The 57,671-nt window shown below is 39.4% G+C and carries 58 protein-coding genes (2 of these 58 cut by a window edge); 57 read left to right on the top strand and 1 reads right to left on the bottom strand.

Annotation, left to right across the window (positions count from 1 at the left end; all coding sequences use genetic code 11):
* Positions 1-337 carry the 5' portion of a hypothetical protein gene (locus tag JWG45_RS09305; RefSeq protein ID WP_205279482.1) on the bottom strand. It extends 293 nt beyond the left edge of the window, so only the first 337 of its 630 coding nucleotides appear in the window; it begins with the start codon at positions 335-337; the stop codon falls past the left edge of the window.
* 684 nt (positions 338-1,021) lie between these two features.
* Here JWG45_RS09305 and JWG45_RS09300 point away from each other — a divergent pair.
* From JWG45_RS09300 to JWG45_RS09020, 57 genes are all read left to right on the top strand, one after another.
* Positions 1,022-1,342, top strand: coding sequence for a MarR family EPS-associated transcriptional regulator (locus tag JWG45_RS09300; RefSeq protein WP_205279481.1), 321 nt, complete (start codon positions 1,022-1,024; stop codon positions 1,340-1,342).
* The gene (locus JWG45_RS09295; protein ID WP_205279480.1) at positions 1,342-2,289 is read left to right on the top strand and encodes a GDP-L-fucose synthase family protein; all 948 of its coding nucleotides are present in this window, start codon (positions 1,342-1,344) and stop codon (positions 2,287-2,289) included. The genes JWG45_RS09300 and JWG45_RS09295 overlap by 1 nt, the downstream gene beginning before the upstream one ends.
* A 207-nt stretch (positions 2,290-2,496) precedes the next feature.
* The gene (locus JWG45_RS09290; protein WP_205279479.1) at positions 2,497-3,186 is read left to right on the top strand and encodes a hypothetical protein; all 690 of its coding nucleotides are present in this window, start codon (positions 2,497-2,499) and stop codon (positions 3,184-3,186) included.
* 939 nt (positions 3,187-4,125) lie between these two features.
* Entirely contained in the window at positions 4,126-4,575 is a 450-nt protein-coding gene (locus JWG45_RS22175; RefSeq protein WP_232380603.1) for a hypothetical protein, read from the top strand.
* A gap of 178 nt (positions 4,576-4,753) precedes the next feature.
* Positions 4,754-6,514 (top strand): ABC transporter ATP-binding protein, encoded by a 1,761-nt coding sequence (locus JWG45_RS09280; protein ID WP_205279477.1) that lies wholly within the window; start codon positions 4,754-4,756, stop codon positions 6,512-6,514.
* Positions 6,515-6,517: 3 nt separating this feature from the next.
* Positions 6,518-7,690: a UDP-4-amino-4,6-dideoxy-N-acetyl-beta-L-altrosamine transaminase gene (gene pseC, locus JWG45_RS09275; protein ID WP_205279476.1), complete on the top strand. Its 1,173-nt coding sequence runs from the start codon at positions 6,518-6,520 to the stop codon at positions 7,688-7,690.
* A gap of 3 nt (positions 7,691-7,693) precedes the next feature.
* Entirely contained in the window at positions 7,694-8,572 is an 879-nt protein-coding gene (locus JWG45_RS09270; protein WP_205279475.1) for an aldo/keto reductase, read from the top strand.
* Positions 8,569-10,596 (top strand): aminotransferase class III-fold pyridoxal phosphate-dependent enzyme, encoded by a 2,028-nt coding sequence (locus tag JWG45_RS09265; RefSeq protein WP_205279474.1) that lies wholly within the window; start codon positions 8,569-8,571, stop codon positions 10,594-10,596. Before JWG45_RS09270 ends, JWG45_RS09265 begins: the two co-directional genes overlap by 4 nt.
* A gap of 21 nt (positions 10,597-10,617) precedes the next feature.
* Positions 10,618-11,607 carry a PseG/SpsG family protein gene (locus JWG45_RS09260; protein ID WP_205279473.1) on the top strand — a complete coding sequence of 330 codons (990 nt, stop codon included), beginning with the start codon at positions 10,618-10,620 and terminating at the stop codon, positions 11,605-11,607.
* Entirely contained in the window at positions 11,608-12,450 is an 843-nt protein-coding gene (locus JWG45_RS09255) for a methionyl-tRNA formyltransferase (protein WP_205279472.1), read from the top strand.
* Between the two features lie 3 nt (positions 12,451-12,453).
* A complete protein-coding gene (gene pseI, locus JWG45_RS09250; protein ID WP_205279471.1) occupies positions 12,454-13,488 on the top strand; it encodes a pseudaminic acid synthase in 1,035 nt (344 codons plus the stop codon).
* A gap of 18 nt (positions 13,489-13,506) precedes the next feature.
* Complete coding sequence (locus JWG45_RS09245; RefSeq protein WP_205279470.1) at positions 13,507-15,498, top strand: FAD/NAD(P)-binding protein; 1,992 nt, start codon at positions 13,507-13,509, stop codon at positions 15,496-15,498.
* 11 nt (positions 15,499-15,509) lie between these two features.
* Positions 15,510-16,253, top strand: a complete 744-nt coding sequence (locus JWG45_RS09240) for a cytidylyltransferase domain-containing protein (protein WP_205279527.1) — start codon at positions 15,510-15,512, stop codon at positions 16,251-16,253.
* On the top strand, positions 16,250-17,221 hold the full coding sequence (locus JWG45_RS09235; protein WP_205279469.1) for a Gfo/Idh/MocA family protein: 972 nt from the start codon (positions 16,250-16,252) through the stop codon (positions 17,219-17,221). Before JWG45_RS09240 ends, JWG45_RS09235 begins: the two co-directional genes overlap by 4 nt.
* Complete coding sequence (locus tag JWG45_RS09230; RefSeq protein ID WP_205279468.1) at positions 17,218-18,495, top strand: DegT/DnrJ/EryC1/StrS family aminotransferase; 1,278 nt, start codon at positions 17,218-17,220, stop codon at positions 18,493-18,495. The genes JWG45_RS09235 and JWG45_RS09230 overlap by 4 nt, the downstream gene beginning before the upstream one ends.
* The gene (locus JWG45_RS09225; RefSeq protein WP_205279467.1) at positions 18,492-19,034 is read left to right on the top strand and encodes a GNAT family N-acetyltransferase; all 543 of its coding nucleotides are present in this window, start codon (positions 18,492-18,494) and stop codon (positions 19,032-19,034) included. The genes JWG45_RS09230 and JWG45_RS09225 overlap by 4 nt, the downstream gene beginning before the upstream one ends.
* 4 nt (positions 19,035-19,038) lie before the next feature.
* On the top strand, positions 19,039-19,938 hold the full coding sequence (locus JWG45_RS09220; RefSeq protein WP_205279466.1) for a hypothetical protein: 900 nt from the start codon (positions 19,039-19,041) through the stop codon (positions 19,936-19,938).
* A gap of 9 nt (positions 19,939-19,947) precedes the next feature.
* A complete protein-coding gene (gene cysC / locus JWG45_RS09215) occupies positions 19,948-20,550 on the top strand; it encodes an adenylyl-sulfate kinase (RefSeq protein ID WP_205279465.1) in 603 nt (200 codons plus the stop codon).
* Positions 20,551-20,565: 15 nt separating this feature from the next.
* Positions 20,566-21,936: a DUF4910 domain-containing protein gene (locus JWG45_RS09210; RefSeq protein ID WP_205279464.1), complete on the top strand. Its 1,371-nt coding sequence runs from the start codon at positions 20,566-20,568 to the stop codon at positions 21,934-21,936.
* On the top strand, positions 21,933-23,066 hold the full coding sequence (locus JWG45_RS09205) for a sulfotransferase family protein (protein ID WP_205279463.1): 1,134 nt from the start codon (positions 21,933-21,935) through the stop codon (positions 23,064-23,066). The genes JWG45_RS09210 and JWG45_RS09205 overlap by 4 nt, the downstream gene beginning before the upstream one ends.
* Positions 23,063-24,196, top strand: coding sequence for an N-acetyl sugar amidotransferase (locus JWG45_RS09200; RefSeq protein ID WP_205279462.1), 1,134 nt, complete (start codon positions 23,063-23,065; stop codon positions 24,194-24,196). Before JWG45_RS09205 ends, JWG45_RS09200 begins: the two co-directional genes overlap by 4 nt.
* Positions 24,193-24,810, top strand: coding sequence for an imidazole glycerol phosphate synthase subunit HisH (gene hisH / locus JWG45_RS09195; protein ID WP_205279461.1), 618 nt, complete (start codon positions 24,193-24,195; stop codon positions 24,808-24,810). The genes JWG45_RS09200 and hisH (JWG45_RS09195) overlap by 4 nt, the downstream gene beginning before the upstream one ends.
* Positions 24,800-25,567 carry a HisA/HisF-related TIM barrel protein gene (locus tag JWG45_RS09190; RefSeq protein ID WP_205279460.1) on the top strand — a complete coding sequence of 256 codons (768 nt, stop codon included), beginning with the start codon at positions 24,800-24,802 and terminating at the stop codon, positions 25,565-25,567. The genes hisH (JWG45_RS09195) and JWG45_RS09190 overlap by 11 nt, the downstream gene beginning before the upstream one ends.
* On the top strand, positions 25,564-26,808 hold the full coding sequence (locus JWG45_RS09185) for an N-acetyl sugar amidotransferase (protein ID WP_205279459.1): 1,245 nt from the start codon (positions 25,564-25,566) through the stop codon (positions 26,806-26,808). The genes JWG45_RS09190 and JWG45_RS09185 overlap by 4 nt, the downstream gene beginning before the upstream one ends.
* A 9-nt stretch (positions 26,809-26,817) precedes the next feature.
* Positions 26,818-28,071 (top strand): glycosyltransferase family protein, encoded by a 1,254-nt coding sequence (locus JWG45_RS09180; RefSeq protein WP_205279458.1) that lies wholly within the window; start codon positions 26,818-26,820, stop codon positions 28,069-28,071.
* A 6-nt stretch (positions 28,072-28,077) separates the two neighbouring features.
* The gene (locus tag JWG45_RS09175) at positions 28,078-28,626 is read left to right on the top strand and encodes a D-glycero-alpha-D-manno-heptose-1,7-bisphosphate 7-phosphatase (RefSeq protein ID WP_205279457.1); all 549 of its coding nucleotides are present in this window, start codon (positions 28,078-28,080) and stop codon (positions 28,624-28,626) included.
* Positions 28,627-28,639: 13 nt separating this feature from the next.
* Positions 28,640-29,353: a sugar phosphate nucleotidyltransferase gene (locus tag JWG45_RS09170; protein WP_205279456.1), complete on the top strand. Its 714-nt coding sequence runs from the start codon at positions 28,640-28,642 to the stop codon at positions 29,351-29,353.
* Complete coding sequence (locus JWG45_RS09165; RefSeq protein ID WP_205279455.1) at positions 29,350-30,735, top strand: GHMP family kinase ATP-binding protein; 1,386 nt, start codon at positions 29,350-29,352, stop codon at positions 30,733-30,735. Before JWG45_RS09170 ends, JWG45_RS09165 begins: the two co-directional genes overlap by 4 nt.
* 2 nt (positions 30,736-30,737) lie before the next feature.
* A complete protein-coding gene (locus JWG45_RS09160) occupies positions 30,738-32,630 on the top strand; it encodes an N-acetylneuraminate synthase family protein (RefSeq protein ID WP_232380601.1) in 1,893 nt (630 codons plus the stop codon).
* The gene (locus tag JWG45_RS09155) at positions 32,627-33,214 is read left to right on the top strand and encodes a D-sedoheptulose-7-phosphate isomerase (protein WP_205279454.1); all 588 of its coding nucleotides are present in this window, start codon (positions 32,627-32,629) and stop codon (positions 33,212-33,214) included. The genes JWG45_RS09160 and JWG45_RS09155 overlap by 4 nt, the downstream gene beginning before the upstream one ends.
* Positions 33,211-34,068: a class I SAM-dependent methyltransferase gene (locus JWG45_RS09150; protein ID WP_205279453.1), complete on the top strand. Its 858-nt coding sequence runs from the start codon at positions 33,211-33,213 to the stop codon at positions 34,066-34,068. The genes JWG45_RS09155 and JWG45_RS09150 overlap by 4 nt, the downstream gene beginning before the upstream one ends.
* A gap of 5 nt (positions 34,069-34,073) precedes the next feature.
* Entirely contained in the window at positions 34,074-34,913 is an 840-nt protein-coding gene (locus JWG45_RS09145) for a sugar phosphate isomerase/epimerase family protein (protein ID WP_205279452.1), read from the top strand.
* A complete protein-coding gene (locus JWG45_RS09140; protein ID WP_205279451.1) occupies positions 34,913-35,602 on the top strand; it encodes an acylneuraminate cytidylyltransferase family protein in 690 nt (229 codons plus the stop codon). The genes JWG45_RS09145 and JWG45_RS09140 overlap by 1 nt, the downstream gene beginning before the upstream one ends.
* A 22-nt stretch (positions 35,603-35,624) precedes the next feature.
* The gene (locus tag JWG45_RS09135) at positions 35,625-36,623 is read left to right on the top strand and encodes an aminotransferase class IV (RefSeq protein WP_205279450.1); all 999 of its coding nucleotides are present in this window, start codon (positions 35,625-35,627) and stop codon (positions 36,621-36,623) included.
* Entirely contained in the window at positions 36,592-37,404 is an 813-nt protein-coding gene (locus JWG45_RS09130; RefSeq protein ID WP_232380600.1) for an SDR family NAD(P)-dependent oxidoreductase, read from the top strand. The genes JWG45_RS09135 and JWG45_RS09130 overlap by 32 nt, the downstream gene beginning before the upstream one ends.
* Positions 37,405-37,410: 6 nt before the next feature.
* Positions 37,411-38,235 (top strand): SDR family oxidoreductase, encoded by an 825-nt coding sequence (locus tag JWG45_RS09125; RefSeq protein ID WP_205279448.1) that lies wholly within the window; start codon positions 37,411-37,413, stop codon positions 38,233-38,235.
* Positions 38,229-40,022, top strand: coding sequence for an LIC12162 family transferase (locus JWG45_RS09120; protein WP_205279447.1), 1,794 nt, complete (start codon positions 38,229-38,231; stop codon positions 40,020-40,022). Before JWG45_RS09125 ends, JWG45_RS09120 begins: the two co-directional genes overlap by 7 nt.
* 134 nt (positions 40,023-40,156) lie before the next feature.
* Complete coding sequence (gene pgl, locus JWG45_RS09115; protein WP_205279446.1) at positions 40,157-40,816, top strand: 6-phosphogluconolactonase; 660 nt, start codon at positions 40,157-40,159, stop codon at positions 40,814-40,816.
* A 39-nt stretch (positions 40,817-40,855) separates the two neighbouring features.
* The gene (locus tag JWG45_RS09110) at positions 40,856-41,695 is read left to right on the top strand and encodes an FkbM family methyltransferase (RefSeq protein WP_205279445.1); all 840 of its coding nucleotides are present in this window, start codon (positions 40,856-40,858) and stop codon (positions 41,693-41,695) included.
* A gap of 47 nt (positions 41,696-41,742) precedes the next feature.
* Positions 41,743-42,378: an SIS domain-containing protein gene (locus JWG45_RS09105; protein ID WP_205279444.1), complete on the top strand. Its 636-nt coding sequence runs from the start codon at positions 41,743-41,745 to the stop codon at positions 42,376-42,378.
* Position 42,379: 1 nt separating this feature from the next.
* Complete coding sequence (locus tag JWG45_RS09100; protein ID WP_205279443.1) at positions 42,380-43,147, top strand: HpcH/HpaI aldolase family protein; 768 nt, start codon at positions 42,380-42,382, stop codon at positions 43,145-43,147.
* A 27-nt stretch (positions 43,148-43,174) separates the two neighbouring features.
* A complete protein-coding gene (gene kdsB / locus JWG45_RS09095) occupies positions 43,175-43,939 on the top strand; it encodes a 3-deoxy-manno-octulosonate cytidylyltransferase (protein ID WP_205279442.1) in 765 nt (254 codons plus the stop codon).
* Positions 43,936-44,970, top strand: a complete 1,035-nt coding sequence (locus JWG45_RS09090) for a Gfo/Idh/MocA family protein (protein WP_205279441.1) — start codon at positions 43,936-43,938, stop codon at positions 44,968-44,970. Before kdsB ends, JWG45_RS09090 begins: the two co-directional genes overlap by 4 nt.
* A gap of 23 nt (positions 44,971-44,993) precedes the next feature.
* The gene (locus tag JWG45_RS09085; RefSeq protein WP_205279440.1) at positions 44,994-45,725 is read left to right on the top strand and encodes an SDR family NAD(P)-dependent oxidoreductase; all 732 of its coding nucleotides are present in this window, start codon (positions 44,994-44,996) and stop codon (positions 45,723-45,725) included.
* Positions 45,718-46,794: an AroB-related putative sugar phosphate phospholyase (cyclizing) gene (locus JWG45_RS09080; protein ID WP_205279439.1), complete on the top strand. Its 1,077-nt coding sequence runs from the start codon at positions 45,718-45,720 to the stop codon at positions 46,792-46,794. Before JWG45_RS09085 ends, JWG45_RS09080 begins: the two co-directional genes overlap by 8 nt.
* A gap of 528 nt (positions 46,795-47,322) precedes the next feature.
* Positions 47,323-47,661 (top strand): DapH/DapD/GlmU-related protein, encoded by a 339-nt coding sequence (locus tag JWG45_RS22170; protein WP_332476417.1) that lies wholly within the window; start codon positions 47,323-47,325, stop codon positions 47,659-47,661.
* A gap of 15 nt (positions 47,662-47,676) precedes the next feature.
* Positions 47,677-48,639 carry a methyltransferase domain-containing protein gene (locus tag JWG45_RS09070; RefSeq protein ID WP_205279438.1) on the top strand — a complete coding sequence of 321 codons (963 nt, stop codon included), beginning with the start codon at positions 47,677-47,679 and terminating at the stop codon, positions 48,637-48,639.
* A gap of 42 nt (positions 48,640-48,681) precedes the next feature.
* Positions 48,682-49,680: a phosphoglycerate dehydrogenase gene (locus JWG45_RS09065; protein WP_205279437.1), complete on the top strand. Its 999-nt coding sequence runs from the start codon at positions 48,682-48,684 to the stop codon at positions 49,678-49,680.
* Positions 49,673-51,562, top strand: coding sequence for a TIGR04326 family surface carbohydrate biosynthesis protein (locus tag JWG45_RS09060; RefSeq protein ID WP_205279436.1), 1,890 nt, complete (start codon positions 49,673-49,675; stop codon positions 51,560-51,562). Before JWG45_RS09065 ends, JWG45_RS09060 begins: the two co-directional genes overlap by 8 nt.
* Positions 51,563-51,571: 9 nt before the next feature.
* A complete protein-coding gene (rfbF, locus tag JWG45_RS09055; protein ID WP_205279435.1) occupies positions 51,572-52,336 on the top strand; it encodes a glucose-1-phosphate cytidylyltransferase in 765 nt (254 codons plus the stop codon).
* Positions 52,337-52,348: 12 nt separating this feature from the next.
* A complete protein-coding gene (gene rfbG / locus JWG45_RS09050; protein WP_205279434.1) occupies positions 52,349-53,440 on the top strand; it encodes a CDP-glucose 4,6-dehydratase in 1,092 nt (363 codons plus the stop codon).
* Positions 53,441-53,893, top strand: a complete 453-nt coding sequence (locus JWG45_RS09045) for a dTDP-4-dehydrorhamnose 3,5-epimerase family protein (protein ID WP_205279433.1) — start codon at positions 53,441-53,443, stop codon at positions 53,891-53,893.
* On the top strand, positions 53,884-54,861 hold the full coding sequence (locus JWG45_RS09040) for an NAD-dependent epimerase/dehydratase family protein (protein WP_205279432.1): 978 nt from the start codon (positions 53,884-53,886) through the stop codon (positions 54,859-54,861). The genes JWG45_RS09045 and JWG45_RS09040 overlap by 10 nt, the downstream gene beginning before the upstream one ends.
* Before the next feature lie 2 nt (positions 54,862-54,863).
* Positions 54,864-55,769 (top strand): glycosyltransferase family 2 protein, encoded by a 906-nt coding sequence (locus JWG45_RS09035; RefSeq protein WP_205279431.1) that lies wholly within the window; start codon positions 54,864-54,866, stop codon positions 55,767-55,769.
* A 42-nt stretch (positions 55,770-55,811) separates the two neighbouring features.
* On the top strand, positions 55,812-56,954 hold the full coding sequence (locus JWG45_RS09030; RefSeq protein WP_205279430.1) for an N-acetyl sugar amidotransferase: 1,143 nt from the start codon (positions 55,812-55,814) through the stop codon (positions 56,952-56,954).
* Entirely contained in the window at positions 56,951-57,565 is a 615-nt protein-coding gene (hisH, locus tag JWG45_RS09025) for an imidazole glycerol phosphate synthase subunit HisH (protein WP_205279429.1), read from the top strand. Before JWG45_RS09030 ends, hisH (JWG45_RS09025) begins: the two co-directional genes overlap by 4 nt.
* A 2-nt stretch (positions 57,566-57,567) precedes the next feature.
* Positions 57,568-57,671: the 5' end (the start) of an AglZ/HisF2 family acetamidino modification protein gene (locus JWG45_RS09020; protein ID WP_205279428.1), read on the top strand. Its footprint extends 664 nt past the window's final position; only the first 104 of its 768 coding nucleotides appear in the window; its start codon is at positions 57,568-57,570; the stop codon falls past the right edge of the window.

Genomic DNA, 57,671 nt, shown 5'->3' with positions numbered 1-57,671 from the left:
CTAAAGCACGGCCGATCAACTCGTCTATGTCTCCGGTTTCCATTCCTTCGTTTGAGGATTCGATAAAGTCGTAGGAAAGATGGGCAAGGCCGCTTCTTAGGTAACTCGTGAGTTTGTCTTGAGAGGCGCCTTGACGGGCAAGTCCATGCAGCCATTCTCTGAGAATTTTTTCTCCAAGTTCGAAGTTCGCTTCCGGTTGAGCCGACCTTCCTGTTTTATGAAACTCTTCATTGAGTTTCTGATGAACGAGCGAGTAATCGTCTACGAAAGCGCCATCTAAGATACCATCTTCGATAAGCCTGAGGTCCAGTTTGCGGACAATAGCAGAGTCGGCCATAATGTTAGAATCTCCTGAAATCTATGGGGCAGAAATTGGATATACTTTGCTCGAAGAATTCTTTGTGCAAGAAAAAACTGAATCGTCGATGAAAATGATCTTCTTGGACTTAAGAAGGTTCTCTGATTTTTCTTTCGAAAGAATGAATGATCCAAATTCTTGACTTCGCTTTTGGATCCAAGGGGGAGTGGGTAACGTTTAGAACTTCATCGAGGAAGGGGCAAGGGAAGAATGGAATATTTTGATATTCTAACTTTGCGCAATCGTTTTCGGAGGATTCTCCTTGGTTCTTTTTTTTTCTTTTAGGTCTTTTCAGGATTCTAACCTTTTTCTCAATCCGCATCTGATTCTTTGGTTAGGTGAGAATTTTTTCTCCTTGGATTGAATTTGGAAAGGCTGGATTTTCTGGGAACCGGTTTGAATGAGAATTTTTTCCTTTTTTGAAATCCCTAAAAGAACTCCTTTTCGATTTCTCCCGTTTTTCTTTTGGAATCGGATGCACTTCGTAATTATAAACTGAAATCTTAGTCTGTTCAAGAGTTGAACAAATTTTCTTGACAGGAGGAATTTAATGCCTTTTTATGAGACCAGATTTTCCAATCCTGGGATTGACGCGGCGAAGCTGCGCCGAAAAATCCCGTTCCCGCCTTTTTTGTCGAATCTTTCCTCTTTTTGGTAATTCCTATGGATGACGCACTGAGACACAAACTATTAAGAATTTTAGAGGAAAACCCGGAAGTCAATCAAAGAGAAATCTCTGAAATTTTAGGGATCAGCTTGGGAAAGGTAAACTATTGTCTGAAGGCTCTGATGGACAAGGGCTGGGTCAAAGCTCGAAATTTTAAGAACAGCAAGAACAAATTAGCCTACGCTTATTTTTTGACTCCGATGGGACTTGAGGAAAAGGCGAGAGTCACGGTTCGTTATCTCAAAGTGAAGATGCAAGAATACGAACAAATTCAAAAAGAGATCGAAGAGCTAAAAAAAGAAGTCGAGGAACAGTGATGGAAAAAACGGCAAAAATTTATATCGCCGGTCACAAAGGCCTTGTAGGTTCGGCGATCGAACGTGTTCTTCGGAAAGAAGGTTATGAGAACGTCGTCGGCCGTTCGCATTCGGAGTTGGATTTAACCGAACAGAAGGATGTCCTGGATTTTTTTAAAGCCGAGAAACCGGATTACGTTTTTTTAGCGGCCGCAAAGGTGGGGGGGATCTATGCGAATCAAACGTATCCCGCCGAATTCATATTTTCTAATCTTCAAATTCAAAATAATATCATCGATGCGTGTTATCGATTTCAAGTAAAGAAATTGGTCTTTTTAGGTTCTTCCTGTATCTATCCTAAGTTCGCGCGGCAACCGATGGATGAATCTCAACTCCTGGACGGGAAACTCGAACCGACCAATGAACCTTATGCGATTGCAAAAATTGCGGGAATTGTAATGTGTCAGAGTTACAATCGCCAATATGGTACGAATTTTATCTCCGTGATGCCTACGAATTTATACGGTCCCGGGGACAACTATCATCCGGAAAACTCGCACGTTTTACCGGCACTCATCCGTAGATTTTATGAAGCAAAGATCCAGAATCTACCCGAAGTTGTAGTCTGGGGAACCGGAAAACCTCTGAGAGAATTTTTGTATTCCGACGACATGGCTCGCGCCTGCGTTTTTCTAATGAAGAATTACGACGTCTCCGGAGATCCGAGCGGTGGAGAGCACGTCAACGTCGGTAGCGGAATCGAAGTCAGCATCCGTGATTTGGCGGAAACCGTAAAAGACGTCGTTGGATTTCAAGGATTACTTACCTTTGATCTTACAAAGCCGGACGGCACTCCTCGGAAACTCCTGGACGTCTCCAAACTCCACAAGATGGGATGGAAACATCAGGTAGAATTGAAAGCGGGGATAGAGCTGGCTTACACGGATTTTATTTCTACTCGAATTTGATTTGGAACGATCAGTTTTTTTGTTTGAGAAATGCCCACAAGGTTTCTTAGAATGTTTCCGATCAATTCTTCAAAAAAAATAGATTGAGATCATTTTAGTCCAGCAAAGCCAAAATAGTATTAAAGAAATTAATTTTATAGAATCAAAAAGGAATTATGAACTTCGATCGAATCGAAGAATAAAGCTTTTAAAGGTAAATGCAAATACATGGAACAAAATTCTAACCAAACCAATACCAACTTAAACATTCTGGATGATGAAATTACTCTCGCTCAAATTATAAAAACTTTGATTGAACGGAAAATATGGTTCTTCGGAATTTTTCTTTTTGTCTTCTCTATTTCCCTTTTTTTTGCTTATACAAAATATCCTGCCAAAGAACCGAAGGATTCGTCATGGAAATATACGACTTACCTTTTTGTCGGGTCTTATGCAGGGCAATCGACTCCGGTTGAAGCCTTTTCTTCGATCAAATTTGCCATCGAGCAGATTTATGCTAAGAATCTGAATTCAAATCTACTTATCACGATCGAAAATGATCCTGTAAAAACTGGGAACATCGTCTCAATTTCCACGATTGAAGAATCCGAAGACGACGAGAATATCAGAAAAATTCATGAAGTCGTAACTCGTCCTATCTTAGAAAGACATAAGGAACTTTTTTTACAGTCGGAGAAAAAAGGTATCGAGACTCAGGCAAACCTCAAGTCGTCGGAAAGTAGAGGGCTCCCGACTTCCATTCTGGCTCTGGCCCAAAAATCGAAGTATGTTCCATCACCGGATAAGGCCTGGATAAGAATTTTGCAGATCGGGTTTTTAATTTCGATTTTGTTATCTTGTATTGGCGTGTTTGCTATCGAGTATGGTCTTCAAATAAAAAATAAGCTGAATGTTTAAAATACGATTTAACGTTTTCTAAATGATACTGGTTGATTTATAATGAAAACGCTTTGGTTTCTTTGTATCGTTTTTTTTTGTTTTAGCTTTCCGATTCAGGTGTTGGTGATGAGCGATCTGCCGGCTTTGATTCCATATCTGATCCTGTTTAGCATCTATTTGATCAAATTAACCAGGGTCGAGCAATCCTCCCTTCCAAAGTCGTTCGGCGCCGTTTCGAAAGTTGTTCACCTTTACGCTTTGCTGGTCTTATTTCATTTTGTATGGCAAGTTGGCTCAGGCGTTGTCGAACCGCGAGAAGGTTTTCGCGCTTCCTTTCTTTTTTTAGCGCCTGTGGTTGCTTACAAAATTTTTCAAAAAAACATCTCGACCGCCGAAATTAAGATAATCTTAGTCGCGATCGTTTTTTCCGGTTTTCTTTCGGGCACTTTTTTTGTGTATGATAGTATTAGCAAACTTGCGTTTCGTAGGATCACGGATTATTCGATCTTAGCTTCGAATTACGTAACGCAAAAACATAAGTTGGATTTTGGAGATGACGGCTACCATGACCCGTCCGGGCGGGATTTGCCTAACAATCGAAGTTTTGGATTATTAGAGACTCATTCGGTTTCTAGTACCTGGGTAGCTTTCGCCGCATTTGCTTCCTTATCGTTAATGTCAAAAAGAAAGAAATTTCTTAGGTTCTGCGTAATCATGCTTTCATCTTTGATGATTCTTATTGGATTAAACTTTACTAGTATCATATCCTTCGGTCTCGTTCTTTTTCTGTTGGAATTTAAAATGATCTCATTGTTTTTCGGAAAGATTTCCAAAAGGGAATTCAAGAGGATTTTATCTTATTTTCTCATAGCCTGCTGTTTTCTTCTGTTTCTATTGTCCGTATTCCCGGAACGTTTTATCCTTTTTTTTGAAAAAAACATTACTTTTCAACTTTCTTTGATTTTTTCCGGAGCAGGGGAAAAGAAAGTCACCTTTATTCAATCTATAGTAGTTGATGGCTCTCAAAAAATTTGGGAATCCTTGACCCAATTCCCATTCCTTTTACTCTTTGGAGAGGGGTTTAGTACCTTTGGCGCTTTGAAAGGCGGTGACTATGGTTTTATAGAAACGTTTCTGCGTTTTGGGATTCCATTCTTTGTGGTTTTGATCTTTGTGATTTTGAAGATTTCCTGGAACGTTTATCTTTTTGAGAAAAAAGAGAGGTTTTTTTGGGGGGGGGCAGATTTTCGATTTCTTAAATTTTCCTCCTTTGTTCTTCTTTTTTTACTATTGATGGATTTACACTATTCTACGTGGCATTTGAAATCGGTTCTTCCTATTGTTTTTATTGCCCTTGGTTTATATTCCAGATTTTTTCTTTTGCTAAGAAAACGCTCAACACTTTAGTTTTTCATAAACTTTCCGATTAATCGCTCGGGGAAGAAGTCATTGTGTTCGAAATAATATCGAAAAATTTGTGTTAAAACTTCGACAATCGAATAAGAATAGAAAACAAGATCTTTAGAGATTCCTTTTTGATCCTTTCTCTCCTTTTAGAACGCTTTTAAAACGAAGATATTTTTCTATGATAAATTTGCAAAAATCCAATTCCAACTACGTTAAAAAGATATGGTTTCTGTTTAACGAATCCAGAAAGAGAAAAACGTATTTTATGTTTTTCTTAATATTTTTAAGCATGTTCTTCGAATCTTTCGGAGTAGGCATCGTGATTCCTTTGATTTCTGTACTTACTGACGCAAGACTGCTTTCAGAAAATTCTTTCTTTGTATCCTTGCTCAACTATATAGGAAATCCTAAAGTAGAAGTTTTGATTTTATACTCGATGATCTCGATGGTAGTCGTCTACACGATCCGTACGATCTTTCTTATCTATTTAACTTGGAGTCAGGCTACTTATTCTTCCGAGTTTCAGGCTGAACTTTCGAAATCTTTGTTTTCTAAGTATCTTCGCCAATCTTATTTATTTCATCTGAATCGAAATTCTTCCGAACTGATTCGAAATACTTCCACCGAGGTGAGTACTTTGGTTTCTATGGTTCAACAAATACTGGTCCTTGGAACCGAATTGATTACACTTTTAGGAATTTCATTTTTATTGGTTAGTATGGAACCAATAGGAGCCTTGATTGTAATTGGTTTGATCAGCTTTGCGGGCGGGATATTTTTTTATTTTACAAAGAAAAAACTTTTAGAATTGGGGCTTGCGAGACAGGATTCCGAGTCGGAAAGATTAAAACACTTTCAACAAGGCCTTGGCGGAGTTAAAGACATTAAACTTTATGCAAGGGAAACGGAATTCTTAAATCAATACCAAGTTCAAATTGACCGGGGGGCCAAAGTCGTTCGAAAATACACTACTTTATTGGCTCTTCCCAGGTTGTGGTTGGAATATATCTCTATCATTGGTCTCGCAGGATTAGTAATCGGAATCTTGATACAAGGAAAACCCGTATCCGATATTGTGGTTCTAATCGCTTTGTTCGGTGCGGCGGCTTTTCGGATTATGCCTTCGATAAATCGAATCTTGATTATTTTACAGAATATTAAATTCTCATTACCCACTATCGATCTGATTTATTCCGAAATGGCGGATATTGGGGACGAATCGGATTCTGGTTCTGAAAACGGTTCGATTCAATTCAAGTCCAAGATAGAAGCGAAGAATATTCATTTGAGTTTTGGCGATCACGAGATCTTAAAAGGAATCTCTCTTTCGATCGAAAAAGGGAAAACTGTCGGGTTTATCGGTGAAAGTGGGGCAGGTAAGAGCACCTTTATCGATATCTTTTTAGGACTTTTAGAACCGACCGAAGGTTCGATCTACATCGACGATGTTCCGATTCAAAAAGGAAAACGGAGCTGGCAAAATCTGATCGGGTATGTTTCCCAAACCATTTATTTAACTGACGACACTCTTCGAAGAAATATTGCCTTTGGACTTTCCGATGAGCAGATAGATGAGAAAGCAATTCAGAATGCAGTTCGACTAGCACAATTGCAGAGTTTTGTGGAAACTACTCCGAACGGTTTGGATACGATCGTAGGTGAACGTGGAGTTAGGTTGTCGGGCGGACAAAGACAAAGAATTGGAATTGCAAGAGCGCTTTATCATAATCCATCCGTTTTAGTTTTGGATGAAGCGACTAGTTCCTTGGATGTGGAAACGGAAAAGGGAGTTATGGAAGCTATCAATGCTTTGCACGGAGTTAAAACGATTCTTATCATTGCTCATCGACTGAGTACACTAGATCATTGTGACGTTATTTTTAAGCTGAACAATGGATATCTTGCGGAGGAAAGAATTGTGAGCGACAATTCAAAATAAAAAATGATACCTTATGGAAGACAGAATATTTCTCAAGAAGACATCGATGCCGTTGTTCAAGTTTTAAAAAGCGATTTTTTAACGCAAGGCCCGATGGTTCCAAGATTCGAATCTGCGGTTGCTAAGGATTGTAATGTAAAACATGCCATCGCTGTGAATAGTGCAACCTCCGCACTTCATATTGCCTGCCTTTCGCTCGGTGTTGAGCCAGGAGATATAGTTTGGACAAGTCCCAATAGTTTTGTTGCGAGTTCGAACTGCGCATTGTATTGCGGAGCAACTGTCGATTTTATAGATATCGATTCCAGGACTTATAATCTTTCTGCGGCAAAACTCGAAGAAAAATTAGAGAAGGCAGAGAAAGATGGAAAACTCCCGAAGGTGGTTATCCCGGTACATTTTGCCGGCCAACCGGCAGAGATGGAAAAAATTCAAAAGCTTTCTAAAAAATACGGTTTTAAGATTATCGAAGATGCGTCTCACGCGATCGGCGGAAAGTATAAGGGTGAACCGATTGGAAATTGTAAATATAGCGATATCACTGTATTTAGTTTTCATCCGGTAAAGATCATTACTACCGGTGAAGGTGGAATGTGTCTTACGAACGACGAAGAACTGTATGTAAAAATGTACAGATTAAGAAGTCACGGGATTACGAGAGATGTTGCTCAAATGGTCAACGATCCGGATGGACCCTGGTATTATGAACAGTTGGAATTAGGGTTTAATTATAGAATGCCCGATATACTTGCCGCCTTGGGCGTGAGCCAGCACAATCGTCTTCATGAATTTATAGAAAAAAGACATTCTCTAGTAAAAAGATACGATGAATTATTAGCTGATAAACCGGTAGTGATTCCATGGCAACATCCCGATTCTTACTCGGCTTTTCATCTTTACGTTGTACTTCTAAACTTGGACGAACTGAAACATACACAAACGCAAATTTTCGAAAGATTTCGTAACGCCGGAATTTTAGCAAACTTACACTATATTCCCATCTATAGGCAACCTTATTATCAAAAGATGGGATTTAAGAGAGAGGACTTTCCGAATACGGAAGATTACTATTCGAAAGCGATTACTCTTCCATTGTATCCCGGTTTGACGGATTCTCAGCAGGATGAAGTTGTCTACCGGCTTATGACTCCGACCGGTCATCAAACTCTCTTTTAATTTATGGGTCGTCCTAGTCTGGTTTTAGGAACTGTTCAGTTTGGTTTGGATTATGGAGTAGCAAATCAAAACGGTAAAATCGATGAGTCTGAGGCTGAAAGAATTTTGGATGCTGCCTATGAAAATGGGATTAGAAAGTTAGATACGGCTATCGCTTACGGAGTCAGCGAAAACATATTAGGAAAACTCAATCGGAATCGGTTTGAAATCGTGACGAAACTTCCCCCGATTCCGAACGATTGTGATTCTCCGGATCAATGGGTTCGGGATTCTATTGAAGCCTCCTTACGAAGACTTAAGGTTTCTAAGATTAAGGGGTTATTGCTCCACGATCCTTCTGTTTTATCTCGTGATTTTGGAAAAGAAGTATATGCAATCATTCGAAAGTATATAGATGAGGGAAAGATTGAAGCATTTGGGCTATCGATTTATTCTTTTCAAGACTTAGAAACTGTTCCAAATATTTTTAAATATGATATCGTTCAATCTCCGCTCAACGTTTTTGATCAAAGTCTGATACGAAGTGGCTGGTTGGAGAAATTAAAATCTAAGCAGGTGCTCGTCCAAGTTAGATCCATTTTTTTGCAAGGGCTCTTATTGATGGATTCTCTTAAACGACCTCAATACTTTCAAAAATGGAAAGCGCATTTGGATCAATGGGATCGATGGCTTCAAACCAATTCCTATAACCCCCTCGAAGTTTGTATCAAATATGTTAGATCTCTTTCGAACGTAGATGAAATCGTATTCGGAGTGGAATCGACTCATCATTTACGGGAAATCTTATCCACGTTTCAGAATGAATTCGAAATTTCCGTTCCAAATACTTTTGTTTCGGAAGATAAAGGTTTAATTGATCCTTCCAAATGGAAACTAAAATGAAAGTATTGGCAATCGTACAAGCTAGAATGGGATCGACTCGATTCCCAAATAAAGTCATGCAATTGATTGAAGGGAAACCGTTAATCGGTCTTTTGTTGGACCGACTCTTGTTGTCCAAAAAAATAGAGCAGGTAGTAGTCGCAACTTCGGTAGATTCGAAGAATGATACTCTGGTTTCATTTTTGAATCAAAAAGGAATTTCCTATTTTCGCGGAAACGAAAACGACGTTTTAGATCGTTACTACCAAGCTGCATTACTCAATAAAGCTGACGTAATCGTTCGAATAACCGGTGATTGTCCGTTAGTGGATCCTAATCTCGTTGATGAGGTTATCGAATTATTTTTTTCAAAAACTTACGATTACGTTTCCAATATCGATCCGCCGACTTTTCCGGATGGGTTGGATATCGAAGTGTTCTCTTTTTTCGCCTTAGAAAAGGCGTATCACCTTGCGACAAAAACCTTTGATCGTGAACACGTTACTCCCTTTTTGAGGGAGAGTAAAGAATTCTTAAAAACGAATCTTTCCTTTTCAAAAGACTATTCTTCGCAACGTTGGACCGTCGACGAAAAGAATGATCTGGATGTGATTCAGAATATTTTCGGCCATTTTTCTCCGAGGATAGATTTTGGTTGGAAGGAAGTCATCTTGCTATACGAATCCAAACCTGAAATATTTCAACTGAATAGACACTTAAAAAGAAACGAAGGTAGCTCGATGGGAACCGGACAAAAACTGTGGAAAAAAGCAAAAACCTTAATTCCGGGTGGAAATATGCTTCTTTCGAAACGTGCGGAAATGTTTTTACCAGAACTTTGGCCGGCTTACTTTAGCAAAGCGAAAGGTTGCGAAGTTTGGGATCTCGATGGAAATCGTTACACCGATATGTTTCTTATGGGAATCGGTACGAACACGTTAGGATACGGTCATCCCGAAGTGGACAGAGCGGTTCTTGAAACCGTTGCAAACGGCAACATGTCCACATTCAATTGTCCTGAAGAAGTTCAGTTGGCTGAAAAATTAGTGGAGTTGCATCCTTGGGCCGATATGGTTCGACTCGCGAGGACAGGTGGAGAAGCCAATGCGATCGCTATCAGAATCGCACGCGCTGCGACTGGAAAGGAGAAGGTTGCAATTTGCGGCTATCACGGTTGGCACGATTGGTATCTTTCAGCGAATCTTGCCTCCGACGATAGTCTGTCAGGTCACCTATTGCCCGGATTAGATCCGAACGGAGTGCCTAAAAATCTAAAAGGAACCGTATTTCCGTTTCTCTACAATCGATTAGATGAGTTAGAAAAATTGGTCAAGGAAGAAGGAATCGGCGTCATTATGATGGAAGTTTCCAGAAATACTGGACCCGACGCTGGATTTCTAGAAGGTTTACGAAAAATCGCTACGGATAACGGAATCGTTCTTATTTTCGATGAATGTACTTCTGGATTTAGGCAAACGTTTGGCGGCTTACACAAGTTATACGGTGTTGAACCTGATATGGCCATATTCGGAAAAACCCTAGGGAACGGATATGCCATCACTGCGGTTATTGGAAAACGGGATGTGATGGAGACGGCACAGTCGACATTTATCAGCAGTACTTTTTGGACCGAAAGAATCGGGCCTTCGGCAGCGATCAAAACTTTAGAAGTGATGAATCAACTTCAATCTTGGGATACCATTACGGCGATTGGAAAAAAAATAACTGCCGGTTGGAAATCTTTAGCTTCCACACATAACTTAGAATTGGATTATTGGGGACTTCCCGCTCTGTGCGGATTTACCGTCAAAAGCAAAAACGCTCTTGCGTATAAAACTTTGATCACTCAAGAGATGTTAAAAAAAGGAATGTTAGCCGGAACTTCCGTGTATGCTTGTATAGAACATAAGGATTCTATCTTAAATGAATACTTCGAAAAATTGGATCCAATCTTTCAGTCAATTCGCGAATGTGAAGACGGAAAAGATGTTATTAGCCTTCTAGAAGGCCCGATTTGTCATTCCGGCTTTAGCCGACTCAACTGAGTTTGATCCTTTCTTTATTTTTTGAATAAAATCTTTGTGATCTATATTTTTACAGAGTATTTTCAAAAATCCGGAATTGGCCACTACCGACGGTGTTCTGCTCTTGCAGAATTATTTCGCAGAAAGGGCATTAAAACGCAGATCATTTTAGATACAGATGCCGACGGCTTCGACGATTTTGATATAGAAACCGTCGTCGAGTCTTGGCTTACAAAAAAACTCCACAAATGGATCCAAAGAACGCCTGAAGCTATCGTTATTGATTCTTATCGAGCAGATTACTCTCTCTACCAGGAAGTCGTCGATGCCGGGATTCGTTTGGTTTGCATCGATGATTTTGATCGATTGAATTATCCGAGAGCGGCGATTCTCTATAACGGAGGAGTCGGCGGCTCTATCTATAATTACCGGGATCGATATTCGAAAGTTTTGGAAGGTCCGGAGTTTATACTTCTGAGAAAACCATTTCAGGAAAAAATAGAGAAACATAATATTCCCAAAAGTATAAAAAGGATATTAGTCTCTATGGGCGGGAGTGATCCCAAAAATCTTACACTGAGAATTCTAACAGTTATTAATCGACGTTTTCCCGAAATCCAAATCGACGCCATCATCGGTCCGGCGTTTGAAAGTCCAGATCGTTACGAAAAAAAAAATCTCCCTTCTATCGCTTTTCATAAGAATCTGGATGCACTGGAAATAAAAACTCTGATGCAGTCTGTAGATCTTTGTATTTCTGCGGGAGGACAGACCGTTTACGAATTGGGAAGATTAGGAATTCCTATGATTCTAATTAAGACCGCAGACAATCAGCTTGGAAATTTGACCGGATTAAAGGAAATGAATATTATAGAAAATTATTTAGATCCGGAAGAAAGTCGATTTGAAGAAATGTTGATCGAAGAAATATTTTCTCTTTTTTCGTTCGAACGCAGGCTGAAAATGAGCGAACTCTCCTTCGATATTTTTTCCGACCGTTCGCAAAGTATTGCGAGTGCGATTCTGAATTAGATGAAAAATTTCGTATTTTGTGGATTCGGTAAACTAGGTTCAATCTGTCTAGCAAAATTGTGCGAGGAAAACTACAAGCCATTAGCGGTCCTAACACATAAAGATCTTGGAGAGTCGGCAGTCGATCTATATGCAGAGCAAAAACAGATCCCTTTTTACTATTCGGATCTCCGGAAAGATTCCTCGTTGTTGTCGGAATTGGAAAACCTTAGTTTCGAATACCTCATTAGTGTAAATTATCGCTATATTATTCCGCAGAGTCTTTTGAATCGGGCGAAATTTCCGTTAAACTTACACGGTTCTTTGTTGCCGCGATATAGAGGTAGGACACCGCACGTTTGGGCTATTATAAACGGCGAAAAGAAAACCGGAGTAACTTGTCACGTTATGGAAGCCACGGTCGATACGGGACCCATTTACAAACAAATTGAATTGAATATCGAAGATGACGACACAGGGGCGGACGTTTTGGAAAAGTTTCATCCATTATATCCAATATGTTTGATTGAAAGCCTTTCAAAGATTGCAAAAGGAATTTCTCCAACTCCCCAAGATCATTCATTGGCAACATACTTTGGAAAAAGAACTCCTGATATGGGTTATATCGACATCAATCGGGACATTCATTCAATAATCGATTTTATCAGGGCCCAGGCAAGGCCTTATCCGGGAGCTTATTTTTATTTGTCCGATGGACAGAAGCTAATTGCTCACAAAGCAAGAATATTAGAAATTTGCAATGTGATGAACGTCGAGGTCGGTACTGTTTTTTTTAACGGAAGCGGGTTCGTATTGAATGTTTCAAAGGGAAGAATACTGATCACAGAATACGAGGTCCAATAAATTATGGAATTGAACATTGGAAAAAACTATAAACCTTTTATTATAGCCGAAATGTCGGGCAATCATAATCAATCATTGGAAAGGGCTCTTGAAATCGTGGACTCGGCAGCGGATGCGGGAGCCCACGCACTAAAAATTCAAACGTATACAGCTGATACTCTAACGATCGATAAAAAAGATGGTGAATTTTTTATTTCCGATCCTGGAAGTTTGTGGAAAGGAAAGTCTCTTTACGAATTGTATCAAGAGGCTTATACACCTTGGGAATGGCATAAGCCGATTTTCGATCGCGCCAAAAAAAGGGGGATGCTCTGTTTCAGTTCGCCTTTCGATGATACGGCCGTGGATTTTTTGGAATCTTTGAACGTACCTGCCTATAAGATCGCTTCATTTGAAAATATCGATCTTCCTTTGATACGAAGGGTTGCGAAAACGCAAAAGCCAATTATCATATCGACCGGGATGGCTACTGTGGCCGAGGTAGCTGAAGCCGTTGATGTTGTTCGAAGTGCAGGAAATGAGAATTTAATATTACTTAAATGTACTAGTACGTATCCCGCAAATCCGGAAAATACAAATCTTTTAAGTATTCCAACAATGAGAGATCTATTTCGATGTGAGGTTGGACTTTCAGATCATACAATGGGGATTGGTGTGGCAGTAGCAAGCGTCGCCTTGGGTGCAACGATCATTGAGAAACATTTTACTTTGAATCGCGCTGACGGTGGAGTAGATTCAACATTTTCGTTGGAGCCTGATGAATTAAAATCACTGGTAATAGAAACTGAAAGAGCTTGGTTATCCTTAGGTAGTGTTTTTATCGGTCCAACAGAAGTTGAAAAAAAATCCATGATATTCCGTAGATCACTTTATATTGTGGAATCAATGATCCAGGGTGAAAAATTTACATATAAGAACATACGAAGCATTCGCCCCGGATACGGTCTACCTCCGAAGTTTATAGATCAGGTGATTGGAAAAACGATCAATAAGGATGTACCTCGAGGAACGGCGCTTAGCTGGGATCTGCTAAGTTAGAATCTAAAAGGAAAGTATATGTCAAAGATTTCTGTTGCAATTGTCGGTGGCGGTTTGAGCGGCTCATCGCTCATTATTCAGTTGATTCAAAATGTTAGAGATCCAATTCAAATATTCTTAATAGAGAAATCGAGAAAAAGATTAAGTCGTGGGATTGCTTATTCTCCAAATTCAATATATCAAAAACTGAATGTTCCGGCTCATAAGATGAGTCTCTATCCAGAAAAACCAAATCATTTTTGGGATTGGTGGCAAGAGCACAAAAAAAATTATTTTTACTTAGAAGAAAAATTCGAATCCCATTCTTTCTTCCCGAGATTCATCTTCGGAGATTATGTAGAATCGGAAATGAATCGTGCGCTACGAAAAAAGCCCGATTTCGTAGATTATAATTTTGTAAACGACGATGCGGTGGATCTGGAGATCGAGAACGGAAAATGGAATCTTCACTTGGATTCGGGGGCTCAAGTGCATGTGAATTTAGTAGTGCTCGCGACCGGAAATATTCCACCCGGTAATCCCGATTTTTTGTCCACAGAGGTGTTGAGTAGTAAAAAATACGCGAACAATCCCTGGGAAGATAATCTTTACGAGAATATTCCTCCGAAGACTACAATCGGAATCCTTGGATCGGGTCTTTCTATGGTGGATGTATTGATGTCCTTGAATCGGAAACGTTTTGAAGGAACTATCGTTTCCTTATCGAGGTCAGGTAAATTACCAAAAGTTTTTAATCCTCCGGGAAGGGATAATCCTTCTCCTTACGATCATTTTTATGGCAATTTACGGCAAGATTTTAAACAATTTCGGAAATGGGTCAAAGAGAATCATGGAATTTCATCTGCGAATATACTGGATACGATTCGTCCTGTCACGCAGAGAATTTGGTCTTCCTGGTCTACAAAAGACCAACTGCGTTTCTTAAGACACGTTAGGCCTTATTGGGAGACATTTCGTCACCGTATTCCGGTTGAATCTATGCAAATCATTCAGGACTGGATCAATGCAGGAAAATTGAAATTCATTCGATCTAGAATAAAAAGTGTTAAGTTGGTGGACGATTCGATCGGAATCATTTACAACGAAATTAACTCTTCCAATCATTATCTTCAAGTGGATCAGTTAATTAATTGTACTGGTCCGGAAACAAAGATAAAAAAATCTAGTAGCGCGTTATATTCCAATCTATTAATGCGGGGTTATCTTAAAAATTCTCCTAACGGAATTGGGTTTATGACCTCTGCAGGAGGTTGTGTTCTCGATTCTAAAAATAAACCATTTGAAAATTTCTTTGCAATCGGTCCTCTAAGAAAGAACGAGCTTTGGGAATCTACTGCACTAAAAGAAATTCGAGAACAAACCGGAGCGCTCGCTCAGAAGATTCTTGACCTTGCTTACATGGAGAAAAAAGGTCGAAAGACCAAATTCGACACTTTTTGTTCTGACCTGATTTCTGCGATTCCGGATCAAAATAACTTTTCTACAGTCATTTCAATCTTTCAAAAATATTCCAAGGAAGAGATCGTTCATACCATCGCAAATTCGCTAGGTTGGATACGCCCGGAAATCGGTTATAGTCGTTTACGTCTAATGACTGAACCTTATGAAATTCTAATGATGGTTTGGTCGCCGCAAGGAGAAACATCGATTCATAAACACGTAAATTTCGGAGGCGCTCTCGTGGTTTTACAAGGGGCACTCGCCGAAATGAAATACGATGTTGACGAAGGCAGAATCGTTCTTACCGATGAAAAACTTTTACAAGAAGGTTCTTGTGAATTGGAAAAGTTAGACGGAATTCACATGGTCAAAAACCCCAGTTTAGATTCTTATGCGGTTAGCCTGCATATCTATTATCCGACTTTGGATAGCCTTACATCAATGGAAATATACGACTTGGAATCAAATCTGGTCGGCGTCTTGAATGAACGTGCAAAAACAGCTTCTTGGAAAGAATTAGGATCAAGTTTTAAATCGATTTCGAACCTTAACACCGAAAACAGTCTTTGAACCTATACAAAATGAAACAAAAATATGTAGCAACTATAGAGGCGCGAATGACCTCGTCTCGCCTTCCCGGGAAAGTGCTGATGCCAATTCTTGGAAGGCCGATTCTCGGATATTTGATCGATCGACTTAAATCGGTTTCTTCCATCGATGAAATCGTGCTTGCTACGACCGTAAATCCTATGGATGATCCTTTGGTAATCTTTGCCGAATCCGAAGGCATTTTTGTACACAGAGGAAGCGAGGACGATGTTCTCGGCCGAGTGATCGAATCCGCAAAATCTCGAAACGCCGATGTGATCGTTCAGATTACTGGGGATTGCCCGATTATTGATCCTGATATTATCGAACAGTGTATTCGGATGTATAAGTTCAATTCCGCGAAGTATGTCGGGAACGCACACATAAGAAGTTATCCGGACGGAATGGATGTTCAAGTTTTCGCATTTTCCGATTTGGTGCTCTCCGGGTCAATGACGCAAGATCGTCTTGATCGCGAGCATGTTTCTTTGCATATGAGAAACAATCCTGATATATTTCCTCATTTGAATCTTGTTGCACCGCCTTCTTTACATTGGCCGGAGCTTGGGTTGACTTTGGATGAGCGGGAAGATTTCGAGTTATTAAAAAGTATCATTGAATATTTTCATAAAGAATCCAAACAAAGTTTTAGCTGTTTGGACGTGATTCGTTACTTACGCGCTAATCCTCATTTAGAAGAAACTAATAAAAAGATAAAACGAAAGGGAGATTCATGAAGTTTCGTACCTTTTTGATTGGCCTTGGCCAAATCGGAATGGGTTATGATTTTGACAAAGATCCTTTAAAGTTTCGAATCACACATCTTACTGCCGTCTCGAATCATCCTAACTACGAACTAGTAGGAGCTTACGATCCGGTAGAGGAGGCTCGAGTTAAATTCGGGAAAAAAAGTTCCGCGAACGTTTACATCGACCTAAAAGAAGGTTTAACTCAAACATCTCCGGATTTTGTCATTATAGCCACCCCAACTCGAACTCATTTCGAAATTCTTCAAATCGTTTTAGAAAGTTCTAATCCATCGTTCTTGCTTTGTGAAAAACCTTTGTCTTATAATTTAGACGAATCTCTTACAATGATTTCCTTGTGCGAAAAAAAGGACGTAAGACTTTTTGTTAATTATCAAAGACGTTATTTTCCTTCTTCTAAAAAAATTAAGTCTTTATTGGAAAAAGTGAACCACGCTTCCGGTTTTATCAAAGGTGTATGTTGGTATTCAAAAGGATTGGTTCATAACGGAGGTCATTTTTTGAATTTACTTCAATATTGGCTTGGACCTATTAAAAATGGAAGTGTGATACAACAAAATCGATTCTTGGAAAATAACGATTGGGAGCCGGATGTTTTTTTTCGTTTTGAAAGAGGTGACGTCTTCTTCCTTTCTTCTAGGGAAGAGGATTATTCGAATTATTCTATAGAATTGGTTACATCGGAAGGAAAACTCAGTTATCTTCGAGGGGGCGAGGAGGTTTTTTGGGAGTCAAAAACCTTTGATCCAATTTATCCCGAATATACGATCTTAGATTCCCGGAAAGAGTATCTTTCAAACGATTCGAATTTTTCACAATATCACGTGTTGAATGAACTTGTTAAAACAATGCGAGGACAAGACGCGGAGTTTTGCGATTCGAAGAGTGCTTTACAAATCAATTATATTCTAAATCAAATCATGGAACAATCGAAATGAGTGAAAAATTAGCAATCCATGGCGGAAAAAAAGCCATCGACGTCGAGTTAAAACGTTATAATTCCATCGGAAAAGAAGAAGTGGAAGCCGTTCGAAAGGTTGTAGAGAGTGGAAATCTTTCTCAGTTTTTAGGTTGTTGGGATCCCGATTTTTACGGAGGACCTAAGGTTCAAGAGTTCGAAGAAGAATGTAAAAAATACTTTCAGGTCAAACACGCTATTACCGTAAATTCATGGACCTCCGGTTTGATCGCGGCTATCGGCGCAATCGGAATCGAACCTGGCGATGAAGTGATCGTAAGTCCGTGGACCATGTCCGCCTCCGCAACGGCGATTCTTCATTGGAATGCGATTCCTGTTTTTGCGGACATTGAACCTGGGACCTTTTGTATCGATCCTAAGTCCATAGAAGCGAATATTTCACCTTATACGAAAGCGATACTCGTTGTGGATATTTTTGGCCAATCTGCAAACATGGAAGCGATTATGGAAATCGCGAAAAAGAAGAATTTAAAAGTAATTAACGATACGGCCCAGGCTCCGGGTTCCTTCTATAAAGGCAAATTCACAGGAACATTAGGTGACATCGGAGGTTATAGCCTGAATTATCACAAACATATTCATACAGGAGAGGGTGGAGTGCTTGTGACGAACGACGATGGACTTGCCGAAAGAATGCAGTTGATTCGGAATCACGCAGAGGCAGTGGTGGGAGATAAAGGTGTTACAGATTTGACCAATATGATCGGATACAACTTTCGATTAGGAGAAATCGAAAGCGCAATCGGAATCGAACAATTAAAAAAATTAAAAATCAAAGTTGATTCTAGAATACGAGCCGCAGAAAGATTTACGAAAGGACTTTCGAATTTAAAAGGTTTGAAAACTCCTGAAATTCGCAAGGATTCAACACATGTATATTATATTTATCCTATATTGCTTGATGAGAGTCTATTAGGCTTGCCAAAAAAGAAAATTTTCGACGCGCTTGTCGCTGAAGGAGTGGAGGATCTGTCAATGGGTTACGCAAATCTTCACCTGTTACCTTTGTATCAGAAGAAGATAGCGTACGGTTCCAAGGGGTTTCCATGGAATTCGGATATCTGTAAGCGCGACGTGGACTATTCTAAGGGAATTTGTCCCATTGCTGAAGGATACAATGACAAAGAATATCTAGGTTATGAGATGTGCGTTAGAGATTTATCCGATTCGGACGTTGATTTGTTGATTGGCGCTTTTCAAAAAGTTTGGAGTCAATTGGAGAGTTTGAAGTGATTTACTCCTTCTTGGAGGAATATTTTGTAAGGACCTTATCAGAGTCTGATCTTTCAGGTCCTTATTCTTTCTGGTTTGAGGATCAGGACGTAACAAGATACAATTCCCACGGAAAATTTTTTAAGAATAAACTCTACTTCGAAGAATATTATCGTTCTCTAAACTTAGAAGACCGCGTCGTTTGGGCCATTTGCCACAAAACCGACGGTCATATTGGAAATATCAGTCTTCAGAACATTTCGTTTATCAATCGGAACGCCGAGTTTGCAATTTTGTTGGGTAATAAGTTTCATCAGGGTAAAGGTGTTTCGTTACACGCAGGAAAAAAACTTTTGTATCATGGTTTTTCGAAATTAAATTTAGAAAAAATTTACTGTGGCACCGCGGCTTCTAACCTAGCTATGCAGAAATTAGCGCTTTCCCTCGGAATGAAAGTGGAAGGAAGGAGAAAAAAACATCTTTTCTTAGAAGGGTCTTATCAAGATGTTATAGATTATGGAATCCTTCTTGATGATTGGATTCGCGATAATAAGGAATAGCTCTTTGATAGCGATCGTTTCTCATGACGCTGGCGGAGCTGAGGTCCTTTCCAGCTATATTAAGAAATATCCGGGCAATTATCTTTTCGTATTGGATGGCCCGGCGGTTTCGATCTTTCAAAAAAAAATAGGCGAGTTAGAAATTTTGTCTTTGAAAGATGCATTAAAGAAAGCGGAAGAAATTCTTACGGGAACCAGTTGGCAATCGGATCTTGAAAAGCGGGCGATTCTTTTGGCAAGGAAAGAGGGAAAAAGATCAATCAGTTTTTTAGATCATTGGGTAAACTATAAGGAAAGATTTATATTTCAAAATCAAGTAACATTACCAGACGAGATATGGACTGGGGACGATGATGCTTTTCAACTTGCCCAGAAAATTTTTCCGGAAACTCTAATTCGAAGAAAAGAAAACCCATACTTTGAATCGCTGAAAAACGAACTCACAATATATAAGAAAGAAAAAAAGAGCGGAGAAGGAGATCGTATTCTTTTTGTGTGTGAAAATATCAAAGACCACGGAGCTGCAACGAAGGCGACTAATGGTGCTGATCCTTGGGGTTTTACTGAAGAGGATGCAATCCTCTATTTTTTTAAACATTTGGGAAAGATTTCAGGAAGAATGGAGTCGTGTGTGTTTAGGCCTCATCCTTCAGATCCAATCGGGAAATACGATTGGATCTTAGAAAAATATCCGGATCAGAATCTAAGAATAACGAATCAAAAACCTCTTTTACAACAGGTAATGGAAGCGGATATAATTGTTGGTTGCGAAAGTATGGCTATGGTAGTCGGAGTAATCGCCGGTAAGAAGGTTATCAGTTGTATTCCACCGGAAGGAAAGAAATTATCACTTCCGCAGAAAGACATCGTGGAATTGCGGTTTATAAATTCATTACGAATATAATCAGGACTCATGATGGATAAAAACATTACGTGGCTCGACCATAAGGTAACTAAAGAGGACAGGTCGAAAATAAAAATGCAAAAACCCTGCTTGCTCTGGGTGACTGGATTGAGCGGTTCAGGCAAATCGACTATCGCAAATGCACTGGAAGCATTCTTAAACCAAAAAAAATATCATACGTTTCTTCTCGATGGTGATAATCTAAGATACGGTTTAAACAAGGATCTTGGTTTTACGCAAGAAGATAGAACTGAGAACATCAGACGGACCGGGGAAGTCGCGAAACTTTTTACGGAAGCGGGTGTAATCGTAATCGTCTCTTTGATCTCTCCCTATAGAAAAGATCGACAGACCGTTAGAGATCTTTTTGATAAGGGAGAATTTATCGAAATCTACCTTTCGACTCCCCTAGAAATATGTGAGAAGCGAGATCCTAAGGGACTTTATAAGAAAGCAAGAGGTGGAGAAATTCCTAACTTTACCGGAATCAGCTCTCCTTATGAGGCGCCCTTACAACCTGAAATCGAGTTGGATACAAGTAGACAGAATGTCGAAGAGACAGTGAAAATTTTATGCTCGTATTTATATGAAAAAGGGATCATTCAAAGTTAATTTGAAAAATATAATATGAATAATTATCACGAATTAATTCGAAAAATATCAGTGTTAGATCGATGTCACGCTGGTCCTGAAATGGAAGAGGCTTATGACGAGTTAGTTTCCTTTTATCCAAAATCCCGGAAGATTCAATATCCTTCCTCCGAGAAAATTTATCACTGGGAGCTACCTCCTTACTGGGATTGCAAGCAGGCTGTGCTAACTGGGCCTGATGGAAAAAATATCGCTTCGAAGGCAGAATCTAATCTTTCTGTCTATAGTTATTCACCTTCATTTGAGGGTGAATTGACTTTAGAAGAATTAAAGCCTCATCTTTTTACTAATCCCAAAAAGCCAAAGTCGATTCCTTTTCATTTTCGAAATCAATACCGTCACAGAAACGCGGAGTGGGGCTTTTGTTTACCTTTTGAAATTTATCAATCTCTAAAACCCGGTAAGTATAAAGTGAAGATAGAAAGTAACTTTGATTATCAGGGAAAGATGACTCAAGCTGATTATTCCAAAAAAGGAGATAGTCCGAAAGAGATCATCTTTATGGGTCATTTTGATCATCCCGATCAGGTAAATGATGGACTATCAGGTTGCGTGGCTTCCTTCGAGGTTGTTCGAAGGTTACAAGATCGAAAAACAAAGTATTCTTATCGGGCGTTTGCAAGTGTAGAAATCGTTGGATCTGTTGCCTATCTCTTCCATGAAAAAGACATTGCAAGCAACTTAAAGGGTGGATTGTTTCTCGCATTAGTAGGCACGAATGAAGAGCTGATATATCAAAGTAGTTTTTATAATCAATCAAGAATCGACCGAGCTGTTAAGAACGTTCTTGATCCGAGGCAGGAGAAAAATATTCTCTATTCGCACAGAGAAAAAATTGGGAACGATGAGAATGTATTTGATGCCGTTGGTTATGAGATTCCAACGGGAACTCTATTGAGATGGCCGTTTGAAAATTACCATACGAGTGATGATAATTTTCAAAATTACAATCCTAATTCAACGGAAGAAATGATCCAAAAGACACTAGAGGTCATCGACATTATCGAATATGATGCGATTGTAATTCCAAAGTTTAAGGGAATTCCATCTTTGGCAAGTCCTGAGATCAATCTCTATCTTTCACCTACGAATATCTCTCAAACTCAAGATCATTCCGCAAAAGAAAAATATGGATCGAGATTGACTGATGACATTCTTCGTTACGTCGAAAGCGAATCGGATCTTCTCTATCATTTTATGAGAATTGTTTTACGCCTTGCCAACGGTAAAAATACGATTTTGGATATTTGCGAAAAAACAAAAATGCCATTTAGTTTCGCATACTGGTATGTTAAACAGCTGGAAGAGAAAGGATTAGTAGAGCTAAAGGACGTGGATTTATTATGATTTTTGTTAGTGGAATGTTTCGGTCGGGGACGACTTTTTTTGCTCGTTTACTTAATAAAACAAAAGAAGTCTCTTTTGCCTCGGATCCTTTTTTTGCGGTTTTTAAGGACTTTCGAAATACCTTATCCAGGGATAAGAAACATCTTCTTGATCCCAATGCTCCTTTAGAGGATTACTATTTCGATGAGGAGAAAAACTCTTTTTTTCACGATCTGCAGAATACCCCTTTTAGTGAATTAAATATACCTGATCTCGCGTATTTGAAAAAGTTTACAGAAGTTTCGAGTCAGCCGTATTCTGAACTCCTTTCAAAACGAATTCCGGAGATAGCCGCGAAAACTTACGGAGAGTTTCTAAAAAAAGGGGCCGCGTTAATTCTTGAGACTTATGGTTCCAAACAAGTCGCCGGATTTAAAGAGGTGTGGGCAAACGAATTTGTACCTCATATCATTGAATTATTCGGCGAGAAGACAAAGATCATTCAAATTGTAAGGGACCCTCGGGCAATCGCCGTTTCAAATTTCTATTCCGAAGGTCGTTATCCTTTGCTTTTTTTGGGTAGACAATGGCGCAAACTTGCTTCGCTTTCTTATCACTATTCTAAAAAGTATCAAAACGTTTTAACCGTAAAATATGAAGATCTAATCGGTTTTCCCGAAAAAACCGTTCGAGATCTTTGCACTTTTTTAGAAATCGAGTTTAATCCTTCTCTTTTGGATACGAATGATATCAAAGACGGAAATAACCAGAGATGGACGCAAAATTCTACGTTCCAAGAAGGAGGTTCTGAAGGATTTAATCAGAAGTCGATTCACAGATGGATGGAAAAGATCGATCCTAAAACACGAAAGGCTATCGAATTCTTAACTTATCCTGAAATGCAATTGATGGGTTATTCTTCCTTCGAGTTTTCTCCATCCGAAAATCTTAGTTATGAAATTTTAGAAGACGAAAAAGAAAAACTTGCTAAATGGATTCTTCCATATTCTGAATTCGATTTTCCGAAAGAATTTGAAAAAGAGAAAAGCCGATTGGAAAGCTTGAATCAAAAAATCGAACCAAAGGTTCAGAAATCTTTTTTTCTATTTGGGGAAATTTACGAAGCCTGTAAATCCTTATTCGAAAAATGAAATATTGCAAAATATGCCTACAACCCAATACCAGGGTTAACGAAATTTTCTCCGAGAAAGGTTGTTGTTCCGCGTGCGAAAACCATTTCCTACAAAATAATATCAATTATTTAGAAAGATTTGATATTCTAAAAGAAATCATATCGAAGTATCCACGTAAAAAAGGAAAATACTTTGATTGTATAATCGGAGTTAGTGGAGGAAAGGATAGCACGCGTCAGGCTATTTGGGTACGCGATAAGTTAAAATTGAAACCTCTTCTTGTTTGTTTGAGCTATCCCCCCGAACAAGTGAGCGAGCTTGGTGTAAAGAATATTTCCAATTTAATCAATCTTGGATTCGATGTAGTCTATTCTGCACCTGCACCGGGAGTTTGGAAAAATCTAATGCGCGAAGCCTTCCTTCGTTTTGCAAATTGGGCTCGATCAACCGAATTAGCGCTCTATAGTTCAGTCCCGAAAACAGCGCTCGCTTACGAGTTGCCATTGATTTTCATCGGAGAAAATCAGAGTTTAAGGGATCGTAAGACGATTTCTCCGGAGCGTCCCTGGGAATACAATAATCTGATGTCTATGAATACCCTCGCCGGAGGAGATCTCACCTGGATGCGAGAGGCAGGTTTTTCGGATCAGGATCTTATTGCGTATGGTTTTCCAGATGCTTCCGAGGTTCGGTCCGGGAATCTTAACGTGATCGACTTAGGATGGTTTATCGGAGATTGGGATAATTTAGGAAATGCGAAGTTTTCTACTGCATACGGAATCAGCATTCGTGAAGACGGAATTGAGAATATCGGCGATCCTATGGGGGTTAGCGCACTTGACGAAGATTGGGTGACCCTCAATCAAATGATAAAGTATTTCAAGTTCGGCTTTGGCAAAGTCACAGACTATGTAAACGAAGACATTCGAGCAGGAAGAATGTCTAGAGAGAAAGCGATCCCGATTGTCGAGGCTTATGACGGAGCTTGTTCATCAAAATATATCGAAGGGTTTTGTGAATATATCGATATTACCGTCGGGCAGTTTTGGGAAACCGTTATATCCAACGTTAACCGAAATCTTTTCGAAGTAAATGCACCTTCTTTTCAAAACATTCATCGTAAATACAAAGTAGGTATCGGTCTTTGAAACGTATTAAGGTAGCTATTTTAGATTATGAAGTTGGAAATCATAGTTCGGTTAAGAATTGTTTGGATCGACTTGGTTTTATTACCTATGTAGCCTCTGATATTTCTGACTTGCAGAAAGCAGATCTTCTCATGTTACCCGGAGTCGGTGCGTTCCACACCGCGATGTCCAACTTACAGCGTATGGAGTTGGCCGATTATTTAAAAAAATGGGTGATAGAGGGGCGCCCACTTTTGGGAATTTGTTTAGGAATGCAGGTTTTTTCCTTTTCTTCCACGGAGGGAACGCTTGAAAAAGGACTTGCGATGATCGAAGGAAACGTTAGATCCCTTTCTGAACAAAATACTTTTCACATTGGTTGGAACGAAATAAAACTAACACAGCCTGATTCTTTTTTTTCAAAATTCGACGGCGGTTACTTTTACTTTAACCATTCTTTTGCTTATGAAGCTGATACTGAAGGCGCGGTTTCCAATACATTTTACGGAAGAAGTTTTCCTTCGATAGTAAAACACGGGATGGTAGTCGGTCTACAGTTTCATCCGGAAAAGAGCCAAGATCTTGGGAAAGAATTACTTTCCGGTCTCATTCGGGAGATGGTCCATGGGTTTTAAAAAAAGAATGGTCGGTATGATCGTGGTTTTAGAAGAACTTGCTGTTCAGTCCTTCGGCTATCATCGTTATCTTCCATTAGGAAAACCGCATGTAATTGCCGAAAATTTGGACCGATGGGGGGCCGATGAAATTACTGTTCTTTGTATCGATCGATCTCGCAAAGACCTTGGTCCAAATCTCCCACTCTTAAAATCGGTAGCCGAAATGGTTTCCACTCCTATTGCTTATGGAGGCGGAATTAGAAATTTGGATGATGCCTTGCAAGCAATCCACGCAGGAGCTGATCGCCTCGTAATCGATGAGTTGTTTCATTCTCGTCCGGATGAGGTTTTAAAAATCGCGGAAGTTCTCGGAACACAAGCCGTCATTCTTAGTTTGCCGGTCACCTTAGATCGGGGAGATCTTCTTCATTATCGTTATTCAACAGGTAATTTGAACTTATTTCATTCTCACGATGAAAAGTTTAGTAAAATGGAATCCTTTTCGGAAATATTCCTAATCGATTTTCGAAACGAGGGGAATAGAAATTCCTTTGACGAAACATTGCTCGATCATTTTTCAACGGAACAATCAATCATCGCCTTTGGCGGTATAAGCGAACCAGAACAAATGAAACGAATTTTTGAAAGACCGCAAGTTTCAGCGGTCGCGTGCGGGAACTTTTTAAGTTATGGGGAACACCGTCTTCAAGGTTTGAAGGAAAACTTAAGCGAGTCCTTGCTTCGGAAACCTGTATATAAAACCCATTTTTCATGATGAACTTTAGAGAAATTAAATTTTGTAAACGATGTCTCTACTCGACAGATCATCCTTTCGGTTTGATTTTAGATCACGAAGGTGTTTGTAGCGGTTGTCGGATCCATGAGGAAAAAGATCAGATCGACTGGCAGGAGCGGAAATTAAGAATCCAAAAATTAGTGGAGCCTTATCGTAGCAAATCCGGGAAGAACTATGATTGTATAGTTCCCATATCGGGAGCTTCCGATTCTTACTATATAGTACATCTTGTTAAAAATATTCTCGGACTTCACCCATTGTTGGTGACTTATAATAAATATTATAATACGTCTCTTGGGATCCGCAATTTATCAAATCTTAGAAGAAAATTTAATCTGGATATTCTGATTCAGAATGTAAATCCGGAATCCGTTAAAAAAATAACGAGGAGAACCCTCGCTGAATACGGTTCCGTATATTGGCATTGTATTGCTGGGCAGACTGTTTTTCCTGTGCAGACTTCCGTTAGATATAGAATCCCTTTGATTATCTGGGGCGCACATCAAGGATTAGAACAAGTCGGTATGTTTTCACATCTCCACGAAGTGGAAATGTCAAGGCGGTATCGGAAAGACCATGATCTATTCGATGTGGAAGCAGATGATATGTTGAGTATTTTCGGTAGTATAACCGACGAAGACATATGGCAATACCGTTATCCTGACGATTTCGACTTACATTCGAATGGCACGCGTGGAATTTATCTCGGAAATTATTTCCGTTGGGACCCAAAGGCTCAACACGAGGAAATGATCGGGCTTTACGATTTTAGAACTACAACTTTTAACAGAACTTTCGATCAGTATGATTTTGTAGATTGTTATAATTACATGAATCTTCATGATTTGCTAAAGTTTTATAAAACCGGTTATTCGAAGATTACGGATCACGTCTCGCGAGAGATTCGACACGGACGGATTTCAAGAAAAAAGGGAATAGAACTCGTTCACCGTTACGAGAATCAGGAGATAGAACATCTTGGGCTTTTTCTTGAATGGCTCGGTCTTGATTCTTTATCGATGCAATTTTTGATGGATCGTCACAGGAATCAAAAATTCTGGGAAGAGGTAAGTTATCGGAAGTGGAGATTTAAAGGCCCTTCTACTTTCTTATCTCCAAATACTTCCGTCGAAAAGTCCGATCTTTTATATGTTTCCAATCCAATTTCAAAGACTGAAGATCGATATGTTACGATTGGAAAAGGTTATCCCGATGTGTGAGTGTTTAAGATGAGAAAAATCGTAGTTATTCATATAGACGCGCTAAGAAGGGAGTATTCTTCGGCCTGGCTTTTGGGAGAAGCGTTTAAGAAACAAGGGTATAGTGTTTTTCTGACTTCGCGAACTTCCACCGATTATTTTTTGAGATTGATCGTTCCCGATATTCTGATCCTTTCGCATCCTTTCGTGTTACCGCAGGAAAAAATTCGGAATCTCAAAGAAAAGGGAACTAAAATCTATGTTACGGAGGTAGAAGGTATCGTTCGGGTTGATCACGATATTTCTGCCACTTATCCAGATTATATCCAGTTTTCTAATTTTGAAAAAATCTTTGTTTGGAATGATTGGAGTAAGGTTTGGCTGGAAAAAAATCGAAAAGTAAAACCTAACCAGGTCATCGTATCCGGTTGTCTTCGGAACGACCTGATTCAACATATTCAAAAAAAGGCTTCGAACAAGAAAATCGGAATTTTGGGAAGGTTTGAATTGATCAATCCTTTCGACGGTAGACACGCGTTTGAGAATCTACGTTATATGGAACAGAGACATATCGAACGATGGCACGTTGATTTGGATTCCTTTTTGATCGTTCGAGATCTGACCCGCTTCCTAATAGATAACGGTTATAAAGTTTCTTTCCGTCCGCATCCTAACGAGAAAATCTCGAGTTACGCGATTTTTAAAAACTTCTTCGGACCATCCTTTGAAATCGACACCAATTTCGATTATTACAGTTGGTTGCAAGGACTGGATAAAGTAGTAGGGACGGTATCTTCGGCTTTTTTAGAACCTTATCTCATTGGAATTCCAGTTGTATGTATCGATCAACTTTTTGATTATAAAGGCCCACCTAATTTAGAAGAATGGAGAAAAAGAACGCGGGAAGGAAGTTACGTTCCCAATACTTTTAAAGACTTGGAGAAGTTATGCCTTGATTCGTCTTTAGCTCCGAAGCGATCCAAAAAGCTAGATTCTTATATTTATGAATTGTATCAAATGAAGAATGTTTCTAAATCCGATTCTTTACATTCGATCGTAGCGGTGATCGCAGAAGAGAATCGTTTGGAACCTTTCCGATTTCGCATTCCAAACTTGTTTTCGAATTTTTTTAGACTGATTCTCGACGTACTCGTAATTCTCCGTGCGCAAATTCAAAACAAAGGCGCTTGGACGGTTAACAATATTAAACAATACGATTATAATTTATTTTTGCATAGACCGAATGATTTTATGAAAAAGCTAAAAGCCGAAGCGCTCGATTGAATTTCAATGGACTTTTTCAAGAAAGCCTTGTTCTTAGATCGGGATGGAATCATCAATCAAGAGACAAATTACGTCCATAAAAAGGAGCAGGTGATATTTATAGACGGGATTTTTGAGTTAACGAAGATCGCAAAGTCCAAAGGATATAAAATTTTCGTAATCACCAATCAAGCAGGAATTGCAAGAGGATATTATACTGTTCGTGATTTTATCAATTTAAGTAAATGGATGCGAAAGGAGTTTCAAAAAAAAGATACTTCGATCGATCATTTTTATTTTTGTCCGTTTCATTCCGAGTACGGAATCGGAATTTTTAAAAAAGAGAGCGAATTTAGAAAACCAAATCCGGGTATGATTTTGAAAGCGCGCGATCGGTTCCTTTTAGATCTAAATTCTTCAGTGTTGGTTGGAGATCGTTACACGGATTTTTTGACGGGTAAATCCGCCGGTGTAGGCACTAACTTGATTCTTACGAGCGAGGAAGATGAGTATAGGTCAGTGCCGGTTTCGTCAAGGATTTCTTCTTTGTTCGAAGTGATTCCCTACATCGTATAATCAGAGTATGAAAATGAATACACCGATGTTTATTCTCGCGGGCGGTTTTGGAACACGTCTGAAATCGGTCGTCTCCGAATTACCGAAACCATTAGCACCCGTTGAGGGAAAACCCTTTTTGCAATATTTATTAGAACGATGGATGGATCAGGGGCTTTCTTGTTTCGTATTACTTCTTCACCATAAGGCGGATCATATCATACGCTTCATTCAAGAGTATCAAAATGAACTTCCGAAGTCCGTGGATTTTTTCTTTGTTACGGAAAGTGTACCCTTAGGAACCGGCGGTTCTGTAGCCAATGCGGTAAAAGAACTCCGGTTTGAGGGAGATTTTTTTGTATCGAACGCTGACACTTGGCTGGGGCCGAAAAGCGTATCGAAGATGGCTGACTCGATTGGATATGGAATCGGAATCACCGAAGTAAAAGACGCTTCGCGTTATGGACTGGTTGAAGTAAATGATAAGAAAATCGTTCAATTCCATGAAAAGACTGGTTCGATTGGAGGCGGGTGGATCAACGCGGGAGTTTACAAATTGGGCTCGTCCCTTTTCAAGGCTTGGGATCGAAAACCGTTTTCGATGGAAGTCGATCTTTTCCCGAAAATTATCCTCGATCACGGACTCAATGCGATTGAGTTAGAATCGGAATTCATTGATATTGGAATTCCGGAAGATTATTCTCGATTTCAAAAATGGATTCAATCCGGTAAGAGTTTTCCTTTATGAATATAGAACTATTTTTAATCGATCAGAATGCTTCCTTACGTGAAGCCCTTGCGAAAATCGAAGCTAATAAGCACGGGATCGTGTTCGTAACTAACGATTCGATGCAAGTGATAGGAGTCGCCACTGACGGCGATATAAGAAGACAACTTCTGGAAGGGTTGAATTTAGATTCTCAAATTCTTCGTTGCGCGAATAAAAATTTCACTTGGGCGAATGAAAATAGCACGAGAGAGAAGTTATTAAAACAGTTGGATTCAAGAATTCGTGTAATCCCGATTTTACGAGAGGATAAAACATTATTCTCCTTTGTAAGCCGTGACGAACTTCCTTTTCAGGAAGAAGAAAAAGTTTATGCAAGAGCGCGTTCTCCCGTAAGAATCAGTTTCGGCGGCGGGGGGTCGGATCTTACGCATTATTTTAGCGACGATCGCGGAGCCGTAATCAATACCACAATTTCCTTATATTCTCACGCGACTCTACGCGTTCGTGAAGATAAAAGAATTTTGATTCGGTCAAAAGACATCGGCGCTTCGATCGAATTTGAAGATCTTGATTCGGCGGTCGTTTTCGAAGATAAGTTTCGTTTGATCCAAGCAGTGATCAAGGTAGCAAAACCGGATTATGGATTCGAGCTGTTTATCTACTCCGACTTTCCTATGAATTCTGGTTTAGGCGGCTCCGCCGTAGTCTCGTCGGCGATCCTTGGATGTTTTAATCAGTTTAGAAGGGACAAATGGGATCATCACGAAATCGCGGAGTTGGCATTTCAAGCCGAACGGTTGTATCTAGGGATTTCCGGTGGATGGCAGGATCAATACGCCACAGTTTTCGGCGGATTTAATTTTATGGAATTCCAGTTGGAACAAAACATCGTACACCCGCTAAGAATCGCGAGAGATACGATGATAGAATTAGAAGAATGTTTGCTTTTATGTGATACAAAAACTACACACGATTCAGGAAATATCCATGACGACCAACGAGTGCAGATGCAGAAAGAGGACGTCAAAAGGAAAGTTTTCGAGAACGTCGAATTGACTTATGAAATGCGGAATCATCTATTGAGAGGGCGTTTGTTTCAATTCGGAAAATGTCTTCATAAAGCCTGGGAAATCAAACGTGGTCTTGGAAAGAAAATCACAAATAGCACGTTAGATTCGATTTACTATGGTGCACGGGAGAACGGAGCCATCGGGGGGAAACTTTTAGGAGCGGGAGGCGGAGGTTTTTTTCTTTTTTATGTTCCACCTTTTGCAAAGAACGATCTGATGGATTGGGTAGAAAAACAAGGCTTAGGTTATAAACCTTTTCGGTTCGATTCTGAAGGCCTACAGGCTTGGACGGTAAGGGAAATAAAAAATCACGAGGATATGAAAGGCTAAATATGATACAAATTGGAAAAAATTCAATCGGGAATGGAAGGACGTTTGTCATCGCTGAGATCGGGAACAATCACAACGGAGATTTGAAAAAAGCCTTCGAATTGGTCGACGCAGCGGTCTCAATCGGAGCGGATTGCGCGAAATTTCAGATGAGACATTTGGACCAAGTCTATCGAAAACGGAGTCTTGAAAAATCGGGCGAGGATCTTGGAACGGAATACATTCTAGATCTATTGCAAAGGTTCGAATTAGAGAAAGAAGATCATAGAAAAATTGCGGAATATTGTAATCAAAAAGGAATCTTATATCTCTGCACACCTTGGGATCCAAAGAGTGTTGAGGTTTTGGAAACATTTCCAGTTCCTGCTTACAAAGTTGCGTCGGCGGATCTAACGAATATATTCTTATTGAACTCTCTCGTAGAAACTAAAAAGCCTCTGATTCTATCCACCGGTATGAGTAGGACCGAGGAAATTATTTTCGCAAGAGATTACTTAACTTCCAAAAAAGTTCCGTTTATTTTTTTACACTGCAACAGTACGTATCCAGCGCCGTTACATGATATAAATTTAAAATGGATGCAACAATTAAAGGAATTTCATCCGCACTTCGGATATTCAGGTCATGAAAGAGGGATAGCGGTCACTCTGGGGGCCGTTGCTTTGGGTGCGATGGTAGTCGAGAGGCATCTGACATTGGATCGCAAAATGGAAGGTCCGGATCATGCCGCTAGCCTTGAGGAGAAAGAATTTAGAATGTTGATCGAGGGAATTCGAGACATTGAACAAGCCTTAGGTGAAAATAATTATGAAAGAATCCTAAGCCAGGGTGAGATGATCAATCGAGAAAACCTCGCCAAAAGTCTTGTCGCTTCGAGAGATTTAAAAAGGGGATCTCTATTAGAAAAAGATGATATACAGGTTTTAAGTCCCGGCCAAGGACTTTCGGCTCAAAATTATGAAAGATTATTGGGAAGAACTTTGCAGAGAGACATGAGCAAAGAGGACTTTTTCTTTCCATCGGATCTTCAAGACGTAAGAATAGAACCAAAACAATATAAATTTTCCCGTCCTTGGGGAATACCAGTTCGATACCACGATTTTAACGAATATTATTCGAGGGTAAAACCGGATCTGTTTGAATTTCATCTGTCGTATTCCGATATGGAACTGGATCCTTCGCAATACTTGAAAGGGACGTATGAATGTGATTATGTGATTCACGCCCCCGAGTTGTTTCAAGGAAGTCATTTGATGGATCTTGCCACTCCCGATGAAAATTACAGGAAGATATCGATCAAGGAAACTCAAAGGGTAATAGATATAACTATATCTTTGAAACCATTCTTTCCGAAAACAAAAAGACCGATGATCGTTGCGAACGTAGGCGGCATTTCGATGGATGCAAATATTGATCAGAAACTTTTGCCGGATTACTATCGAAGGTTCGGAGAAAGTTTAAAGGCTTTGGATACGGAAGGAGTTGAAATCATTCCTCAGACTATGGCTCCGTTTCCTTGGCACTTCGGTGGGCAGCGATATCAGAATATTTTTGTACACATACAAGAAATAGAAGAATGGTGCAAAAAGTTAAATCTAAGGATGTGCTACGACGTCTCTCATACAATGTTGACTTGTAATAACTTTGGATACGATTTTTACGACTTTTCTAGAAGGATCGCTCCTTTTACCGCACATATTCATATGGGTGATGCAAAAGGACTGAATGGGGAAGGGCTTCAAGTTGGGGAAGGGGAAATCGATTTCCAAAGGTTGGGTAAAATTTTCGCTGAATTTGCCCCCAAGGCATCCTTTATTCCTGAAATTTGGCAAGGTCATAAGAACGGAGGAGAAGGCTTTTGGATTGGTTTGGAAAAGTTGGAAGGTATCTTATGAAAAATTTATCTGCAATTCAGACCATCATTCGCGACTCCATTTCAACGAAAGAGAAGATTTTAAATTCGCCGGACTTGCTGAGTCTAATCGAAAAATTAGCGTTCCTTTGTTTGGATTCTTTAAGGTCAGGTGGAAAAGTTATTTTTGCTGGGAATGGAGGTAGTTTTGCGGACTCTCAGCATCTATCGGCAGAATTTATTTCCCGATTACAATTTGATCGAGATCCACTGGCTTCGATTGCATTGGGAACTAATAGTTCATCGACGACCGCAATTGGAAATGATTACGGATATGACCAAGTCTTCGTAAGAGAACTTAGGGCAATTGCGAAACCAGGGGACGTTTATATTCCGATTTCAACGAGCGGGAACAGTAAGAATATTTTGGAGACGATTCCCGTAGCTCAGTCAAAAGAACTAAAAATGATCGGATTGACCGGTGAAAGCGGCGGTAAGTTAGCTGATATGATTGAGTGTATAAAAATACCTTCAAGCCGTACTGAACGAATCCAAGAGTCGCATATTATGATCGGGCACATCGTTTGCGGATTGGTCGAATCGATTTATTTCGGACCCGCGGAATGAAGAACTGCTACCTATGTAATAATCAGACCTTCCGCGTGCGCCCCGGTGTCGTTCGTGATAATACTAGTTTGAATATTCTTGAATGTGATCAGTGTGGCCTTGTATTTTTATCCGGAAACGAACATATTGAAGATTTCCATTATGAAAACTCCGGCATGCACGGTGATGAACTTATATCGGAGGGGAGTTGGCTAAAGGAAAACGAAAAAGACGACGAGAGACGGCTTCAGTTTCTAAAGCCGAAACTCGTGAACAAACGTTTACTGGACTTTGGTTGCGGTATTGGCGGGTTCTTGATAAAATCTAAAGCGTACACAGAATTAAGCGAAGGAGTAGAATTAGAGCTTCGACTACAGTCGTATTTCTCTAAAGTTGATTTAAAGGTGTGGAAAAATTTAGAAGAAGTGCTCGAGTCCAACGAAAAATATGATATAATAACCGCATTTCATGTGATCGAACACGTAAAGGATCCTATTGCAATCATTAAATCTTTGACAAAAATGTTAAAGCCAGACGGAGAAATAATTATAGAAGTACCAAGCTCCAGCGATGCTTTGTTGACTTTGTATAAATCTGAATCTTTTTCGCGTTTTACCTATTGGAGCCAACATCTATATCTTTTCAACAGCGAAACATTTAGGGTGTTGATTCAGAAGTCAGGATTAAAAATTAATTGGCTGAAACAGATTCAAAGATATTCCCTTGCAAATCACCTCTATTGGCTTTCAAATGGAAAACCCGGTGGTCACCATGTTTGGTCTTTCTTGGAAACGGAAGCGATCAATCGAGAATATGAAGCGCAGCTTGCATCAGTAGATCTTTGTGATACTTTGATCGCTTCGATAACCCTTTAACAACTATGATGAAAAAAAATCTTTTAGGCGTAATGCAGGGTCGATTGTTACCCAAATATAAAGGACGTTATCAAGCGCATCCTTTAGGATACTGGCAAAAAGAATTTCAACTTGCTTCTGAAATTGGTCTGGATTGCATCGAATTTATTCTGGATTATAACGACTATTTACAGAATCCTTTGATGTCTCAAGAGGGGATTGAAGAAATTGAAAAAGAGATAAAGAAAACGAACGTTTCCGTTATCTCCATTTGTGCCGATTATTTTATGGAAGCTCCGTTGCATTCTCCCGATAAGGCCGTTGTGCTCCAAAGCCAGTCTGTGTTAAGAAAACTCTTGGAAAATAGCATAGCTCTAGGCGTAAAAGATATTGTTATACCCTGCGTGGATCAATCCTCCATAAAGAGTGAAGAGGATAAAAAACGGTTTGTAGATAATCTCGGACCGCTCATTGAAGTTTCGGAACGATCGAAAATAAATCTTTCCTTGGAAACGGACTTAAATCCTCAATTTTTCACTAATTTACTTTCTGAGTTCCATTCGAATCGTATCACGGTGAATTACGATATCGGAAACAGCGCTTCCTTGGGATATGATCCAAAAGAAGAATTAGAATGTTACGGAAATAGGATTTCGGATATTCATATAAAAGATAGAATTTTAGGCGGGGGCTCGGTGATATTGGGTAGCGGAAATGCTCAGTTCGATCTTTTTTTCAGGACTTTAAAGGACCTTGATTATAAAGGGCCTTTTATTATGCAAGCCTTCCGTGACGACGAGGGTGTCGGTATTTTTAAGTCCCAATTGCAATGGATCGAAAGTAAAATTCAGGAATATACGAAATAATGAATACAGTTGCCGTCATACTCGCGCGTGGTGGATCCAAAGGGTTACCAAAGAAGAACATTTTGGATTTTAATGGAAAACCTTTGATTGCATGGACAATAGAGCAATGTTTGAATGCAAAAAAAATCGATTCGGTTTGGGTAAGTTCAGACAGTGATGAAATTCTCAGCATATCTGAGAATTTTGGAGCAAAACGGATTAAGCGACCCGACGAGTTTTCAAATGATACCGCCACATCGGAGTCTGCTTGGATTCATGCGATTGACACGATCGAGCTCGAGGGTGGTAAGGTTGATAGAGTCGTCGCCCCTCAAGTAACGTCACCGCTCCGAGAAAGCTCGGACATTGAAAAAGCATTGTTCCTGTTCGATCAGAATGGATTCGACTCAATGTTTTCTGCGAGTGTAGCAGAGGATCTCTATTTCTGGGAACGTACGGCAAATGGAGAATTGAATAGCGTCAATTACGACTGGAAAAATCGGAAAAGAAGACAAGACCATTCTCCACAATATATCGAGAACGGTTCCTTTTATATATTTACCCCTGAAACAATTCGGAAAAATCAAAATCGATTTGGAAAGAACATTGGAATGGTCGAAATGGAGTTTTGGAAAATGTTTGAGATCGATTCGGCGGAAACTTTTAAACTTTGCCAAGCTATAATGAATAGTTTTTTACAAACCAAATAAGGAAAAGAGAATATTTAGAATTATGAATCAACCTATGAATGAAGCAAGCGGAAGAGTCGTCAATTTTAACGGCCAGTTAATTCCGGAAGCACAAGCGAAGATTTCTATCTATGATTCGGCGTTAATGTTCGGAGATATGGTTTTCGAAATGACGAGGTCGTTTAACAAAAAGCAATTTAAGTTAAGGGAACATTTAGAAAGACTTTACGCCGGTGTAAAAATTCTTAGAATTCCGATCAACGTTACCATAGAAGAATTGGAAAAAAAATGCTATGAAACCATCGAAGCCAATGAGCCGTTATTCGCGTCGGACGACGAACATCGTCTCATGATCGACGTTTCCAGAGGGACACTTGGAATTTATCAAGCCGTGCAAGGCTTACACAAAGGTCCAAACGTCATAATCGCCGATTTTCCGCTTCGTTGGACGGTCGCGTCTATGGGGATTCTTTTTAAAACTGGAATTAACGCCGTAATTACTTCGCAACGAGCGATACCGGGCTCCTTGTTGGATCCGAAGATTAAGAACAGAAGTAGAATTCATTATCTTATGGCAAATATAGAAGCTTCTATGATCAGCGGTGATAATAATTGGGCTTTATTGCTGGATCCTGACGGCTTTGTCGCCGAAGGCACCGGCGATAACTTCTTTATCATAAAGGATAAGACGATTATTTCACCGGAAGGAAGAAATATTCTACGCGGAATTTCCAGAGATTACGTTATGCACGAATTAGCGCCTAAGTTAGGTTATTCGGTTCTGGAAAAAAACTTTGAACCTTACGACGTTTATACGGCAGACGAAGCCTTTATGACTGGAACTCCGTTTTGTATGCTGCCAGTTACTCAACTGAACGGAAATCCTATTGGAAACGGTCTTGTGGGAGAGCGATTCAAAGAGATTATCAATCTCTGGTCAAAGAATGTAGGCGTTGATATAGAACGACAAATCCAGGATTGGAACGGCAAGGATTCGACTTCTCAATCGGATGCTCCGACACCTTATAGATTCAAGAAATAGAATAAAATTGGAGCTCGGTTTAAAGAAAAAAAGGGTCCTTATCACAGGGGCAAGTAGAGGAATCGGTCTTGCTACTGCCCGTTCCTTTCTAAGAGAAGGGGCAAACGTGATATTAGTATCTCGATCCCAATCCCCCTTGGAAAAAATATCCGGAGATTTATCGACGGAGTTCTTGCATTCAAAAGTAATTTCTATTTCAGCGGATGTGACAAATTCTTCTGAATTAGCGCACGTTAGGAAAACCGTAGTAAAAGAAGTTGGTGGTCTAGACATTCTGATTTCGAATGTTGGAGATGGGAGAAGTACTGCCGACCCACTACCGGGATCGGATATTTTCGCCAGTTCTTGGAAGACCAATTTTATTTCTGCGGAAAATTCGGTTCGGGAATTTTTAGATCTTCTGAATGAATCTTGCGGTTCCATCCTGTTTACATCCTCCATTGCGGGTATCGAGTCGATTGGTGCACCGACGGATTATTCGGTTGCTAAGGCTGCCTTGATTGCCTTGTCGAAAAATCTCGCGAGAAAATTAGCTCCAAAAATAAGAGTCAATTGTGTTGCTCCAGGAAACGTCTTTTTTACCGGCGGAAGCTGGGATGAGAAAATGCAAAAAGATCCGGAAAGAATCGCGAACCTAATAAAAAATACGGTACCAATGAAAAGATTCGGAAATCCGGAAGAAATTGCGGATGCTATAGTTTTCCTCTCTTCCGAAAGAGCTAGTTTTATAACGGGGGCTTGTTTACTCGTGGACGGCGGGCAAACCGTCAGTTTACATTAGAATATTATGGATTCCTTATTTAGTTTAAAAGACAAAGTCGTAGTCATCACCGGAGCCGGCGGATTATTGGGACGAAAACACGCCGAAGCCGTAGCAAGTAGGGGCGGTATCCCCGTACTTCTGGATGTGAATCTTTCCTCGGTAACATCCTTATCGAAAGATATATCCGAACGTTTCGGAATTGAATCCAATGGATTTCAAGTCGACATTACGAAAGAGAATGAAGTAGAAAAAAATTGCAGCGAAGTTCTAAAAATTTACGGAAAAATCGACGCATTGGTTAACAATGCGGCCAATAATCCGAAGATAGAGGAGTCTTCGACCAAGAATTTTTCTCGTTTGGAAAATTTTTCGACTGAAGTTTGGATGTCTGATCTGGCTGTGGGACTTACCGGTGCTTACCTTTGCAGCAAATACTATGGATTTGCGATTTCGAAAAACCAAAACGGAGGAAGTATATTAAATATTTCTTCCGATCTGGGATTGATCGCTCCGGATCAAAGGTTATATCGTAAAAAAGGTGTGCCGGATGATTTACAGCCAGTAAAACCTGTGACTTATTCGGTCGTTAAGGCTGGGATCATAGGTCTTACAAGATATTTAGCGACCTATTGGGCAGATAAGAATGTTCGTTGTAATGCCATCTGCCCCGGTGGTGTAGAAAATCAACAAAACCCTGAATTTTTGAAGGAAATTGCCACTCGAATTCCGCTTGGAAGAATGGCTCAAGCGGATGAATATCAAGGATTAGTAATATTTTTATTAAGCGATAGCTCCAGTTATATCAACGGGTCTATTATCGCAGCGGATGGCGGAAGAACCGTTTGGTAAAACGAACTTTGATCGCAACCGCTTTAGAGGAAACATGGCCGAGTTTCGAAACGCCGGTGATTTTCCTTGGAGAATGGTGTAAGATCTACAATCGAAAACATATATGGGAGCATTTTGATTCACAAACACATCCCTATCATTGGGATAATCGCGAGAAATTTAAGAATGACTATTACCAATTGGAGAGTCTTTATGAAGAGATTCTTCTTCCGGAGGTCGCGAAAAATCTAAACCGAATTCACGGTATAGACCAAGATTTACAGTATTGGAGAATTTTGATTGGACCTTGGTTAGGTTATTTTACTCACATATTATTCGATAGATACGAAGTTGTTCAGGGAGTTGTCAGGGATAGCGATTCAGACAATTTAACCGTTTTCGAGTTTTTTAATTTTAATCCTGAGGAGATTACTCCGAACGACTCTGCAGATTTTTTTTCACTACATATTACTGATTATTGGAATCAATATATTTATCAGAAAGTAATCGAGGAGATTTCACCGCAAACCAAAGAAAATCAAGACGATATTCCCAAAATAGATAGAGCTCACCAGCGAGGACTTGAAAAAACTTTTTTCAGCAGCTTTCGCGAACGGGCAAAGAATTTATTCTACTCGATCATGTCTTACGGTATTTCCGATAAAGAATCTTTTTTTATTGGAGACTACCTTCCTTGGAAAATCTCCTTTTTGCTTCAGCTTCGGTTAGGAACGATTCCAAGAAAAAGACGATTCGAAAATCTTCCGCGCTTTCAAAATCGCAGTGAAGACAGATCCAAATGGGTCGTTTCCTCTTCCTCTTCGAAATTTGAATCCTTTGTCAAAAGGATGATCCCTTTACAAATTCCTAAAGTTTTTATAGAGGGTTTTGCTTCTCTTCAAAAAGAATTAAAGAATAAAAAATGGCCTTCAAAACCCAAGCTGATCTTTACTAGCAATAGTCACGTGGATAACGATCTATTTAAGTTATTCGCGGCCGAAAAGAGAAAACATGGAACTCCCCTAATCCTCTCCCAGCATGGAGGATTTTATGGAATTGGAGCTTTTTCTTTTTTGGAAGAGCATGAAACGTCGATTTCGGACGCTTATTTGACTTGGGGATGGACGAAATCAGGTAAAACAAATCTATTCCCAATCGGTTGTACGAAGTTGGCTTCCACAAGGATGGTAAAAGCTAGACATCAAGATGGAAATGCTGTTTTGGTTCTGAACGGAATACCACGTTATAGCTATTATATGTATAGCATTCCCCAATCCTCACAACATCGATTTTATTTGGAAGACCAGTGGAATTTCGTGGATTCTCTTTCGGAAGATATTCGAAAAAAACTTACCGTACGATTTTATCCTCAAGATTACGGTTGGTGTCAAGATGAGCGTTGGAGAGAATGTTTTCCAACTTTGGACTATATGGAAAAAGGTAGCGATCTGGAAAAGGTATTAAACCGTTTTCGAATTTACATTTCGACCTACAATGCGACTACATATCTCGAATCTTTCTATAAAAATATTCCGACTATTATTTATTGGAATCCCAAATACTGGGAAATCAGAGAGGAAGCGAAACCTTATTTTCAGTCTTTGGAAAAAGTAGGGATCTTTCATCCTAATCCGAAAGAAGCGTCGAAATTTTTGACCCAACAATGGGATCGAATTGATCTTTGGTGGAATCAAGAGGATGTTCAAAATGCAAGAATGGAATTCTTGAACCGTTACTGTAAGAAAATAGACAATCCGGTATTTACCCTTTCCAATGAGTTGAATCTTCTTTCTGAAAAAAAGCGATGAATTGTAAAAGAATTGTTTTAGATTTTTCATCGAATCTTTCGAACTCATCAGAGAAAGTTGCTCGCTTCGTGGAAGAGAGATCTCACCTGGTCTATTTTACTCGTGATTTTTGGTCTTTTTAGAGAATAATGCCGATGCAATTTCGAGAGTTTTCAGATGAACTTGATTTTTATAAATACTGTGTTCAAAAAATAAAAGAGGTATCGGAAACAAAAATCCGAGCTCATAACGAATTTCGAATCGTGCTGACAGGTGGCGAAACCGCACGTTTAGTTTATGCCGAATTGCGGGAGTTGAAAACGGATTGGTCGAAGTGGTTTTTTTACTTTGGGGATGAACGTTGTGTCCCCGAAACCGATCCAGATTCGAATTATTTTTTAGCCGAAAAAAGTTTATTCGAATATATTCCGGTTTCGAAGTCGCAGATATTTAGAATTCAAGGTGAATTGGGTGCGGAAAATGGAGCTATTGAATATTCAAAATTGATAAACTCCGTTGCCTCCTTTGATCTAGTTCTTTTGGGATTAGGCGAAGATGGGCATGTCGCCAGCTTATTTCCGGGGCAGAATTTATCGGACCCAAAAGGAATATTAGCTATTTCTAATTCTCCAAAGCCGCCGATGGAAAGAATAAGTCTTTCCATCGATAGGATCAATTCTTCCGACTTTGTTCTGATCATAGCCAAAGGGAAAAAGAAAACCGTTATCATTGATAGAATCAAGTCCGGAGAGGTCTTACCGGCAACCTCCTTGGCACCGAGAAAATCTCTCGAGCTCTGTTATTATCTCAATTAGAAGTTTTAAAAGAACGGTTTTGAAAGTAAGGAATTTTAAATGAAAAAAATAATTAAACATTCTCTCGCAAAAATAGTCTCACTGATTTTGGGATTCTTTCGAAAATCTTCTATAGGAAGATATGTCATAGAAGTGATTATACATAGGTTAATGAATCATATCGAAGAAGTTGAACACAATGGAAAATTTTATTTTACTGCGCCCAATGATTTGAATCGATTTAGGGCGAATACCTTTTCTACAAAGGAACCTGAGACATTAGAATGGATTGATCAGATGACAAAAGATCCGGTGTTTTGGGACATTGGAGCGAACGTCGGACTTTATTCCATTTACGCGGCGAAAAAAAAGAATGCAAAAGTTTATTCTTTCGAGCCTTCAGTTTTTAATTTAGAGCTCCTGGCTAGAAACGTTTTTATAAATCGACTTTCTAATCAAATCGTTATTATACCATTGCCTCTTTCGGAAAAACTTTCAGTTAATACGCTTCAAATGACTAGTACGGATTGGGGGGGGGCTCTTTCTTCCTTCGGGGAAACTTTTGGTCATGATGGTAAACCTATGGAAACCGTTTTTGAATACAATATCCTTGGAATTTCTATGATAGACGCGCTAAAACTCTTTCGACTACCAAAACCTCATTATATCAAAATGGATGTGGACGGGATCGAACACCTTATATTAAAAGGTGGCGAAAAAATTCTCGGTAGCGTGAAAGAAATATTGGTGGAAATCAATGAAGATTTTGAAGATCAGTTTAAGATCAGTCGTAAAATTTTGGAAAAGGCGGGGTTCCATTTGAAAAATAGAAAAGCGTCAACGGTTTCCAATACCGGTAGTTTTCAAAATACTTATAATCAAATCTGGGTAAAAAAGTGAATATCGTTATATTCTCAATTATCTGTAGTCAATGAAAAAGGGAAAGTATGGATCTATTAGAAAAAGCAAAAATATTTTCAAAGTCGTTTCAAAAAGAATCGATTGAGGCCATTCAGAGCCTTGATTTAGATGCGATCTCTAAAGTGGCGGTCGTCCTATTTGAGGCGAAGGAGAATGGTAAAAATATATTCTTCTTTGGGAACGGTGGAAGCCACGGAATCGCTTCGCATTTAGCCTGTGATTTCGGGAAAGGAACAAAAAATTCCAATAAACAAAATCAAAAATACTACAGAGTATTCGGATTGGATAATGCTGCCTGGCTGACCGCTCAGGCTAACGACGGAAAGGAACCATTTATCCTCGGAAATTATCCCGGAACCTATACACACGGATACGACGGCGTTTTTGTCGGACAGATGGAGAATTTTATCGGTCCGGGTGATATAGCGTTTGGTATTTCAAGTTCCGGTAATAGTCCGAATGTCATTAACGCGTTAATGTTCGCAAAAACGAAAGGCGCCAAGACAATCGCGATGGTAGGCTTTGACGGTGGAGAGGCGTTGAAAATTGCGGATCTATCGTTATTTGTTCCGTCCGAAAAAGGAAAATACGGAATTGTAGAAGGAGTTCATGAGGTGATTCACCACCTTCTTTACGAATTTGCCGTCCTTTTAGAAAAATAGAATGAACACAATCAAGAAAAAACTAAGTTCAGGTGGAGTAACTGTCGGTTCTTGGATGCAAATCCCGAACACTGCGGTCGCTGAAATTTTAGGAAGCGCCGGCTTTGACTGGATCGCTCTCGATCTAGAACATGGGTCTTTCAGTCTTGATCTCCTTCCTGATCTTTTTAGAGCGATTCAGATCGGAGGAAGTCTTCCGTTTGCTAGGGTCGCTCAGAATCATCCGAAAGATATCAAACAAGCTTTGGATGCGGGCGCAAGAGGAATTATAGTTCCTATGATTGAAACCTCGGAACAAGTCGAGAATTTTATAAAGTGGAGCAGTTATCCGCCGAATGGAACCCGGGGTGTGGGTTTTTCAAACGCGAGTTTATTCGGAAAATACTTCGATTCCTATTCAAGAGAAATTAACTCTGATTTAATTCGTGTCATTCAAATTGAAAATATAAAGGCTATGAAGGAAATCGATTCTATTCTATCAGTTAAGGGAATCGATGCGGTGATGCTAGGCCCTTATGATTTATCCGGATCGATGGGGCTGACAGGTCAATTCGATCATTCCGATTTCTTAAAAGCGGTCCAGGATTTCCAAAATGCTGCGGAAAAAAAGGGGGTTCCTTTAGGAACTCATGTAATACCAGCGGACTATCAGAAAGTTCTCGATGAAATCCGAAACGGTAAAAAATTTATCGTATACTCGACGGACGCAATTATGCTCAACACCCAGGCGGGTTTAAATTTTAAAGATTTGAACGCTTTCAAATCATAAACAAAGAATTTTGGAACAGGAACAGAAATGAAAACGATAGCAGTGTTGCCAGCAAGAATGGCTTCCACAAGATTTCCAAACAAACCATTGGTGAAAATTTCAGGTCTAGAAATGATAGAACATGTTCGAAGAAGAGTGGAAATGTCCTCTTCGATAGACGAGGTGTTCGTTGCCACCTGCGACGAAGAGATCAAACTCAAGGTAGAGTCTTTCGGCGGAAAAGCGGTTATGACATCGGACGTTCACAGAGGCTGTATTGATCGGGTTGCGGAAGCGGCTCTTTACGTAAAAGGCGATATCATCATCGTCGTTCAGGGAGACGAACCTTTGATTCTTCCTTCCATGTTGGATGATTTAGTAAAGCCTATGTTAGCTGATGCATCCATTTACTGTACGAATCTTGTAACAAAAATTGTGGATGAGGACGAGTTTCAAAGCCCCAATGCTCCGAAAGTTGTTGTGGATAAGAATTGGGACTTGCTCTATGCCTCCAGGGAACCGATTCCTTCCCGAAAAAAATATCCGAATGAGGATTATTTAAAGTTAAAACAACTCGGGGTTATTGCGTTTAGAAGCGAGTTCTTAAAAACGTTCGCTGCATTAGCGCCGACTCCGTTGGAAATCATAGAATCCGTCGATATGAATCGGGCAGTCGAACACGGATACAAAGTAAGAATGGTTTTGACGGAAGGTATTATGATCGGAGTGGATGTGCCAGATGACGTTTCCCGCGTGGAGTCGAAATTAAAAACCGATTTATTACTACCAAACTACTTAAATCAATCAAAATGAATCAACTAAAAGTCGGAATAGCAGGTTACGGAGTCGTTGGAAAACGACGACATCAGTTTATTAAACAAAATCCAAATCTTGTCGTGACGGCGATTTGCGATAAGAGCTTGGAAGACGGCTTTCTTAGCTCTGAAAATCTAAAAGTTTACCAGAGATTTCACGATTTAATCGAAAAAGAAAATTTAGACATCTTGCTCGTTTGTTTAACGAACGACGTAGCTGCGGAAGCGACGATTTTGGGATTGAAGAAGGGATTGCATGTTTTCTGTGAAAAGCCGCCGGGAAGAAATCTTCAGGAAATTGAAAAAGTTCGAGAAGCAGAAAAACAATTACCGAATTTAAAGCTAAAATACGGTTTCAATCATCGATACCATGACTCCATTTTAGAAGCCCTGAAAATCGTTGCTTCGGGTAAGATGGGAAAGGTAATCAATATACGAGGAGTGTATGGTAAGTCTGCTATCGTGAATGTGGCTAACGGTTGGAGAGCGAATCGAGAAATCGCCGGCGGCGGAATTCTATTGGATCAAGGAATCCACATGGTTGATTTGATAAGGCTCTTTGCCGGGGAAATGGAGGAGGTTAAAAGTTATATTTCCAATAGTTATTGGAACCTTGAAGTCGAGGACAATGCTTTTGCACTAATGAAGTCCCGTTCCGGTGTGATCATCCAGTTTCAATCCACTGCTACGGAGTGGCGTCATCGATTTAATTTACAGATCAATTTAGGAGAGGGAAGTCTCGTGTTGTCGGGGATTCTATCTGGATCCAAATCTTACGGGCAGGAAACTTTGACGATTTATCCAAAGGATTTGGAATCGGGGGGAAATCCAAGAATTGAAACGATCAACTACTTAGAAGATAACTCATGGCGGGACGAGATTAACGAATTTACCGACCACATTCTGAAAAACGAACCTGTAAAAACGGGTTCCAGTTTAGACGCTTATCAAACTATGAAACTAGTCTACCAGATTTATTATGCCGATCCAGAGTGGAGAGAGGCCTATTCCATTTCGAATCCGAATTGATTGGGGCGCGTAATCTTATTCAAATGAAAATTTCATATAAAGAAAAATTAATTCTTGTGACGGGTGGAAGTAGAGGAATTGGTAAGCAACTCGCGACCGATTTTCTTGGGTTAGGTGGAAAAGTGATCATCACCGGCACTTCAGCAGAATTAAACGACGATTTTCGTCATCCAAATCTAATCTACTATTCAGTCGATTTTCAAAATCGGAATGCATTGAAGGATTTTATTAATTATCTGGAAAATTTAGAAAGGATCGATGTATGTATAAATAACGCGGGAATCAATAGGATAAATTACATCGAAAACACTTTGGAAAAAGATTGGGACGATATGTTGAGTGTAAACGTGAACGCTCCTTTTTTTATTACGAGAACCGTTTCTAAAATGATGAAAAAAAAAGAGTATGGTAGAATTATCAATATTGCCTCAATTTTCGGGTCGGTTAGCCGCGAAAAAAGAAGTATCTACACCATGACTAAATACGCGATTCGAGGTCTTACCGTTTCTGCTTCAAACGAATTGGCAAAGTATAATGTTCTAATAAATACCGTTTCTCCTGGATTTGTCCTTACCGATTTAACAAAGAAAAATCTAAGTGAATCGGAGATGAAACAATTAGAGTCGCAAATCCCAATCGGAAGAATGGCGAAAGCGGAAGAGATATCTAAAGTAGTTTTATTTCTGGCAAGCGATTGCAACACCTATCTAACCGGACAGAATATCATTGTTGACGGGGGGTTTGTGAATGTCTGATTTTATTCGGATAAAATCTTCTCAAAAAAATTATGAGGTTGTTTTTAATAAGGACATCTTCGATGTTTTGAATGTGTTACTCAGAGAGGACACTTTTTTCGTAGTTGATAGCAAAATTTATTCTCTATATTTTAAACATTGGGTTGGTATAGATGCACTTGATAAGAGGTTGTTCTTGATCGAGGCAGAGGAGAAAAATAAGAATATAGAATCCGCACAAAAGCTAATTGAAAATTTAGTAACAGGCGGAATCAAACGAAATAGTAGTATCGTCGCCATTGGCGGGGGTATCACTCAGGATATTGTATGCTTTACCGCCTCTATTTTGTTCAGAGGGGTTCCTTGGATTTTTATTCCGACCACTTTGCTTGCGCAGGCTGATAGTTGTATCGGTGGAAAGTCCTCAATTAATTTTAAAAGTGTAAAAAATTTAGTAGGTACCTTTTATCCACCAGATAAAATTTATATTGATTCTATATTTCTTAATTCTCTAACGAAAGACGATATTAAGTCAGGCATAGGAGAAATGTACCATTATTATCTTTATAGCTCTTCCGACCTTGCTCATAAATTACATTTGATGCGTGAGGAGATTTTTTTGGATAGAAGTCTTTTGATCGAATTTATTCGTGAAAGCCTTACCATAAAAAAGAAAGTCATCGAAATCGATGAGTTTGACCGCGGAGAAAGACGTAAATTTAACTACGGACATACTTTTGGGCATGCGATTGAAGCACTAACGAATTATAGAATCAATCATGGACAGGCTGTAACGATCGGCATGGATCTCGCAAATTTTCTTTCTTATCGTTTGGGTTTTATGCCTGAAAGCGACTATAGTTTTATTCGAGCTTTACTAAAAGCAAATTTTCCGGAGGCAAGCTTCTCCGACTTTTCGATCGATGATTATTGTAATCTTCTTAATAAAGACAAAAAAAACGTAAATGCAAACCTGACATGTATTTTGAGCAGAGGAATCGGAAAGTTAGAAGTAAGGGAATTGGAGTTGAATATACAAAATCGGAGCTTGATTTCCGAATACTTTTCAACCGAGTATTCAAGAAAGTAACACCCCTTGGTAAATATAAAAAAGGGAGATCTCTTTTTGAAATTGAACCATATTCTAAAAGCCGCTTCTATGTTTTCTAAGGTTTTGACAATATTGATAATTTTTAATTCAGAGCTGTCTGGATCTTGACTTTCTTTAATCCGAAGATAGCGTTTGAATGCATTTGATACGGAAAGTGTATTTTGAAAAAACGGATGATTTATGGGAATCATTGATAAATTAAAAAAATAGAATATTCTTAATTTACTCACATACGGGTTTTCTGAGATGTGGCTCAGTTTGATTCAATGGGAAAGTTTTTTTTCATTTAAAGTTAAAACCTTTCTCTGGAGGGTTCGCGTCGGTAAAAACCCTTCGATATTCGGTAAGGTGATTGTTTCTAAATTTCCAGGCAGTAGAATGGAGATTGGCGAAAATTTTACTTCGGTTTCCGATTCTTTTCGGTCAAGCGCCTCTTCTATTTTTTCGCCGACGAGATTGAAAACCCTATCATCAGGCTCACAACTATTGATCGGAAAAAATGTTGGAGTGAACGGAGTTTCTATCACTGCGAGATCAAAAACCATTCAGATCGGTAACAATACGATGCTTGCGCCAAACGTTGTCATTATGGACTCTTCGTTTCATGCACTTTGGCCGCCTGAAAATCGACTCTCCAACCCTGATCTTGAATCAGACGAGAATGTTATCATCGGCGACAATGTTTGGATTGGAAGTCAAGTTATTATCTTAAAAGGAGTTGTGATTGGAAATAACTCTGTGATCGGAGCCGGGAGTGTCGTAACAAAATCGATTCCTGAGAATTGTCTTGCGGCAGGAAATCCAGCGAAGGTAATTCGTACCTTTGGCCAAATCAAAATAGATTAATGAGTCTACTCTAAAATGAAAGAAAACGAAATACGTCCTAAAGAATTATTGTCCGCATATTTAAAACTTGTAGAATTGGATTCTAAAACTCTAGATAAAAAAGAGTTTGTTACCATTGCCTGTCCTGCTTGTGATTCAAAAAATAGTAAAAATCATATTCAGAAAAACGAATACGTATACGTTTTGTGTTTAGACTGCGGAAGCTTGTTCTGCAATCCTCGACCTTCGGAAGACATGTTGGACGATTTTTATGTATCGGCCCAATCTTCCAGATATTGGTCTAATGTTTTTTTTCCGGCTGTTGCCGAGTCGAGGAGAGAAAAATTATTCAAGCCGAAGGCGCAAAGAATATTCGAATATTTTCAGAAACGAAATTTTCAACCCTCTAATATCTGTGATGTTGGCTCAGGATACGGAATTTTTTTAGAAGAGGCTCGCCGTTTTTTTGTCGATGTTGAGATTTTTGGAATTGAACCTTCTTTGGAAATGGCAGAAGTCTCAAGGAAAAAAGGAATCAAAACTCTAAATACTACGGCTGAGAATTCAGGTCAATGGTCTGATAAGTTTGATTTGGTAATATCTTCGGAAGTGGTAGAGCATGTTTTTTCGGTTTCAAAATTCGTAAACTCAGTTTTTAAACTGGTAAAGCCGGGCGGTTATTGCCTTTTGACTGGGCTCGGCTACGAAGGATACGATATTCTTACTCTTCAAGAAAAATCCAACAGCATATTTCCTCCGCATCACCTTAATTTTTTGAGTGTAGAAGGTTTTGAAAAAGCATTTAAAGCCGCAGGCTTTTCCGAAGTAGAGGTTCTTACGCCGGGTGAGCTGGATGTGGACATCGTATTTAATAGTGGTTATGAAAACGACTTTCTTAGGATTCTAAAAAAGAGAGGATCGAAGGCTATAGAGGAATTTCAATCCTTTCTGAAGAGTCACAAACTAAGCTCCCACGTTTGGGTTTTTGCAAAAAAATAGCTTACAAGAGATTGTATGCGCAAAATTTGATATCGATACTTTATGAAACACTATAAAATTTTTATCTCCACATATCCGTTCGGATTTTATGATTCGGAACCGATGAGAATCCTTGAAGAAGCCGGTTTGGAAATCTTTACAAACCCTCTAAAAAGAAAATTAACTCCTTTGGAAGTAGCCGAGTTTGCTAAGGATGTCGACGGAATTATCGCAGGGACTGAAGATCTTACGCCCCTCATTCAAAAAAATTCGAAATTGAAAATAATTTCCAGAGTCGGTATAGGATTAGATTCGGTTCCATTACAACTCTGCAAAGATCGAAGGATTGCAGTGGCATATACTCCGGATGCGGTGACGATGGCAGTGGTCGAATTGACTATCGGTCTTATGGTAACTCTGACTCGGAAAGTGGTTCTTGCTCATCAAGAGCTAAGGACCGGAGGATGGTCGAGGTTTACCGGAAAAAGACTTGGTGAATCCACGATAGGAATTATCGGTGCCGGCCGTGTCGGCATGAATGTGATTCGAATCCTTTCTGAATTTAAGCCGAAAAAGATCTTAATCAATGATCTTAAGGATAAGACAAAAGAGGTGGCTTCAATTTTGGAATCTCGTAAGATAGAATTTCAATTTGTAGAAAAGGAAGAAATCTACGGCAATGCGGATCTTATTTCCTTACATGTTCCTTTGACTAGCAAAACAAAAAATCTAATCGGTCGGAAGGAATTCGATTTATTTCAAAAAGAGGCTTTCTTAATCAATACAGCTCGCGGCGGCATTGTCGACGAATCTGATTTATATGAAGCACTGATCCAAAAAAGAATTGCGGGTGCTGCAATCGATGTATTTGAAACGGAACCCTATAAAGGGAATCTGATCGAATTAGATAATATCATCTTGACCGAACACATGGGCTCTTGTTCTTACGATTGCAGATTACTGATGGAGCGAGGTTCGGCCGAAGAAATCATTCGATTCTTCAGTGGTAAGGAATTGCTAAACCCTGTTCCCGAAGAAGAATATCAGAATCAGATTGTTTAACTCCGATTTAGACAAGAAATCCGTACTCATTTGGGATCGACATCACCTAACGAGAGTTCCCGATTTCGAGGGTGAATGTTATCTCTGGCAGAGCTATTTTGAAGAGAGATCGAAAAGGAAATATTCGATTCCGAAATACCTAGATAAAAATCGCAATCGATTGAGAGAAAAATACAACTCATTAATTTATGACTTAGGTGAAAAAAGAATTCAGAAAAAAAGAATCGTAGATTGGATGATGATTCGTCCAGGCTTTAGCTATTGGTGGATGACTTTAATTGTCGAAGGAAACTATGGAAAATCTTCCTTTATGACAGATTTAGTCAAACTCCTTGCCTTGGAAGAAATTCTTGCAACATCCTCATTTGATAGAATAGAAATTTGTTCGGACAATGATCTATTAAAGAGCGTTGTAAGAAAATTTTGCAAGAGTAAGAATATTAAATTTTACGAACATGATTTGGAAAAACCTCCTTTTTTCTCGAAATCATTTACAATACGCAGTCTGTATTCAAAAATATTTTATCCCCTACAAGCTATCGTCGCTCTGATTCGGTATTTGTATCTGATCCACAGCCTAAGAAAACAAACTCTACCCGAAAAAAGGATCCAAAACACTCACATTACTTTTTTTGATTATTTTTTTCATCTCAAGTTAAACAAGAACGAGCCATTTATTTTTAAATCTGACTATTGGACGATTTTAATCGATTTTCTGAGAAATGCTAGAGTAAAGACTCATTGGTCGCATATCTTTATTCCACATTCTTTGGTTGCGAACTCTAGAAAAGCATTATCCGTTTTGGAACAATTCAATCTTGAGAAAACGGAAGCTCATAGTTTTCTGGAAGGCTTTATTGATCGAAAAGCGATTCTTAAAACCTTCTTTGATTATTGTCGATTACTAATGCTGAGCATACGGATCCGAGAATTTTCTTCCCTTTGTAAGACTGAGCTTTTAGGTTTTGATTTTTGGGTTTTGATTAAGGCAGATTTTTTCAATTCCTTGAGGGGAGCGATCGCAGTTCAGAACCTTTTTTTTCTAAATTCGATCGAAAATTGTTTCGATAATTTACCTTTTCAAAAATTAGGCTTTTATCTTCAGGAAAACCAAGCTTGGGAAATGGCTCTTATACATGTTTGGAGAAAGAAGAGATACGGTACACTTATCGGTGTTCCTCACGCGACGATAAGATTTTGGGATCTACGGTATTTTCGCGATAGAAGAAGTTTTAAGAATGCTATGCCGATGCCGGACTTAGTTGCTCTAAATGGGATTAAATCTTCTGAAGCTTTTTTAGAGGGTAGGTATCCGAAAGATCAAATTCGGGAAGTTGAAGCTCTGCGATATATTCATATTCTTGCAAATACTAAAGTTCACAGAACAGGAAATAAGAAAAAGGTTGTCCGAGTACTAATTTTGACTGATTATCTTCCCGGCGCAACGATTTTGCAGATACAAACCTTGATAAACGCGCTACCCGCTTTGGAGCGTAAGTATGAATTTATATTAAAAGCTCACCCGGCATATCCTGTGGATAACACTGAGTTTCCGGGATTAAATTTTACCGTTACATGCAATTCTTTGAGTGATTTGTTAAACGAAGTCGATATTGCTTACACAAGTAATATTACTTCGGCTTCCCTGGATGCATTTAGCGCGGGAGTACCTGTTATTTCAATGTTGGACGGAACGACCTTGAATATGAGTCCACTGCTTGGTCTTAAAAATGTTACGTTCGTTTCGGACGGACGTGAATTAGCAAAGGCGCTTGAGTCACAAAGTTTTTCTCCGAAAAGAATCGATCAAAGTAGAATGATATTTCATTTAGATAAAGAATTAACTAAGTGGAAGGAACTATTGGATTTAAAAGATTTTTAGGAATTAAGAATGAAAACTGTAATTTTGTGCGGCGGTCTTGGTACTCGTTTGAGTGAAGAGACTATACTTAAACCGAAACCAATGGTTGAAATCGGAGGCAAGCCTATTCTTTGGCATATCATGAAAATATACGAAAAGAATGGCTTTAACGACTTTATTCTTGCCCTTGGCTACAAAGGTGAGGTGATAAAGGATTATTTCCTAAATTATCACGCAAGAATGAGCGATCTAACAATTACTTTAAAAAACGGAAATACCGCGTATTCGAACCCGACAGCCGAAGATTGGACCGTAATGTTATCCGATACGGGACCTCTCACGATGACCGGAGGTCGCATTCTAAGATTACGCGATCAGCTAAAAGATCATGGTACTTTTATGCTTACCTATGGTGATGGGGTGTCCAATGTGGATATCAAGTCTGCGTTGGAGTTTCATCGTTCTCACGGTAAGTTGGCAACCGTTACTGCAGTCCGTCCGCCTGTAAGGTTTGGAGAATTGGAGATTCAGAACAATCAAATCATACAGTTTCAAGAAAAACCGCAAGCGGGAGAAGGGTGGATCAACGGTGGTTTTTTTATCTTAGAACCGAAGGTTATTGATTATATAGAAAATGATTCAACAATGTTTGAACGATCCCCGCTTGAAAGTTTAGCTACGGAAGGTCAACTTATGGCTTTTCATCACAAAGGTTTTTGGCAGTGCATGGATACATTGCGCGACAAACAGACTCTTGAAGAACTATGGGTTCAAAATAAGGCTCCTTGGAAATAGGTCGAACGCACAATGTTTCTAAATGTATACAAAGGCAAAAGAGTATTAATAACCGGTCATACAGGATTCAAAGGATCCTGGTTATCCGCCTGGTTGAATTTATTGGGTGCAACCGTTGCTGGCTATTCGAAGGACATTCCAACAGTTCCGAGCAATTTCGAACTTATGAACCTTGCAGATCACATGGGACACTTCCTAGGTGACATCAGAGATAAATCGAGATTGGAAAAGGTAATCGACGATTTTAAACCGGAATTCATTTTTCATATGGCGGCTCAAGCTCTAGTAAAAAGGTCCTATCGCGATCCTGTAGAAACTTTTGAGACAAACGTAATGGGTATGGTAAATTTACTCGACATCATTCGAAGTAAGTCTTTTGTCAAAGTGGCGGTACTTATCACGAGCGATAAGGCATATAGAAATGACGAATGGCCTTGGGGTTATAGAGAAACAGACGCACTTGCTGGTCACGATCCATATAGCGGATCAAAAAGTTGTGCGGATTTAGTTGCGAACTCGTTCTATAAATCTTTTTTTGAAAATTCGGATCAGCGAATCGGAATAACGAGAGCGGGTAACGTAATCGGCGGCGGAGATTGGGCCGAAGATAGGATCGTTCCGGATTGTATTCGTGCGTGGTCAAAAAATGAACCCGTTTTAATTCGGAGTCCACTAGCGACAAGACCGTGGCAACACGTTTTAGAACCTCTAAGCGGTTACTTGGATTTGGGAAAAAGGCTCTACCTGAATCAAGACGGATTGAATGGAGAAGCCTTTAATTTCGGTCCTGACGCGAATGTAAACGAAACTGTATTAGAACTTCTTAATAAGATAAAATTAATCTGGCCAGAAGTGCGTTGGTCGATCCCGGAGGACCATAAGGAAGGTGGTAAAGAGGCCAAGTTACTTAAGTTATCTTGCGATAAGGCCCTATTTTATTTAAACTGGAGACCGGTTTTGAAAATCGATGAGACCGTTTCTTTTACAATTGATTGGTATAAGAATTGGTTGGAAAAAAATGCTGACGTAGGTTCTTTTACGAATCAGCAGATAGATTCTTACGTAGGCTTGGCAAAAGAACGTAGTATCCAATGGGTTCAATGAATGTATAATACGATTATCGAAGGAGTTTTTACTTATCCGTTACGAGAAATACCGGATCCCAAGGGTTCGGTTTTGCACATGCAGAAAGTTACCGACGAAGAATTTACGAAATTCGGAGAACTTTATTTTTCCGAGGTTACACCCGGATCCATTAAGGCGTGGAAGATCCATAGAAAGCAAACGCAAAACTTAGCCGTTCCGATTGGAAGAATTCTTCTCGTACTCTTTGATGCAAGAAAAGACGAGCAGTCTTTTTCTAGAATTTTGGAAATAGAGTTGGGACGACCTGACGCTTATGTAAGAATTCGGATTCCTACAGGAATCTATTACGGCTTCAAATGTCTTTCGGAGAACACTGCGTTGATAGCAAATTGTGTGGATACTCCGCATGACCCGGAGGACAACGAAAAGTTGGATTCTAATACAGACCAAATCCCGTATAAATGGAAATAAATTCTGCTCCAAAAAAACTCTTAATAACCGGCGCTTCCGGGTATTTGGGGGGACGAATAGTAAAATTCTTCGCTGAAAGTGAAGCTTGGAGTGTAATAGTCGCGCAAAGAGAATCGAAGGACCTTTTTAATTTCACAAATTGTAATGTTCGATCCATTGATTGGGATGATTTCCAAAGTTTGCGAAAAGTCTGCGCCGAAGTGTTTGCAGTCGTCCATTTGGCGGGAATGAACGCACAGGATTCAGCGATAAAGCCGACCGAGTCTTATAAGGTAAATACTGTCAACACTGGACTTCTTTTGGAAGCCGCTATCATAGAAAAGGTAAATAAGTTTATATATTTTTCAACTGCCCATGTGTACGCTAGTCCGTTAGTCGGTTTTTTTTCAGAAGACACGCCTACGAATAATTTTCACCCTTACGCCGCAAGTCACAAAGCCGCCGAGGATATTACGAGGTATTACGCCTCGTTAGGTAAAATCGATGGGTACGTAATTCGTTTATCCAATGCGTACGGTCCACCTCTAATGAAGGAAACAAATTGTTGGACTTTGCTCGTGAACGATTTATGCAGACAAGCAGTCGAAGAAAAAAAAATGAAACTAAGATCGAACGGATTGCAAAAAAGAGATTTTATACCCATCCACGGACTTATCAACGCTTTGCATTTTTTCTTATCAGACAATAGTTCTCCTAATTCGAGTAAAATTTTCAATCTCGGAGGAGATTGGGCGATTACAGTTTGGGAGATGGCTCAGACAATTCAGAGTAGATGTGAAATTATACTCGGATATAAACCTGCGTTGGAAAGAAACGAAACGGGTATCGAGAAGTGTAAAATCGAGAATTTGCATTACAGCATCGATAAATTAAAAGAATACGGGATTCAACCCGCTAAAAACAGACTAGGAGAAATAGACGCCCTGATTCGATTTTGCGTTACACACTTCTCATCTGGAAGAAATTAAGAATGAAGAATCCGAAAGTTAGTATTATCATTCCAACGTTTAACAGAGCGACAGATCTAGAGCGGGCTTTATCTTCGATTTTTAAACAAACGTTTCAGGATTGGGAAGTTTTGGTGGTTGATAATTCCTCGACGGACAATACTAGAGCTTTTATCGAATCTCTTTCAGATCAAAGAATTTCGTTTTTCGAAATTCAAAATCATGGAGTTGTGGCGCTTTCTAGAAATGTAGGAATTAAGAACGCGAAAGGAGTTTTTCTTGCCTTTTTGGATTCCGATGATTGGTGGCGTCCGGATAAGTTAGAAAAGTCCGTTTCAATTTTAGAATCGAAGAATTTCGATCTTATCTATCACGACCTTTATCATGTGAATTCTTTTAATCAGTTCTTTCATTTCAGAAAAGAGAAAACTAGAAATCTCGAAAAGCCTGTTTTTCAAGACCTAATTTTAAATGGGAACGGAATTAATAATTCTAGCGTTGTAGTTCGAAAGTCTATAGTGGACGAGGTTGGGGGATTAGATGAAGACCCGGATTTGGTTGCCGGTGAAGATTTTGATTTATGGATTCGTGTTTCGCGAAAAACGGATCGATTTTACAGAATCAAAGAATGCCTCGGGTATTACTGGGTAGGAGGAGGGAATCTTACCAATCCAACCCGTTCATGGAAAGTGCTTCAGGTTTTAAAGAGTAAATACTCTTCCGATTTTGAAAGTCTCGTCGATAATGAAATAAAGATGCCTTGGTGGTTTCATAAGACGATGATGCGGGTGAGCGCCTCAATAGGGGATTTTGACGGTGTTAAAAAAGAGATGAAACTATTGCAGAAGGCCCCGATTCGCACCAAATGGAAATATTTGCTTTTGTTTCAGATATGGAAAATCCGTAGATGTTTCGGTTTAAGTAAGTAGCGCTCTTCAATAAAATTAAAATCATTGTAGGTTAGAGGAAAAATGCAAAATTCAAAAGAGTTCCGCGTATGTACAAATTGTGTGATGGACACAACCGATCCCAATATCACATTCGACTCGAACGGTGTATGTAATCATTGTTTAAACTATTTCCAAAATATTAAACCCGAATGGGATCATAAATTAAACAACACAAAATTACTCAAAGATATGATCGAAAAGATTAAGGAATCAGGTAAGGGAAAAGACTACGATTGTATTTTGGGAATTAGCGGGGGAGTAGATAGTTCCTATTTGGCATATTTGGCGAAGGAGAAATTCGGCCTAAGGCCCCTTTTGTTTCACGTGGATGCCGGCTGGAATTCTCAGGAAGCCGTAAACAATATCGAAAAGATTGTAGACGGTCTAAAGTTGGATTTGATTACCGAAGTAGTAAACTGGGAAGAGATGAAGGATTTACAGCTTGCTTTTTTTCGAGCAGGCGTGCCGCACTTGGATACTCCGCAGGACCATGTTTTTTTCGCCTCGCTTTATAATTACGCTTCGAAACACGGATTTCATTACATTTTGAATGGAGGCAATTACTCCACTGAGTGTATTCGCGAACCTTTAGAGTGGCACTATCACGCCTCCGATCTAAGACAATTAAAGGACATTCATAAGAAGTTCGGTAAAAGAAAATTAAGAACATTTCCATTGGCCGGAATTTTTAAGTATAAAATCTATTATCGAATATTTAAAAAACTGAAAGTAGTCCAACCTTTGAACTACGTTCCTTACACTAAAGAAGGTGCGATACAGGAGTTGGAAATGAAGTTTGGCTGGCAACGTTACAGTCATAAACATTATGAATCACGTTTCACCAAATTCTACGAAGGCTATTGGCTGCCAAACAGATTCGGATACGATAAACGGAAAGCCCACTATTCGAGCTTGATATTAACCAATCAGAAAACTAGAAAGGATGCCTTGGAGGAGATCGCTAAAAAACCGTATGACCAGCTGACTGTCTCAAAGGATTTTGATTACATTGCATCTAAACTGGATATTTCCAGGGAAGAATTGGAAGCGATGGAAAAAGCAGAAAAAAAGTCCTATCGAGATTACAAGTCAAATAGCAATTTGATTGCGCTTGGAACAAAAATTTTTAGATTTCTGGGAATTGAAAAAAGGATAATTCAGTGATTGGGATTTTGGATTATGGCGTTGGAAATTTAAAAGCTTTTTCTAATGTTCTGAAAGGACTAGGTTTTCCGCATCAAATTGTGAAGACGAAAGAAGAACTTTCCGAATGTCAGAAACTAATCATGCCGGGCGTCGGATCCTTTGACAGCGTCATCGATAAGTTAACGGAATCGGGGATTCTGAATGTCCTTAGTCATTTGATATTGGATAAGAAAATGCCGGTCTTAGGTGTTTGTGTCGGTATGCAAATTTTAGCGGATAAGAGTGAGGAAGGTGAAAAACCCGGCTTAGGATGGATCAAAGGACGCGTGAAGAAATTTAGATTTGAAGCTAATAATTCTCATTTAACCGTTCCACAGATAGGTTGGAACGAGGTACATTCCACCAAAGAGAATCCTCTTCTCGTAGATCTTGAACAAGAACCTAGATTTTATTTTCTTCATTCATATTTTATGGAATGTGAGAACGCTGAAGAATCGATTGCTGTGGCGAATTACGGAGGTGATTTTACGTGCGCGGTAAATCGGGAGAATATTTACGGAACTCAGTTTCATCCCGAGAAAAGTCATCACAATGGAGTTTCTTTACTTCGTAATTTCGCGAAACTTTAATTATGCTTAAACCGAGAATCATCCCAGCCCTTTTAGTAAAAGACGGTGGATTAGTTAAGACCGTTAAATTCGATAACGAAAGATATATAGGCGATCCTATCAATGC

Origin of the sequence: Leptospira ainlahdjerensis (assembly GCF_016919175.1) — a bacterium.
Lineage (GTDB): Bacteria > Spirochaetota > Leptospiria > Leptospirales > Leptospiraceae > Leptospira > Leptospira ainlahdjerensis.
Note: the sequence above shows the minus strand (reverse complement) of the source record. Positions and strands in the feature narration are given on the sequence as shown.

Coding starts and splice junctions, on each gene's coding strand:
- JWG45_RS09295 (WP_205279480.1), top strand. CDS start 1,342: ATGGAAAAAACGGCAAAAATTTATATCGCCGGTCACAAAGGCCTTGTA.
- JWG45_RS09185 (WP_205279459.1), top strand. CDS start 25,564: ATGATGAACTTTAGAGAAATTAAATTTTGTAAACGATGTCTCTACTCG.
- JWG45_RS09190 (WP_205279460.1), top strand. CDS start 24,800: ATGGGTTTTAAAAAAAGAATGGTCGGTATGATCGTGGTTTTAGAAGAA.
- JWG45_RS09280 (WP_205279477.1), top strand. CDS start 4,754: ATGATAAATTTGCAAAAATCCAATTCCAACTACGTTAAAAAGATATGG.
- rfbF (WP_205279435.1), top strand. CDS start 51,572: ATGAAAACTGTAATTTTGTGCGGCGGTCTTGGTACTCGTTTGAGTGAA.
- JWG45_RS09160 (WP_232380601.1), top strand. CDS start 30,738: ATGATACAAATTGGAAAAAATTCAATCGGGAATGGAAGGACGTTTGTC.
- JWG45_RS09150 (WP_205279453.1), top strand. CDS start 33,211: ATGAAGAACTGCTACCTATGTAATAATCAGACCTTCCGCGTGCGCCCC.
- JWG45_RS09065 (WP_205279437.1), top strand. CDS start 48,682: ATGAAACACTATAAAATTTTTATCTCCACATATCCGTTCGGATTTTAT.
- JWG45_RS09290 (WP_205279479.1), top strand. CDS start 2,497: ATGGAACAAAATTCTAACCAAACCAATACCAACTTAAACATTCTGGAT.
- JWG45_RS09080 (WP_205279439.1), top strand. CDS start 45,718: ATGTCTGATTTTATTCGGATAAAATCTTCTCAAAAAAATTATGAGGTT.
- JWG45_RS09210 (WP_205279464.1), top strand. CDS start 20,566: ATGAATAATTATCACGAATTAATTCGAAAAATATCAGTGTTAGATCGA.
- JWG45_RS09085 (WP_205279440.1), top strand. CDS start 44,994: ATGAAAATTTCATATAAAGAAAAATTAATTCTTGTGACGGGTGGAAGT.
- JWG45_RS09130 (WP_232380600.1), top strand. CDS start 36,592: ATGCTCCGACACCTTATAGATTCAAGAAATAGAATAAAATTGGAGCTC.
- JWG45_RS09205 (WP_205279463.1), top strand. CDS start 21,933: ATGATTTTTGTTAGTGGAATGTTTCGGTCGGGGACGACTTTTTTTGCT.
- pseI (WP_205279471.1), top strand. CDS start 12,454: ATGGAATTGAACATTGGAAAAAACTATAAACCTTTTATTATAGCCGAA.
- JWG45_RS09270 (WP_205279475.1), top strand. CDS start 7,694: ATGGGTCGTCCTAGTCTGGTTTTAGGAACTGTTCAGTTTGGTTTGGAT.
- JWG45_RS09180 (WP_205279458.1), top strand. CDS start 26,818: ATGAGAAAAATCGTAGTTATTCATATAGACGCGCTAAGAAGGGAGTAT.
- JWG45_RS09140 (WP_205279451.1), top strand. CDS start 34,913: ATGAATACAGTTGCCGTCATACTCGCGCGTGGTGGATCCAAAGGGTTA.
- JWG45_RS09125 (WP_205279448.1), top strand. CDS start 37,411: ATGGATTCCTTATTTAGTTTAAAAGACAAAGTCGTAGTCATCACCGGA.
- JWG45_RS09070 (WP_205279438.1), top strand. CDS start 47,677: ATGAAAGAAAACGAAATACGTCCTAAAGAATTATTGTCCGCATATTTA.
- JWG45_RS09030 (WP_205279430.1), top strand. CDS start 55,812: ATGCAAAATTCAAAAGAGTTCCGCGTATGTACAAATTGTGTGATGGAC.
- JWG45_RS09155 (WP_205279454.1), top strand. CDS start 32,627: ATGAAAAATTTATCTGCAATTCAGACCATCATTCGCGACTCCATTTCA.
- JWG45_RS09175 (WP_205279457.1), top strand. CDS start 28,078: ATGGACTTTTTCAAGAAAGCCTTGTTCTTAGATCGGGATGGAATCATC.
- JWG45_RS09245 (WP_205279470.1), top strand. CDS start 13,507: ATGTCAAAGATTTCTGTTGCAATTGTCGGTGGCGGTTTGAGCGGCTCA.
- JWG45_RS09255 (WP_205279472.1), top strand. CDS start 11,608: ATGAAAAATTTCGTATTTTGTGGATTCGGTAAACTAGGTTCAATCTGT.
- JWG45_RS09045 (WP_205279433.1), top strand. CDS start 53,441: ATGTATAATACGATTATCGAAGGAGTTTTTACTTATCCGTTACGAGAA.
- JWG45_RS09105 (WP_205279444.1), top strand. CDS start 41,743: ATGGATCTATTAGAAAAAGCAAAAATATTTTCAAAGTCGTTTCAAAAA.
- JWG45_RS09165 (WP_205279455.1), top strand. CDS start 29,350: ATGAATATAGAACTATTTTTAATCGATCAGAATGCTTCCTTACGTGAA.
- JWG45_RS09110 (WP_205279445.1), top strand. CDS start 40,856: ATGAAAAAAATAATTAAACATTCTCTCGCAAAAATAGTCTCACTGATT.
- JWG45_RS09170 (WP_205279456.1), top strand. CDS start 28,640: ATGAATACACCGATGTTTATTCTCGCGGGCGGTTTTGGAACACGTCTG.
- JWG45_RS09035 (WP_205279431.1), top strand. CDS start 54,864: ATGAAGAATCCGAAAGTTAGTATTATCATTCCAACGTTTAACAGAGCG.
- JWG45_RS09135 (WP_205279450.1), top strand. CDS start 35,625: ATGAATCAACCTATGAATGAAGCAAGCGGAAGAGTCGTCAATTTTAAC.
- JWG45_RS09230 (WP_205279468.1), top strand. CDS start 17,218: ATGAGTGAAAAATTAGCAATCCATGGCGGAAAAAAAGCCATCGACGTC.
- JWG45_RS09040 (WP_205279432.1), top strand. CDS start 53,884: ATGGAAATAAATTCTGCTCCAAAAAAACTCTTAATAACCGGCGCTTCC.
- JWG45_RS09145 (WP_205279452.1), top strand. CDS start 34,074: ATGATGAAAAAAAATCTTTTAGGCGTAATGCAGGGTCGATTGTTACCC.
- JWG45_RS09100 (WP_205279443.1), top strand. CDS start 42,380: ATGAACACAATCAAGAAAAAACTAAGTTCAGGTGGAGTAACTGTCGGT.
- JWG45_RS09300 (WP_205279481.1), top strand. CDS start 1,022: ATGGATGACGCACTGAGACACAAACTATTAAGAATTTTAGAGGAAAAC.
- JWG45_RS09090 (WP_205279441.1), top strand. CDS start 43,936: ATGAATCAACTAAAAGTCGGAATAGCAGGTTACGGAGTCGTTGGAAAA.
- kdsB (WP_205279442.1), top strand. CDS start 43,175: ATGAAAACGATAGCAGTGTTGCCAGCAAGAATGGCTTCCACAAGATTT.
- pgl (WP_205279446.1), top strand. CDS start 40,157: ATGCAATTTCGAGAGTTTTCAGATGAACTTGATTTTTATAAATACTGT.
- JWG45_RS09235 (WP_205279469.1), top strand. CDS start 16,250: ATGAAGTTTCGTACCTTTTTGATTGGCCTTGGCCAAATCGGAATGGGT.
- JWG45_RS09265 (WP_205279474.1), top strand. CDS start 8,569: ATGAAAGTATTGGCAATCGTACAAGCTAGAATGGGATCGACTCGATTC.
- rfbG (WP_205279434.1), top strand. CDS start 52,349: ATGTTTCTAAATGTATACAAAGGCAAAAGAGTATTAATAACCGGTCAT.
- JWG45_RS09200 (WP_205279462.1), top strand. CDS start 23,063: ATGAAATATTGCAAAATATGCCTACAACCCAATACCAGGGTTAACGAA.
- pseC (WP_205279476.1), top strand. CDS start 6,518: ATGATACCTTATGGAAGACAGAATATTTCTCAAGAAGACATCGATGCC.
- JWG45_RS09240 (WP_205279527.1), top strand. CDS start 15,510: ATGAAACAAAAATATGTAGCAACTATAGAGGCGCGAATGACCTCGTCT.
- cysC (WP_205279465.1), top strand. CDS start 19,948: ATGATGGATAAAAACATTACGTGGCTCGACCATAAGGTAACTAAAGAG.